Source organism: Isoptericola chiayiensis (genome assembly GCF_013149805.1).
GTDB lineage: Bacteria > Actinomycetota > Actinomycetes > Actinomycetales > Cellulomonadaceae > Isoptericola > Isoptericola chiayiensis.
This window is the reverse complement of the sequence record NZ_JABEZT010000005.1, coordinates 139,503-196,683: the sequence shown is the minus strand read 5'-3', so window position 1 is coordinate 196,683 and position 57,181 is coordinate 139,503. Positions and strand designations below refer to the sequence as shown.

Genomic DNA, 57,181 nt, shown 5'->3' with positions numbered 1-57,181 from the left:
GCGGACGACGAGCGAGGTCGGCAGGCGCAGGTGCTGCTCGCGGGGCGTCCCGCCGAGCAGGTCGAGGACCATCCGCAGGGCCTCGGCGCCCATCTGGTGCAGCGGCTGGGCGACGGTGGTGAGCGCCGGGGTGGTGGTCATCGACTCGGGGACGTTGTCGAAGCCGACGACGGACAGGTCCTGCGGCACCCGGATGCCGAGCTCGGCGGCGACCTCCATCAGGTGGATGGCGGAGAGGTCGTTGGCGGCGAACACGGCGGTGGGCCGCTCGGCGCCGGACGCCGTGAGGAGCTCGCGCGCCGGGGTGTCGGCGGTGTCGGGCCGGTAGCCGCCCACGCGGACCAGGTCGGGGTCGACGGCGATGCCGGCGGCCTCGAGCGCCTCGCGGTAGCCGAGCTCGCGCAGCCGGGCGGACTGCAGGTCGGAGCGTCCGCCCAGGTGGGCGATGCGGCGGTGCCCGAGCCCGAGCAGGTGCTCCACGGCCTCCCGGGCGCCGGTGACGTTGTCGGAGTCGACGGTGTGGGTGCCCTCGGGGCCGGTGTGCGGGTCGACGGCGACGACGGGGATACCGTTGGCCTCGGACATCACCATCGTGGGGGTGACGACGATCGCGGCGTCGATGAGGGTGCCGGCGAGCCGGGACAGCGAGCGGCGCTCCCACCCGCCGGGCACGCCGCCGTCGGACCCGCCGCTGTAGGCGAGCAGCTCGTAGCCGGTGCCGCCGACGGCCGACGAGATCCCCTTGAGCAGCTCGGTCGAGTACGGCTCGAACTCGGCGACCAGCACGCCGACGACGTTGGTGGACTGCCGCCGCAGGCTGCGGGCGACCAGGGAGGATTCGTAGCCGAGCTCGCCGACGACGGCGAGGACCCGCTCGGCGGTGGACGCCGCGACGCCGTAGCGGTTGTTGACGACCTTCGAGACGGTCGCGACCGAGACCCCGGCGACGCGCGCGACGTCGGAGATCGTCACCCGACCGGTCGGCGGGCTGGTCGTGGGACCCGCGGCGGGCGGGTCGGCGGCGGTGCTCACAGCACGAGGGTATCCGCTGCGGGGGCTCGCGCGGTGGCGGCGGCTGTCGTGTCGAAACCGTTATCGAAAACGATTGACGAACGTCGGCCCGCGGTGCCACAGTGGTGCCGTCGGTGGCCGGAGGGGCTCACCGCGTTCACTTCGACGAGTCGATGACGACCAAGGGGATCCACGATGACGAGGACACAGCGAGGAGCGACTGCCATCGCCCTCGGCGCGACCGTGGCGATGCTCGCGACGGCCTGCGCAGGGCAGGGCACGGCCGACCAGGACACGGCGGACACCGAGGGCACCAGCACCGAGGACGCCGGCGGCGACGTCACCCTCGAGTGGTGGCACAACTCCAACACGGGGGAGGGCAAGGAGTACTACGACCAGGTCGCCGCGGACTTCGCCGAGGCGAACCCCGGGGTGACCGTCCAGGTCGAGGCCATGCAGCACGAGGACATGGTCACCAAGCTCCAGGCCGCCATGCAGGCCGGCACCGACGTCCCGGACGTGTTCATGAGCCGGGGCGGCGGCGAGCTGCAGAACGACGTCGACGCCGGGCTGCTGCGCGACCTCACCGACGACGCCGCCGACACGATCGACACGATCTCGGCGTTCACCGGCCAGTACACGATCGACGACCAGGTCTACGCCCTGCCCTTCTCCATGGGCATCGTCGGCTTCTGGTACAACAAGGACCTGTTCGCCGAGGCCGGGATCGACGACGTCTCCCCGGACCCCACGTTCGAGGAGTTCTCCGGATACGTCGACCAGCTCCAGGCCGCCGGGATCGACCCGATCTCCGTCGGCGCCGGCGACAAGTGGCCCGCGGCGCACTACTGGTACTACGGCGTCGTGCGCGAGTGCGAGTTCGAGACCGTCGAGACCGCCATCGAGACCGGCGACTACTCCGACGAGTGCTTCCTGAAGGCCGGCGAGGACGTGCAGGCCATCCTGGACAAGGAGCCCTTCAACCCGGGCTTCCTGGCCACGGCCGCGCAGTCCGGCCCGACGTCGGCGTCCGGCCTGCTCGCCTCCGAGAAGGTGGGCATGGAGCTCGCGGGTCACTGGGAGCCCGGCGTGGTCGGCGGACTGCGCGAGGACGAGCAGGTGCCCGACTGGATGGGCTGGTTCGCGTTCCCGACGTTCGACGGCCAGGCCGGCGACCCCGCCGACCAGATGGGTGGCGGTGACGCCTGGGCCGTGTCCCAGGACGCCCCGGACGCCGCGGTCGACTTCGCCGCGTACCTGCTCTCCGACGAGGTCCAGCAGGGCTTCGCCGAGCTCGACATGGGCCTGCCGACCAACCCGGCGGCGACCGGCTCGCTGTCCAACGAGACGCTGGCCCAGCTCATCCCCGTCCGCGACGGCGGTGGCGAGACCCAGCTCTACCTGGACACCCGCCTCGGCCAGTCCGTGGGCGGCGCGATGAACGACGAGATCGCCCTGCTGTTCGCCGGCGAGTCCGGTCCGCAGGACGTCGTGGACGCCATCGAAGACGCTGCGGCGTCGCAGGGGTGACCGGGATGGCAGACGACGCAGCCGTCACGACGGCACCCGCGTCGCCTGCCACCTCCACCGGTCCGGCTGCCGGCGCGACCCGTCAGGGTCGCCCGGCAGCCGGACGTCCGGGCGGGGGTCGGCGGGCGGCGGACTCGAAGCTCCGCAAGCGTCTGGAGATCGCCTTCTTCGTGGCGCCGGCCCTCGCGATGCTCGCCCTGTTCGTGGTCTGGCCGGTCATCACGGCCGTGCAGATGTCGGCCTTCCGCTGGAACGGCCGCGGTCCGCTGGTGGACTTCGTCGGGCTGGCGAACTACGTGTCCGTGCTCACCGACGACGTGTTCGTCGGTTCGCTGGTCAACAACCTCGTCATCGTGGTGCTGTCCATCGCGATCCAGCTCCCGCTGGGCCTGGCGATCGCGCTGCTGCTCAACCGCAGGATGTGGGGGCAGGGTGCGCTGCGCACCATCATCTTCGTCCCCTACGTCCTCGCGGAGGTCGTGGCCGGGGTGGTCTGGTTCCAGCTGCTGCAGCCCTACTACGGCGTGCTCGACACCATCCTGCAGTCGGTCGGCCTGGAGCCGCCCGCGCAGGGCTGGCTCGGCGACCCGGACCTGGCCCTGTGGACCGTGATGGCCATCCTGACGTGGAAGTACCTCGGCCTGGCCGTGATCCTCTTCCTCGCCGGGCTCCAGGGCGTGCCCGAGGAGCTGTACGAGGCGGCCCAGCTCGACGGCGCCTCGTGGTGGCAGGTGCAGCGCAGGATCACCGTGCCGCTGCTGGGGCCCACGATCCGCACCTGGGGGTTCCTGTCGATGATCGGTTCGCTGCAGCTGTTCGACATGGTCTGGATCCTCACCAAGGGCGGGCCGGCCAACGCCACCAGCACGATGGCGATCTTCCTCGTCAACGAGGGCACCCGCAGCAACAACTTCGGCATCGCCGGCGCCGCCTCCGTGGTGCTCTTCCTGATCGCGCTGGTCATGGCGGTGCTCTACCAACGACTCATCCTGCGCCGAGACGCGAAGGGGGTGGCGTGATGACCACGTCGACCCAGACGCCCGCCACGCCGACGACGGCGCCGAGCCGCCGCCGTCGTGGCAGCGCGGGCAGGTTCCAGGGCGGCAACCCGGTCGTCTACGCGGTGGCCTTCCTGGTGGTCTGCGCGACGCTCGGACCCGTGGTCTACGGCGTGCTCGGCGGGTTCCGCAGCAACGCCCAGCTCGCCGACGCCCCGGCGTCCCTGCCGGATCCCTGGATCTTCTCCAACTACACCGGTGTCGTCACCGACCCGTCGTTCTGGCAGTACACGCTGAACTCCGTGGTCGTGGCCGTCGTCACCACGGCGATCGTCGTCGTCTTCGGCGTCATGGCCGCCTACCCGCTGGCGCGCTACGCCTTCAAGGGGCGCGAGGTGCTGTTCATGGTGTTCGTCGCGGGGCTGCTGTTCCCGGCCACGGTCGCCGTCGTCCCGCTGTTCATCCTGCTCACGCAGAACTTCGGGCTGGGCAACACCTGGTGGGGGGTCGCCCTGCCCCAGGCGGCGTTCGCGCTGCCGATGACGGTGGTCATCCTGCGTCCCTTCCTCAAGGCGCTGCCGAAGGAGCTCGAGGAGGCGGCCCAGCTCGACGGCACCAGCCGGATCGGGTTCTTCTGGAGGATCCTGATCCCCCTGTCCGGACCGGGCATGGTGACGGTCGGCGTGCTGGCTTTCGTCGGGTCGTGGAACGCCTACCTGCTGCCGCTGCTGCTGCTGCAGGGCGACATGAAGACGTTGCCGCTCGGCGTCGCCGACTTCTCCTCCGAGCACTCCTCCGACACCGCCGGCGTCTTCGCCTTCACCACCCTCGCCATGATCCCGGCGCTGGTGTTCTTCCTCGCGATGCAGAAGCGCATCGTCAACGGACTGCAGGGCGCGGTGAAGGGATGACCGCGCAGAAGGAGTCACCCATGACCCACACCGCCGTCCCGGGCGTCACCCCGGTCCCACCGCAGGTCTCGGACCGCGTCGCGGCGCTGCACGCGCGGATGAGTCTCGAGGAGAAGGTGGCCCAGCTCGTCGGCTACTGGCTCGACCAGGGCGGCGACGTCGTGGCTCCCATGCAGGACGAGATGGCGGCCGGTCAGGCCACCTCCGACCGGCTCGGCGAGATCACCCGGCACGGCATCGGGCACTACACGCGGGTGTACGGCACCCGGCCCGTCGATCCGGTGGAGCGGGCCCGCTGGTTGTGGGGCGAGCAGCGCCGGCTGCGCGCCGAGACGACGCTCGGCATCCCCGCGTTGGTGCACGAGGAGTGCCTGACCGGTCTGGCGGCCTGGCAGGCGGCGACGTTCCCGACGCCGCTGGCCTGGGGCGCCGCGTTCGACCCGGACCTCGTCGCCGAGATGGGCGCCCTGATCGGCGAGTCGATGCGCACCCTCGGGATCCACCAGGGCCTCGCGCCCGTGCTGGACGTGATCCGGGACCCGCGCTGGGGGCGCGTCGACGAGTGCATCGCCGAGGACCCGTACCTCGTGGGCACGGTCGGCACGGCGTACGTCCGCGGCCTGCAGGGATCGGGCGTGCACGCCACGCTCAAGCACTTCGTGGGCTACAGCGGGTCGCGGGCCGGGCGCAACCACGCACCGGTCTCCGCCGGTCCGCGCGAGATCGCCGACGTCTACCTGCCGCCGTTCGAGATGGCGGTGCGCGACGGCGGCGTCCGGTCGGTCATGGCGTCCTACAACGACGTCGACGGGGTGCCGCTGCACTCCTCGGACGAGTACCTCACCGGCGTCCTGCGGGACCGGTGGGGGTTCGACGGCGTGGTGGTCGCGGACTACTTCGGCGTCGCGTTCCTGCAGGTCATGCAGGGTGTGGCCGCCGACCGCGGCGAGGCCGCGGCGCTGGCGCTCGCCGCCGGTCTCGACGTCGAGCTGCCCACCGGGGACGCGTTCGCCGCCCCGCTGGTCGAGGCGGTGCACGCCGGCCGCGTCGACGAGGCGCTCGTGGACCGCGCCGTGCTGCGGGCCCTCGCCCAGAAGGAGGAGCTGGGCCTGCTCGACGACGACGCGTTCACCGGTGAACCGCCGTCGGACGTGGACCTGGACTCCCCGCGGCACCGCGCCGTCGCGCGCCGGCTGGCCGACGAGTCCGTGGTGCTGCTGGCCGACGACGGCGTGCTGCCCCTGGGCCGCTGGTCGACGCCGCCCGCCCGGGTGGCCGTCCTCGGACCGAACGCGGACCGCGCCGAGGCCCTGATGGGCTGCTACTCGTTCGCCAACCACGTGCTCGCGCACCACCCCGAGCACCCGCGCGGCTTCGAGATCCCCACGGTCCTCGAGGCGATGGGGCCGGCGTTCGCGGGCGCCGGCGTCCCGGCACCCGCGCTCGTCCATGCCCGCGGCTGCGACGTCGACGGCGAGGACACCTCGGGGATCGCCGACGCCGTCGAGTCCGCCGCCTCGGCCGACGTGGCCGTCGTCGTCGTCGGCGACCAGGCGGGCCTGTTCGGCCGCGGCACCGTGGGCGAGGGCAACGACGTCGAGTCCCTCGAGCTGCCCGGTGTGCAGCGCCGGCTCGTCGAGGAGGTCGTCGCGACCGGGACCCCGGTGGTCATGGTCGTGCTGTCGGGACGCCCGTACGCGATCGACTGGGCGCTCGACGGCGAGCGCGCCCCGTCCGCCGTCGTGCAGGCCTTCTTCCCCGGCGAGGAAGGCGGCGCGGCCGTGGCCGGCGTGCTGACGGGGGCCGTCAACCCGTCCGGCCGCCTGCCGGTGTCGCTGCCCCGCTCCGCCGGCGCGCAGCCGTACAGCTACCTGCACCCGGTGCTCGGCGGGCCGAGCGACGTGACCTCCACCGACTCCACGCCGCTGCGACCGTTCGGGTTCGGCCTGTCGTACACGACGTTCTCGTACTCGGACCTCGCGGTGGACGACGACGTCGCCACCGACGGGACGTTCACCGCCACGGTGCGCGTCACCAACACGGGTGACGTGGCGGGCACCGACGTGGTCCAGCTCTACGGCCGCGACCCGGTCGCCTCCGTGGCCCGACCGGTGGCCCAGCTCCTCGCCTACGAGCGGGTGGCGCTCGCGGCGGGGGAGTCGGCCGCGGTGACGTTCGCGGTGCCGGCGGCACGGTTCGCGTTCTCCGACCGCCGTCTGGTGCGCGTCGTGGAACCGGGGGACGTCGAGGTGTGGGTCGGGTCCCACGTGGCGGCGGTCGCCGAGTCCGCCGGCACGGACCTGCGGGACACCACCGGGGGTGCGATCACCAACGTCCGGGCCGCCGTCGAGCGTTCGCTGCCGGGTGCGGCGACGCCGCGGGCACGGCTCGCGCTGACCGGGCCCGTCCACGAGGTGGGCGTCGACGACGCGCGGCTGGCCACCGCCGTCATCGCGAGGTAGGCGACGTCTCCGCGGGGTAGGCAACCTCACCGCGAGGTAGTGGCAGAGTGGACGGATGCGGATCGACATCTGGCTGTGGGCGGTCCGGCTCTTCAAGAGCCGGTCCGTCGCCGCGTCGACGCTGCGCTCCGGCAAGGTGCGGATCAACGGCACCGTGGCCAAGCCCGCCAGCCAGGTGCAGGTCGGCGACCGGGTGACGTGGCGCGACCCCCTGCGCGGACGCATCGTCGTCGTGCGCGAGCTGCTGCCCAAACGCGTCGGCGCGCCGCTGGCGGTCAAGGCCTACGACGACCAGAGCCCACCGGTGCCCACCCGGCAGGAGCGCGAGGCCGTCGGCGTGCGCGAGCGCGGCGCCGGTCGCCCCACCAAGAAGGAGCGCCGCGACATCGACAAGCTGCGCGGACGACGGCGGTAGCGGCCGTGGCCGTCACGAGTGCGGGTCTGCTGCCCTTCCGCCGGCCGGCCGACGGCGGGATCGAGGTGCTGCTCGGCCACATGGGCGGGCCGTACTGGGCGGGCAAGGACGCCCACGCCTGGACGGTCCTCAAGGGCGAGCTCGACGACGGCGAGGACCCGCACGACGCCGCCCTGCGCGAGGCGGGCGAGGAGCTCGGCCTGGACCTGCCGCCGTCGGACGGACCCGACCTGGACCTCGGGGAGGTCCGCCAACGGTCCGGCAAGCGGGTGCTCGCCTGGGCGCGGGAGTGGACCTACCCCGGCCCGGACCTCGGTGCCGCGCGCAGCAACACCGTCGAGATCGAGTGGCCGCCGCGCTCCGGGAGGACGATCGCGGTACCCGAGATCGACCGGGTCGCCTGGTGGCGGCCCGACGACGCCCGCCGGCTGCTGGTCACGGCACAGGCCGCGTTCGTGGACCGCCTGGAGGCGCTCGCGGCCCGGTGAGGCGTCAGAGCGCGCGCAGCAGGCCGATGAGCTCGTCGGCCATGTCCAGCTTGCGGGCCAGGTCGGTGCGGCGTTCCTCGGCGGCGGCGAGGTGCCCGGCGAGGCGGTCGCGCAGGGTGTCGACGTCCGACGGCGGTGCGTCGCCCGTCGCAGGTGCGTCGCCCGCACCGAGCCGGTCGGCGACGTCGAGCAGGTCGGCCATCTCCTCGAGCGAGAAACCCAGCGGCTTCATCCGACGGATGAGCAGGAGCCGCTCCACGTCGGACTCCGTGTAGAGGCGGAACCCGCCGTCGGACCGGGCGGACGGGCGCAGCAGCCCGACATCGTCGTAGTGCCGCAACGTCCGCAGCGACAGGCCGGTACGGTCGGCGACGGCCCCGATGTGCATGGTCTGCGGCGCGGTCATGGACCGATTCTCGCTTCCGGGGGCACGGACGTGAACTCTACCCTCACGTGAGGGTAGAGTTGCGCCCGCCGCAGCGCCTGGACCCACCGGTCACGCGGCACCCGAACCTCCGCGCGACGACGCGCCCCCCGCCCTGCCCCGCGGCCGGGAGGCCCGTCCGACGGCGGCACCTCGCGGCCCGCCGTGCGCCCACGGCGCCACGACCGAGAGGAAGCACCGCGTGTCCGACGACCTGCGCGCCTCCCTGCCCGATCCTGCTCCCGCTCCGCAGCCCGCCTCCGGGGCGCCCGAGGCCACGTCCTCGGGCTCTTTCCGGGCGGCCTTCAGCTCGATGACGCGGCTGCGCACCGAGGTCCTCGCCGGGCTCGTCGTGGCCCTCGCGCTCATCCCCGAGGCGATCGCCTTCTCGATCATCGCCGGCGTCGACCCCAAGATCGGGCTCTTCGCGGCGTTCACGATGGCGGTGACGATCTCGTTCGTGGGCGGCCGCCCGGCGATGATCTCCGCCGCGACCGGCGCCATCGCGCTGGTGATCGCCCCGGTGGTGCGGGACCACGGGCTCGACTACCTCGTCGCCACCGTAATCCTGGGCGGACTGATCCAGGTGGTCCTCGGCGTGCTCGGCGTGGCCCGCCTCATGCGGTTCATTCCCCGCTCGGTGATGGTCGGGTTCGTCAACGCGCTCGCCATCCTGATCTTCACCTCCCAGCTGCCGCACCTGTTCGGCGACAAGGTCACCGCGGACAACCGGTGGTGGATCTACGGCATGGTGGCGGCCGGTCTGGTGATCATGGTGTTCTTCCCGCGGATCACCTCGGTGGTCCCGGCGCCCCTGGTCGCGATCGTGCTGCTCACCGTGATCACGGTGTTCGCCGCGATCGCGGTGCCGACCGTGGGTGACGAGGGCGAGCTGCCGTCGTCGCTGCCCACGCTGTTCTTCCCGGACGTCCCGCTGAACCTCGAGACCCTGCAGATCATCGCGCCCTACGCCCTGGCGATGGCGCTGGTCGGACTCATCGAGTCGCTCCTGACGGCCAAGCTGGTCGACGACGTCACGGACACCCACTCGAACAAGACCCGCGAGTCGTGGGGTCAGGGCGTGGCGAACCTGGTCACCGGGTTCTTCGGCGGCATGGGCGGCTGCGCCATGATCGGCCAGACGATGATCAACGTGAAGGTCTCCGGCGCGCGCACGCGGCTGTCGACGTTCCTGGCGGGCGTGTTCCTGCTGCTCCTCGTCGTCACCCTCGGCGACGTCGTGTCCATCATCCCGATGGCCGCCCTCGTGGCCGTGATGATCATGGTGTCGGTGGCCACGTTCGACTGGCACTCGATCCAGCCCTCGACCCTGCGCCGCATGCCGGTGCCCGAGACCGTCGTCATGCTCGCCACCGTCGGCGTCACCGTGTGGACGCACAACCTGGCCTACGGCGTCATCGTGGGCGTGCTGGTGGCGGCCGTGCTGTTCGCGCAGCGCGTCGCCCACCTGACGACGGTGCAGCGCCTCGACGCGTCCGACGACGACGGCGAGCGTGTCTACGCCGTCGACGGCGAGCTCTTCTTCGCCTCCTCCAACGACCTCGTCTACCAGTTCGACTACGCCGGCGACCCGCAGCACGTGGTCATCGACATGACCAACGCGCACGTCTGGGACGCCTCCACCGTGGCCGCGCTGGACGCCGTCCAGCACAAGTACGCCGCCAAGGGCAAGACGGTCGAGTTCCGCGGCCTGAACGACGACTCGCGGGCGCGCCTCGACCTGCTGGCCGGGAACCTCGGCGCCGGGCACTGAGCCGCCGGGCACCGAGCCGTCTGCGTGCGCTCAGCGTAGTGTCGCGCCATGGTGAGTGAACGGATCCGCGAGCTCGTGACCGAGCAGCCCGTCTGGGACGGGCACAACGACCTGCCGTGGGAGGCGCGCGAGCAGGCCGGCTACGACTGGGACGTGCTCGACATCGCCGGGTCGACGGCGGACCGCACCCACACCGACATCCCCCGGCTGCGCGCCGGGGGAGTCGGGGCGCAGTTCTGGTCGGTCTACGTGCCCACCACGATCACCGGGCCCGACGCCGTCGTCGCCACGCTCGAGCAGATCGACGCCGTGCACCGCATGGCGATGCGGTACTCCGACCAGCTCCAGCTCGTCACCACGGCCTCCGGGGTGCGGGACGCCTGGTCCCACGGCCGCATCGCCAGCCTGCTGGGCGCCGAGGGCGGGCACTCCATCGACGGGTCCCTGGCCGTGCTGCGCGCCTTCTGCTCGCTCGGCGTGCGGTACATGACGCTGACGCACAACGACAACACCCCTTGGGCGGACTCCGCCACGGACACCCCGAGCGAGCACGGCGGCCTGAGCGAGTTCGGGCGCGAGGTCGTGGCCGAGATGAACGACCTCGGCATGCTCGTCGACCTCTCCCACGTCTCGGCCGGCACCATGCACGCCGCCCTGGACACCACCACGGCGCCGGTGATCTTCTCCCACTCCAGCGCCCGCGCCGTGTGCGACGTGCCGCGCAACGTGCCCGACGACGTCCTGACCCGGCTGGCGACCAACGGCGGGATCTGCATGGTCACGTTCGTGCCGCAGTTCGTCACCCCGGCGGTCGCCGAGTGGAAGGACGAGGCCGCCGCCGCGGCCGCCGACCAGGGGATCCGCGCCACCGACTACCTGGCGTTCAGCGAGTTCCTCGCCGAGTGGCGCGAGCGCAAGCCCGCACCGCCCACGCGGCTGTCCGACGTCGTCGCGCACGTCGAGCACGTGCGGGAGGTGGCGGGCGTCGACCACGTCGGCCTCGGTGGCGACTACGACGGCGCCACCGGGTTCGCGGCCGAGCTTGCGGACGTCTCCGGATATCCGGCGCTGCTCGAGGCGCTCGCGGACCGCGGCTGGTCGGACGTCGAGCTGGGCAAGCTCACGAGCGGGAACATGCTGCGGGTGCTGCACGAGTCCGAACGGTGAGGCCGGCGACCGTCTACCGCTAGACCTCGAGGGTGCGCGCGGACCACGACAGCCCGAGCGCCTGCAGCACCTCGGAGGGTTCGCGCTCGGTCGCGTCCGAGTAGGCCTGCAGCGACATCACCGACGCGGTGAGCATGGTGGTCAGGATCCGCCGGGCGAGGCGCGGGTCCTGCGTGGCCTCGTCGAGGAGCTCCTGGACGATGCTGGACCGGATCCCGAGGTCCGGGTCGGAGCAGGCGGTCAACATCGCGATGGTCGTCGCTCCAGCGTCAGTAGCCATGATTGCCCCCCGTTGTCAAGACCCTGCAGCTTCCGGTCTACCCCAGGGGAGGGGCCCCTGCGACCGGAGTCACACCCGTTGAGCAAATCGTGACCTCGTCGCGACCCGCTAGGATCGCGGCGCCGGCGGCCGCAGGAGGCCGCGCAGGGACGACGACGGAGCGCACGTGACCCAGACCGACCGGACCGTACGGAGCCACGCCGGGAGGACCGTCGGCCGCCCGCTGGTCGCGCTGCTCGCGCTCGCCGTGGCGGTCGGCCTGCTCGCGCTCCCCGGAGCCGTCCCCCGAGCGGCGGCAGCCACCGACGGGCTGACCGAGACCGGCCACGCCCGCTACGAGGTCCGCGCCGGCGGCAGGGTGACCGCCGAGATCACCACGACCCTGACCAACGTCACCCCGGACCGCGGCAACACGTACTACTACTGGAACTCGTACACGATCGGGATCCCGGCCTCCGCCACCGACCTGCGCGCCACCAGCGGCGGATACCCGCTGACCGTGCGCCGCGAGGGCACCGACGACCCCGGCACCGAGGTCGCCGTGGCCACGTTCTCCCCGCTGCGCTACGGCCGGACCCGCACCGTCGAGTGGACCTACACGATCGGCGGGGCACCGTTCCGCTCCGAGCAGCGCAGCCGTGTCGGCAAGGGGTTCGCCACGTTCGCCGCCCAGGTCCCGGGCGACGACGGCCGGACCAGTCTCGAGATCGCCGCCCCCAAGACGATGCGGTTCGACGCGTCCGAGGCCTTCGCCCGCGACCACCGGGCCAAGAGGACCGTGTACACGCTCGACGAACGCACCGACGAGGGCGGCATCTGGGCGGCCGTGTCGTTGCGTGACCCGGACGTCGCCGACACCACCGAGGTCACCGTCGGTGACCAGGAGATCACGCTGAGCAGCTTCCCCGGGGACGAGAGGTGGACCCGGTTCGCCGCCCGCCAGGTCGAGCAGGGCATCCCCGCGCTGGCCGAGCTCGTCGGCAGCGACTGGCCCGCCAGCGTCGACGAGGTCCGCGAGGACGCCTCGCCCAACGTGCTCGGCTACGGCGGCTGGTTCAGCGACGACACGCGGCGCATCGTCGTCGACGAGAGCCTCGACCCCGGGCTCCTCCTGCACGAGCTCACCCACGCGTGGATCAACGACGACACCGTCCGGGACCGCTGGTTGTCCGAGGGGCTGACCGAGGTCATCGCCCAGCGGGGCGCCGCCGTCATCGAGGCGGACGCCGAGGAGCGCCCGGCACCGCGCCGCCGGGCGGACGTCGCCTTCCCCCTCGCCCGGTGGGCGGGCCCCTACACCCTGGAGGGCGAAGCGGAGGCGTACGGCTACGACGCGTCCTACACGGCGACCAAGAAGCTCACCGCGGGACTCGACGACGAGGCGTTCGCGGCGTTCGTCGCCGACGTGTACGCCGGCAACAGCGCCTACGCCGCCCCCGACAGCCCGCGCCAGCTCCGCGCCACCACCGACTGGCGACGGTTCGTCGACCTGCTGGACGCGCACGACGCCGGTGACGGCGCCGCGAAGGTGCTGCGCCGGTGGGTGCTGACCTCCGACGGCAAGAAGCAGCTCTCCGCACGGGCCGAGGCCCGCGAGTCCTACGCCGCGACCGACGACGCCGACGGCCCCTGGACGCCCCCGCTCGGGCTGCGCACCGCGATGAGCCGCTGGCAGTTCGACCTGGCCGCCACCCGCACCGAGCAGATCGACGGCGCGCCGGGCCTCGCGGCCGAGGTCCAGCGCACGTCGGAGGCGGCCGGGCTGGCCGTGCCCGACGACGTCCGAGCGGCGTACGAGCAGGCGGACGACGACGAGGAGTACGCCGCGCTGGTCCCCACGCTGACGCTGGCCGCCACGTCGATCGACCAGGTCGGTGCCGTCTCGCGGAGCGTCGACACCGAGCAGGACCCGGTCACGGAGCTCGGGCAGCGGATCCTCGAGGTCGACGCCCTGGCCGCCGCGGCGCGCGGGGCGCTGTCCGACGGCGAGCTCGAGCAGGCGCAGCGGCTCGCGACCGAGACCGGTGAGCAGGCCGACCGCGCCACCGGCGTCGGCGTCGCCGTCGTCGCCGGTGTGGTGCTCGTGCTCGCGCTGCTGGTGCTGGGCGCCTGGCTCCTGGTCCGACGCGTGCGGCGTCGCCGTCGGCGGACCGTGCTGACCGAGCCGCGGGTGGTCGCCGTCGTCGAGGCTCCCGCCGAGGACCGCAGCGTGTCCTGATCGGGACCTTCGGCTCCGGCGAGGGGACCATCGACCTGCAGGTCGGGGACGTTGCACCCTGCCGCGGCCCGGCCGGGACGGCGAGGCTGGTCTCGACGCCGGGACCGTCCCGGCGCCGACACCGGCCTCCCGGCCGAAGGAGGAGATCGACATGTCCACCGCCGCCGCGCACGAGGTCCCGTCACCGACCGTGCACGAGCACCAGATATCGCCCGTCGCGGCCTACACGTTCGCGATCGTGCGGATCCTGATCGCCGTCGAGTTCCTCTGGGCCTTCCTCGACAAGACCTTCGGACTCGGCGTCGCCACCCCCGCCGAGCGCGCCTGGATCGAGGGCGGGTCGCCCACCACGGGATACCTGTCCAACGTCGAGGGCACGTTCGGGGACTTCTTCGGCACGATGGCCGGCAGCGCCGTCATCGACTGGCTCTTCATGCTCGGTCTGCTCGGCATCGGCCTGGCGCTGCTGCTCGGCATCGGCATGCGGATCGCCGCCGTCTCCGGTGCCGTCCTGCTGCTGCTCATGTGGCTCGCGTCGCTGCCGCTGGCCAACAACCCGTTCGTGGACTACCACCTGGTCGACGCCGTCCTGCTGATCGGGCTGGCCGCCGTCGCCGCCGGGGACACCCTCGGGCTCGGCAAGCAGTGGGCCGCGACCGACCTGGTCCAGCGCTTCCCGTGGCTGCGCTGACTGCCCTACCGTAAGGACATGGCAGAGCAGCCCGTGCGGGTGTTCCTCGTGGACGACCACGAGATCGTCCGCCGAGGAGTCGCCGACCTCGTCGAGGCCGAACCGGACCTCGAGGTGGTCGGCGAGGCCGGCACGGCCGCCCAGGCGCTCGCCCGTGTCCCCGCCCTCACCCCGGACGTCGTCGTGCTGGACGTGCGCCTGCCCGACGGCGACGGGGTGACCGTGTGCCGTGAGCTGCGCTCCCGCATGGACGTCGCCTGCCTGATGCTCACCTCGTTCGACGACGACGAGGCCCTCGTCGACGCCATCATGGCCGGAGCCGCCGGCTACGTGCTCAAGCAGGTGCGGGGCACCGACGTCGTCGCCGCGATCCGTACCGTCGCCGCCGGCGGGTCCACGCTCGACCCCCGCACCACGGCCGCCGTCATGGAACGCCTGCGCAGCCAGTCGCGCCACGACGAGGACCCGCTCGCCGAGCTCACCGAGCAGGAGCAGAAGGTGCTCGCGCTCGTCGGCCAGGGTCTCACCAACCGGCAGATCGGCGCCGAGCTCTACCTCGCCGAGAAGACCGTCAAGAACTACGTCTCCCACATCCTGGCCAAGCTCGGCCTCGAGCGGCGGGTCCAGGCCGCCGTGCTCGCCACCCGGCTGCAGCGCGACGCCTGACCGCCGGGGTACGGACCCGCGGTCACCGACGCAGCGGTACCCGCCAGCGGACCCGGGTCCCCGGGTGCATCCGCTCCACGGAGAACTCGCCGCCCAGGTCGGCGGCACGGTGCTCCAGGTTCGCCAGCCCGCTCGGGGCGGCGTCCGCGGGGATCCCGCAGCCGTCGTCCGTCACGGTGAGGACCACGTCGTCCCCCAGGACCAGCTCGACGTCGGTGCGCCGGGCGTCGGCGTGCCGGGACACGTTGGACAGCGTCTCGCGCAGCACGGCCACGAGGTGGTCGCCGATCGCCGGCTGGATCAGCGCGTCCACCGGGCCGGAGGTGCGCAGCACGGGCTTGAAGGGAAGGGTCCGGGTGGCCGCCTCGATCTCCGCCGACAGGCGGGCACGCAGTCCGACGCGTCGTCCGGGGCCGGGGGAGGGCTGCAGGTCGCGGATCGTGGTGCGGATCAGGCTGATGGTCTCGTCGAGGTCGTCGACGGCACGCCCCACCCGAGCGGCGACGTCGGGCCGGTCCTCGAGACGGCGCCCCACGGCGTCCAGGCTGAGTCCCGTGGCGTAGAGGCGCTGGATCGCGAGGTCGTGCAGGTCGCGCGCGATCCGGTCCCGGTCGCGCATCACCGCGAGCCGCGCCGCGTCGAGACGACGCTCGGCGAGCTCGAGCGCGACGGCGGCCTGCGACGCGAACGCGGCCAGGGCGTCCACGACGACGCCGGGGAACGGGGAGGTGCCGCGCCGTCTTCCCACGGACAGCACGCCCGCCGTGCGGCCCGGTCCCCCCAGCGGCAGGACCGCGACCGGGCCGACGACGCTCGCCGGGTGCGCCGTGAGGGTCTCGCGGCCGTCGAGGGCGCCGTCGTGCGAGACCTGCGGGCGTCCCGAGGTGTAGGCCTCCGCGGCGAAGGTGCCCTCGAGCGGGACGACGGTGCCCACCAGGTCGTCGGTGCCCGGTCCGAGCGCCGCCCGCACGAGCAGGTGGTCCGGGGAGTCCTCGGAGACCGTCGCGAGCAGTGCGACGTCCGCCGCGGCCAGGCGCATGGCCTCCTCGGCGACGAGTGCCAGCACATCCGAGGGCGCGTCGCCCTCCAGCAGGTGGCGCGAGATCTCGTCGTTGCCGTGCGCCCAGCGTTCCCGCAGCCGTGCCTCGTCGTACAGCCGCGCGTTCTCGACGGCGACGCTCGCCGCCGAGGCCAGGCCCCGCACGAGCTGCTCGTCCCGCTCCGAGAACTGCGCGCCGCCGCGCTTCTCGGTGAGGTAGAGGTTGCCGAACGGGCTGCCGTGCACCCGCAGCGGCACACCGAGGAAGGACCCCATCGGCGGGTGGTGCGGCGGGAACCCGACCGAGCGCGGGTCGCTGCCGATGTCGGGCAGCCGCAGCGGGACGGGGTGCCGGATCAGCTCGCCGAGCAGCCCGTGACCGCGCGGGTACGGACCGATCGCCGCGATCTCGGCGTCGTCGAGCCCGACCGTGAGGAACTGGGCGATCATGCCGTCGTCGCCCAGGACGCCCAGCGCCCCGTACCGGGCGTCCACCACGTCGGTCGCGACCTGCACGAGCCGGTACAGCGTCGACTCGAGCTCGATCCCCCGTCCGACGGCCAGCACCGCGTCGAGCAGCACGTCCGCGTCGTCGGCCATGAGGCCACGGTAGCGCCGGCGAGCGTGTCCGGCCCGGGACCTTCGGCCCGGCAGGTCGGGGCGTGCGGCACTGCCGCGGGGTGGCACCGCCGTGGCCCACTGGGAGCAGAGGAACGGAGGAAGCCATGAACAGCAATCGAGTGATCGTGGGCATCGACGGTTCGGTCGCCGGTGACCAGGCCCTGCGGTGGGCGGCCGCCGAGGCGGTGCGCCGCCGGGCGAACCTGACCGTGCTGAGCGCGTACAGCGTGCCGGTGTCCCCCTCGGAGGAGGGGTACGGGCTGGGGATGGAGGCCATGCGCGAGCGCGCCCAGGACGTCGTGGGTGCGGCGGCACGGCAGCTGTCCGAGCTGCGCGAGTGCCGGGTCCCCGCGGTCCCCGATGCCGAGCACGTGGAGTGGGAGGTCGTCGCCGGTACGCCGGCTGGGATCCTCGTGAGCCGCACCGGCCCGGACCGGCTCGTGGTGGTCGGGCAGCGAGGCCTCGGCGGGTTCGACCGCGTCGTGCTCGGGTCCGTCTCGTCCGCCGTGGCGGCGATGGCCCGCGGGTCCGTCGTCATCGTGCCCACCGACCCGATGGCCCAGGTCTCGAAGTCGCCGTGCGACGGCGTCGGCCCGGTCTGGCGCGTCGTCGCCGCCGTCGACACCGACGACCAGGCCGACCGCGTCCTCGAGCAGGCCTTCGCGGAGGCCGAGGACGCCGCCGCACCGCTGCTCGTGGTGCACGCGGTGCACCCAGACTTCATCGCGGGCCCGTACGCCATGGTCACCGCGATGTCGCAGGAGTACCGCGACGAGGCACGGGAGCACCTGGACCGGATCATGGCCCGCTGGACGGAGAAGTTCCCCCGCGTCGAGGTCACCACGGAAGTCGTCACCGGTGTCATCACCGACGTGCTGCGCGAGCGGCTCAGCCGTCACGACGTCGTCGTGGTCGGCGGCCGCAAGCACTCGGCGCTCGTAGGGCGGGTGCTGGGCTCGGTGCCCGACAAGCTGGTCCGGCACGCGACGTGCCCGGTGATGATCGCCCACGAACCGCGCTGAACCCGTGTGCCGCCCCGCCCGGTCGTCGACCTCCCCCGTCGACGGCCGGGCGGGATGCTGTCCCGGCACGGTCAGGAGTGGTGGGTGGCGGCCTGTCGACCGCCGAGCGAACCGTCGGCGAGGTACCAGGCCAGCTCGGCGCCGTCCCACGGGCCGCCGTCGTCCGCGCGTGGTGTCGGGTCCTGTGCTTGGGCCAGCCAGTAGCCGTTCTGGATCTCGGCGTCGATCCGGGTCCCGTCCTCCAGCGTGACGACCACCTGGTCGACGTCGCTGCCGACCTGGCCGTACAACGACTGGATCCCGCCGAACCCGGCACCGAACCCCGTACCGATCCCGTCGGGCGCCGGCGGGCCGTCGGTGCGGGTGCCGGCCGACTGCCCCAGCAGCTCGTACGGCGGGCTGATCTCCTGGACGCACAGGCGGTACGTGCTGTCGGTGGCGTACAGCGTCGTCCCGTACCCGTACACCTGGTCTTCCAGCACAGGTGAGACCCGTTCGCCGGTCTGCCAGTTCCGGATGGAGCGGCACTCCTCGCGGCGTCGCTCGGCTTGTGGGTTCCACTCATCGGCCCCGGGCCAGGCTGCGGTGCGGGACAGCTCGTCGCCGTCCGTCAGCGTCCAGGTGACGGCGGCCACGACGTCGGACGGGTCGGCGATGTCTGCTGCCGGGGCATCGCGCAGCCACCATGCGACCCAGTAGCCGTCGGACACGACACCCTCGACCTCCTGGCCGTCGGCCGTGGTCACTGTCACGCTCTCGACGGTTTCTCCGACTCGGCCCCAGGCGGCGGCCGCGCTGTGCCGGTCGCTGAGCTCCAGCGGTTCGGTGGCCGCCGTGCCCGACTCCGTGACCTCGTCGACAGCCGGTGCCGTGCTGCCCGAGGCGTCACCGACCCGGGTGAAGGTCGTGCGCGAGAGGTCGCCGTCGGGTACGTGGCACAGCGCCGGGTCGCCGTCATCGGGATCGGCGGGGGCGAAGAGGACCAACGCCGTGCCGTCGAGGTCCTCTGACGCGATCAGGCGAGCACCGGCGGCCAGGACGGGTTCTGGCATGCCAGGCACCTGCGTGGTCAGCAGGTCGCGGCACGCGTCGACCATCTCACCGCTCGCCGGGACGGGCTCCGCGGGGCGGAAGAAGAGAGCGACACCGGCCACCAGGACCACTGCGGCCGCCGCTAACGACCAGGCTGCACGGCGGCGACCTCGGCGATGTGACGGCCCTGGGACGACGACGTCCACGGGGACCTGCGCCAGGTGGGTCGACATGTCGCCGGCGTGCGCGGCTGCGGGCTCTCGGCGATCGGTCGCGACGGCAGCGAGCAGCTCGGCGCGGGCCGCGGTGAACCGTTCGGGGTCCGGCGACCCGGTCGGCGCGAGGCGCGAGAGGCGCTCGTCGATGGTGCTGTCGCTCATGCCGACCTCCTCGAGGACGTGGGGGACTGCGCGGCCCGGGTGCTGCCGTCGGGACGGTCGACGGCGGCTGCGAGGCGCCGTCGTGCGCGGTGCAGGCGGACGTGGAGCGCCGCCGTCGTGCACCCGGCGACGTCGGCGGCCTGCGCCGGGGCGAGGCCGTCCCAGGCGACCAGCAGGAGCGCCTCGCGCTCCTTCTCGCTGAGTGCCGCCAACCCGTGCAGCAGGGTCTCGCGCTCGGTCGCCAGCGACTCGGGGGTGCCGGTGACGGCGGGCGCGGCGCGTTCCAGGCGGGTCAGCTCGGTGGCCAGCTCCCGACGGCGGACCTGGGCACGGCGGTCGGCGTGCAGGAGGTTGCGGGCCACGACGAGCAGCCAGGGCAGAGCGTCGGCCGGGACGTCCGGCAGGCGTCGCCAGGCGACGAGGAAGGTCTCGGACAGGAGGTCCTGGGCGGTGTCGGGGTCGCTGTGCCGGAGCGCGTAGGCGTGCAGGCGCACGGCGTGGGCGTCCCACAGCGCGGCCAGCCGGGCTGCTGCGGCGTCGTCCAGGTGGTCCGGGTCGGCGTCGTCGTCGGGATTGCTCACACCACGTAGTGTCCCGGGCCGGGCGCGACTTACGTCAGGCCGCCGAACTGGTTGTCTTTCTCGGGGGTGCAGGGATGGCGGGATCCGGTGCCGTGTGGCGCGCGCTGATCCCGCCTGGCGTGAGAATGACGTCTGGCGGGACTGGAGCGTGCCGAGATGTCATGGATCCCGCCGTCCGGACACCTGCGAACGAGACACCTGCGATCCCAGCCACTGCCGGCCGCGCCGGGCTCGGGCCGGGCGTCCCGAACGCGGCGGTCCTGTCGCACCGGACGGCGACCCGGACACCCCTGCCGTTCAGCCGTCGTGCAGGATCCGCTGGAACAGCACGTGGTCCTGCCAACGTCCGGCGATGCGCAGGTAGCGCGGCGCGAACCCGATCCGCTCGAACCCCGTGCGCACCAGGACCGCCTGCGACGGCGCGTTGTGCGCCAGCGTCGCGGCCTGCACACGATGCAGCCCCAGCGCGTCCCGGGCGTGCTCGAGCGTCGCCTCGACGGCCGCGGTCATCACACCGCGCCCGGTCACCGAGCCGGCGAGCCAATAGCCCAGGTGCGCGTTGCAGAACGCGCCGCCGACGACGTCGCTCAGCGTCACCCGCCCGACGACCCGGCCCGCGTGCTCGAGGACGAACGGCGCGCACCGGCCGGCGTCGTGCTCCCGCAGCGTGGTGCGCACCGCGTCCGCCTGACCGTCCGCCGTGAAGAAGTTCTCCGGCCGGGTCGGTTCCCAGGGCTCGAGCCGTGCCCGGTCGCGGGTGTAGGCCGCCGCCAGCGCCGGGCCGTCGTCGGCGCGCAGGAGACGCAGCACGACGCCGGCGGGCAGCGGGACCGGGCTCCCGCCGTCGGGCACCCTCAGCCCTCCTCCGAGCGCAGACGCGGCTCGGTGCGCAGCTCGGGGTTCACCCCGGCCTTGTCGGCGTAGAACTCCCGGATGCGGTCCATGTCCGCGCGGACGTCGCCGGACAGGAGCATCGTCGGACCCAGGCCGGTGGTCATCGTGGTGCTGTCGACGTAGCCGAGCGTGACCGGCAGGTCGGCCTCGCGGGCGATGCGGTAGAAACCGGACTTCCAGCCGTCACCCGAACGGGTGCCCTCCGGCGTGACCACCAGATGGAAGACCTCGCCGGCAGCCACGTGCTCCAGCACCTCCGCGACCACGCGCGACGGGTCGCGGCGGTCCACCGGGATACCGCCCAGCGCGCGCATGACCGGACCCTTCCAGCCCGTGAACAGGGTGTGCTTGCCCAGCCAGCGCACGTCGAGGCCCAGCCGCCACGCGATGGCCAGCATGAAGACGAAGTCCCAGTTGGAGGTGTGCGGGGCGCCGATCAGCAGACCGGCCTGCTGCGGTGCCGGCTCGGACTGCAGCCGCCAGCGGCTCAGCCGCCAGTACAGGCGCGCGATGCCGCGGCGGATCGAGGAGAGCATCGTCCGATCCTACGGCGCGGACCCCGCGTCCGGTTCCGGCGGGACGACGGCGGGCCTCGGCTCCGCGCCGAGCGCCCGGAAGCGCTCGACGATCTTGATGACGATCGCCACCACCGGCGTCGACAGCGCGGCCCCGAGCAGGCCGAACAGGGCACCGCCCGCGATCGTCGACCCGAGGATCACGATGGGGTGCAGCTTCAGCGCACCCTGCGTCATGAAGGTCTGGATGACGGTCTGCACCGCGTTCTGCGCGACGAGGATGACCACCAGCATCACCACAGCGTCGAACAGACCGCCCGACCCCAGGGCGATCAGCACCGCGAACGCCCCCGAGAAGATGGCCCCGAGGAACGGCACGTAGGAGGTGATGAACGTGACGACCGCGATCGTGAAGGCCAGCGGCAGGTCCAGCAGCCAGGCGGCCGTCCCCACCAGGACCGACACCACCACCGAGGACGCCGTCAGGGCGAGGAAGTACTGCCGCATCGCCCACGTGCCGTCGTCGATGATGCCGGCCCCCACCTGCGCGTCGACGCCGATGTTGCGGGACGTCCACCGCATCAGCAGGTCCCAGTCGGCCAGGATGAAGTAGAGCAGGAACACGCCCACGAACGTGCCCATGACCAGGGCCGCGGTCCCCGAGAAGACGTTGCCGAGCTGCGCCGTGAAACCGGAGAGCAGCGCCGTGCCCCACTCCGGCAGCCCCTCCGTGGTGTCGGTGAGGGTGGGCAGGTCGACCCCCAGGTCCTGCGCCCAGCCCTGGACGGCCTCGAAGCCCTCGGCGAGCTGGGAGCCGATCTCCGCGGCCTGCTGGACCACGCCCCGGACCGCCAGGCCGATCGCGCCGACGGCGACGCCGAGCAGCCCGGCCAGCACGATGATCGCGGCGAGCCAGCGCGGCATCCAGCGGGCGAGCAGGGCGCACAGCGGGGCGAAGAGCGCGCCGACGACGAGGGCGACGAGCAGCGGGATGAAGAGCCCGGAGATCGCTCCGGTGAGCAGGTAGACCGCCACGGACGCGAGCGCGATGCCGACCAGGGCCCACGCCTTGCGTCCCCAGCGCAGGAGCGTCGAACCGCGGGCGGAGGTGGCGGGGGCGTCCATGGGCCGAACCTATCGCCGGGCGCGCCCGATCCGCCGTCGTCCTCGCCGTGCGGCCCCAGGGTCGTGCGGTGCCCTCAGAGCTTGCGCAGCTGGTGGAACATCGGGCAGTCGAACGGGTCGCGGGCCTGCAGGCCGACGCGGTTGAGGTAGCGCACCACGATGCCGTACGAGGCGATCAGGCTGGTCTCCGTGTACGGGATGCCGAGGTGGGCGCAGTGCTCGCGCACGATCTCGCGGGCGCGGTGCAGGTGCGGCCGCGGCATGGACGGGAACAGGTGGTGCTCGATCTGGTAGTTGAGACCGCCCATGAGGATGCTCATGAACCACCCGCCGCGGATGTTGCGTGAGGTGAGCACCTGCTTCGACAGGAAGTCGAGCTTGCTGTCCGCCGGGACGAGCTTCATGCCCTTGTGGTTCGGGGCGAACGACGCACCCATGTAGACGCCGAACACCGCCATCTGCACGCCGACGAACGCGAAGGCGATGCCCAGGGGCAGCACCCAGAACACCGCCGTCAGGTAGAGCGACAGGCGCAGGCCGATGACGACCAACTCCTGGACCCGTGCGCGCAACGTGTCGGGCGACCCGGTGAACAACGACCGGATCGACGTGACGTGCAGGTTCAGGCCCTCGAGGGTGAGCAGCGGGAAGAACAGCCACCCCTGGTAGCGGTGGACGAGCCTCAGGAACCCTTTCTGCTCACGGGCCTGGTCCTCGGTGAACGCGATGGTGTCCATCGCGATGTCCGGGTCCTTGCCGACCTTGTTCGGGTTGGCGTGGTGGCGCGTGTGCTTGGTCATCCACCACGAGTAGCTGATCCCGGCGACGCCGTTGGCGAGGATCCGGCCCACCCGGTCGTTGACGGGACCGGAGGCGAACACCTGCTTGTGCGCCGCCTCGTGCGCCACGAACGAGAACTGGGTCAGCACGAGGCCGAGCGCTCCGGCCATGAGGAGCTGGAACCAGGAGTCGCCCAGCAGCACGAACCCGGTGACGATCCCGCCGAGCGCCGCGGTGAGCACCCCGAGCGTCCACAGATAGTAGCGGGGGGTCTTGCGGAGCAGCCCCGCGTCCCGCACCGTGCGGGACAGGGCGGAGTAGGTGCTGGTGACAGGGTTGACTGCGCGCAGTGCGGCGGAGGTCATGGACGTCCTCGTCGTCGGGGGTGTCGACTTCTCAGCCGCGGTCGTGGGGTGATGCTCGAGATGCAGATGGCCCTCACCGTACGGGGTCGGCGCCCACCGGGGAGCAGACTCCGCGTGAAGGGAATGTGCACGTGTGTCCGGCGTCGGGCCGTGGCAGTGTTCAGGCATGACGTCCGACGACGGCACCACCGGTACGCCCCGGCCCTCCGTACGGCAGCTGCGCCTCGTGGTGCAGACCGACGACTTCGAGGAAGCGCTTGCCTTCTACCGCGACGTGCTCGGGATGAGCACCCGCGAGGCCTACCACGGTGACGGTGGCGCCGAGGTCACGATCCTCGACGCCGGGGTGGCCACCCTCGAGCTGTCCAACGCCGCACAGGTGCGGATGATTGACGACGTCGAGGCCGAGGGTCGGCCCAGCGCTCGGCTGCGGGTCGCTCTCGAGGTGGACGACGCGGAGCGCGCGACGGCCGAGGCCGTGCAGGGCGGGGCGGAGCTGGTCGCGTCGCCGCGCGAGACGCCGTGGCGGTCGATGAACTCGCGGCTGGAGGCGCCCGCCGGGCTGCAGGTGACGCTCTTCCAGGAGCTCGACTGAGGCCGAGCCGCTGCGCAGCGTGCCAGGATCGGCCCATGGGAACTGACACGCAGTGGGGCGACGTCGACTCCTATCTCGTCGCCGAGACCGTCCACGAGGACGACGCGCTGGTCGCCGCCCGCGCATCGGCCCGCGAGCACGGACTGCCGCCGATCGAGGTCGCGCCCAACCAGGGCGCCTTCCTGTCCCTGCTGGCCCGGATGTGCGGTGCCCGCCGCGTGCTGGAGGTCGGCACGCTCGCCGGGTACAGCTCGATCTGGCTGGCCCGTGCCGTCGGTCCGCAGGGGCGGGTGACGACCGTCGAGCGTGATCCCCGGCACGCCAAGGTGGCACGTGAGAACCACGACCGTGCCGGCGTGTCCGAGCGTGTCGACGTCGAGGTCGGCCCGGCGCTGGACGTCCTCGCGCGCCTCGTCGACGACGGCGCGGCACCGTACGACCTGGTCTTCATCGACGCCGACAAGGCGAACATGCCCGCCTACCTCGACCTCGCGATGCGCCTGGTCCGGTCCGGCAGCGTGATCGTCGGCGACAACGTCGTCCGCCGGGGCGCCGTCGTCGACCCCGACAGCCCCGACGCCGACGTGCAGGGCGTGCGCGCCTTCCTGCACGCGCTCGGCAGCGACCCGCGGCTCGAGGCCACCGCCCTGCAGACCGTGGGCTCCAAGGGCTGGGACGGGTTCGCCGTCGCGCGGGTGCGGTAGAGGACGGCGTCGGGGTGCGCGCGATGTGACGCATCGGACAGGCCTGATTGCTCGAGCCGGGCACCACGGTGGTCACGGCGTGCGGCTCCGGGGAGGGACACTGGAGGAAGCACCCGCTGCCGAGACGAGGAGTCCGAAGTGCCCCAGGGAACAGTCCGATGGTTCGACACCGACCGAGGGTTCGGTTTCATCGACCTCGGCAACGACGGCGAGGACCTGTTCGTGCACGCGTCCGAGATCGTCGGCGCCGGTGACGGGCCGAAGCAGCTCCGCGAGGGGCAGGCCGTCGAGTTCGAGGTGGGCGAGGGCGACCGCGGTCCCCAGGCGCGCCACGTCCGCGTCACCGGTGACGTCGCCGCCGACGCGCCGCTGGGTGTGCTCGGCACCGTCAACTGGTACGAGCCGGCCAAGGGCTACGGGTTCGTCACGCCCGACGACGGCCGCACCGAGATCTTCGTGCACAGCTCGGCCATCGTCACCGGCGGCGTGATCTCCGAGGGACAGCGGGTGGCCTTCCTCGTCGTCGAGGGGGAGAAGGGTCCGCAGGCGGACCACCTGCTCCCGCTCGCGGCGGAGGCCGCGCGTCCGGCGTCGGACGGCGCGGACGGCACGGTGTCCTTCTACGACGACGCGAAGGGCTTCGGGTTCATCGCTCCCGACGCGGGGGGAGCGGACGTCTTCGTCCACGCCAAGGCGCTCGGCCGGGGGCTGACCGAGCTCGCCGAGGGCGCGCGCGTGACGTACGACGCCGTCGACGGCGACCGGGGGCCGAACGCCCGCAACGTGCAGCTCGTGCGGGGCGCCGGGGGATCGCGCGGCGGTGCCGACCGGGGACGGTCGAACCGTCCGGGCCGGTCCGGTGGCCCCGTGCGTGGGGGCGAGGGCACCGTCGCGCGCTACGACGCGGACCGCGGGTTCGGTTTCATCACGCCCGACGCCGGCGGTGACGACCTGTTCGTGCACGTGTCCGTGGTGCGGGACGCCGAGATCCTGGAGGAGGGTGACCGGGTCCGCTTCAAGGTGCGCCAGAGCGACCGCGGGCCGCAGGCGGACGGCGTCGAGCTGATCTGAGGGGGCGCCGGACCCGTTCCCGGTCACGGTCCGGCGATGCGCCTCAGAGGTTTCAGGAGGGCTCGCAGGCGATCGGTCCACGGTTCCGCCATCCGTCCGGCGCGCAGACGGGCCTCCACCTCGTTCCAGGAGACCCATTCCGCACGGTCGACCTCTACCCCGTCGGGCGTGACGTCGGGAACGCCGTGCACGGGGGCGAGGTACATGTCGAGCAGCGCGGACGCCTCCGTGAACCGACCGACGGGGCGGAGGCTGTCCGTCGGCACCAGCAGGCCTGTCTCCTCGTGCAGCTCGCGGCGGGCTGCGCGGCGGCTCGACTCGCCGGCGAGTGCGCTGCCCCCGGGGAACTCCCACGCGAGGGCGAACTCCTTGGTCGCGGCTCGTCGCGTCAGGAGGACGGACCCGTCCGTCCGCACGACGGCGGTCGCCACGATGAGGTGGAACCGCCCGGCGGGCCAGTCGTTCGCTCCGCGACGGTAGGTCTCGCCCGTGGGGTCGCCGGCCTCGTCGATGACGTCCCACCACTCCGTGTCGACCACGGGGACATCGTGGCATATCGCTGCCGGCGAACGACGGTCACCACCTGCGGGAATATCCGCGGCCGGCGCAAGGTTGAGCCAAGCAGACTCAACTTTGACGCTCTCGATTGGACAGCGATCCGACCGCGACTTAAGTTGAGTGCAGACGACTCAACCCCCGTCAACGAAGGAGCACCGTCATGGCTCGTGCAGTCGGCATCGACCTCGGAACCACGAACTCCGTGGTCACCGTCCTGGAGGGTGGCGAGCCCACCGTCATCGCGAACGCCGAGGGCGCCCGCACCACCCCGTCGGTGGTCGCGTTCTCCAAGACCGGCGAGGTCCTCGTCGGCGAGGTCGCGAAGCGCCAGGCCGTCACCAACGTCGACCGGACTATCTCGTCGGTCAAGCGCCACATGGGCACCGACTGGTCCACCGAGATCGACGACAAGAAGTACACCGCGCAGGAGATCAGCGCCCGCATCCTCGGCAAGCTGAAGCGCGACGCCGAGGAGTACCTGGGCGAGCCCGTCACCGACGCGGTCATCACCGTCCCGGCCTACTTCAACGACGCCGAGCGTCAGGCCACCAAGGACGCCGGTCAGATCGCGGGCCTCAACGTCCAGCGCATCGTCAACGAGCCCACCGCGGCGGCCCTGGCCTACGGCCTCGACAAGGGCAAGGAGGACGAGCTCATCCTCGTCTTCGACCTCGGTGGCGGCACCTTCGACGTCTCCCTGCTCGAGGTCGGCAAGGACGAAGACGACTTCTCCACCATCCAGGTCCGCGCCACCTCCGGCGATAACCGTCTCGGCGGCGACGACTGGGACCAGCGCATCGTCGACCACCTCATCAAGCAGGTGAAGAACAACGAGGGCGTCGACCTGTCCAAGGACAAGATCGCCCTGCAGCGTCTGCGCGAGGCGGCCGAGCAGGCCAAGAAGGAGCTCTCGTCCGCGACGAGCACCAACATCTCGATGCAGTACCTGTCGATGAGCGAGAACGGCCCCGTCCACCTGGACGAGAAGCTGACCCGCGCGCAGTTCCAGCAGATGACGCAGGACCTGATCGACCGCACCAAGGAGCCGTTCCACGCCGTCATCCGTGACGCGGGCGTGTCCGTGTCGGAGATCGACCACGTCGTGCTCGTCGGTGGGTCCACCCGCATGCCGGCCGTGTCCGACGTCGTCAAGGAGCTCACCGGCGGCAAGGACGCCAACAAGGGCGTCAACCCGGACGAGGTCGTCGCCGTCGGCGCGGCCCTGCAGGCCGGTGTCATCGGCGGTGAGCGCAAGGACGTGCTGCTCATCGACGTCACCCCGCTGTCCCTCGGCATCGAGACCAAGGGCGGCGTGATGACCAAGCTCATCGAGCGCAACACGGCCATCCCGACCAAGCGCAGCGAGATCTTCTCCACCGCCGAGGACAACCAGCCCTCCGTGGCGATCCAGGTGTTCCAGGGCGAGCGTGAGTTCACCCGGGACAACAAGCCGCTGGGCACCTTCGAGCTCACCGGCATCGCCCCGGCCCCGCGCGGCGTGCCGCAGATCGAGGTCACCTTCGACATCGACGCGAACGGCATCGTGCACGTGTCCGCCAAGGACCGCGGCACCGGCACCGAGCAGTCGATGAAGATCACCGGCGGCTCCGCCCTCCCGCAGGAGGACATCGACCGCATGGTCAAGGAGGCCGAGGAGCACGCCGAGGAGGACAAGAAGCGTCGCGAGGAGGCCGAGACGCGCAACCAGGCCGAGTCCTTCGCATACGCGATGGACAAGCAGATCGCGGACAACCGCGACAAGCTGCCGGCCGACGTCGTCTCCGAGGTCGAGGCGGACGTCGCCGCGGTGAAGTCCGCCCTCGAGGGCGACGACACCGAGGCCGTCAAGACCGCCTACGAGAAGCTGGGCACCTCCTCGCAGAAGATCGGCGAGGCCCTCTACTCGGCCGAGCAGGCCGCCGGTGGCGACGCCGGTGCCGAGGGCGCCGCGGCGGGCGACGCGCCGTCGTCGGAGAACTCCGACGAGGACGTGGTCGACGCCGAGATCGTGGACGACGAGGACGACAAGAAGGACTCCAAGTGACGTCTGACGAGACGCAGGGCACCCCCGAGCCGGAGAACTCCGGCTCGGGGGACACCCCTTTCCACTTCACGGACAAGCGCAAGGTCGACCCGACCACGGGCCACAAGCGCGAGGTGCCCGACGGCGGTACCCCCGACCCGGACGACGCCGCGGTGGCGCCCGGCGAGGGCGACCCGCTGGAGGCCCTCGACTTCGCCCCCGAGGGCGAGGCCGCCGAGGACTCCGAGGTCATGCAGGCCAAGGCCGAGGCCGCCGAGCACCTCGACGCCCTGCAGCGTGAGCGGGCGAGCTTCACCAACTTCCGCAACCGGGCGCGTCGTGACCAGGAGGCCGCGCGCACCCAGGGCACGCAGGACGTGCTCACGGCGCTGCTGCCGGTGCTGGACGACATCGAGCGGGCCAAGGCCCACGCCGAGCTGTCCGGCCCGATGGCCGCCATCGCGGAGAAGCTCGACGCCTCGCTGACGAAGTTCGGCGTCGAGCGGTTCGGCGCCGTGGGCGAGGAGTTCGACCCCACCGTGCACGAGGCACTCATGCACAACACGGACGCCGAGGCGGAGTCCACCACGGTGAACCTGGTGGTCGAGCCCGGCTACCGCATCGGCGAGAAGGTGGTCCGGGCCGCCCGCGTGGGCGTCGTCGGCCCGGAGTAATGCTCGCCTCTGAGCAACCACCCGCGAGATCGACGTACCCGGATCGAGATCGACGTACCGTCCGTCGATCTGAGTACGGGTACGTCGATCTCGCGGGCACCGCAGAGAAAGGAACGTCGTGACCGGCCAGGACTGGATCGAGAAGGACTTCTACGCCGCGCTCGGCGTTCCCAAGGACGCCGACCAGGCGGCCATCAAGAAGGCGTACCGGAAGCTGGCGCGCCAGTACCACCCGGACCAGAACCCGGGCGACGCCGCGGCCGAGGCCCGGTTCAAGGAGATCGGCGAGGCGTACGCCGTGCTGTCCGACGCCGAGCAGAAGCAGCAGTACGACGCGCTGCGCTCGATGGCGGGCGGCGGCCCGCGGTTCGCCGCCGGCCCTGGCGGTGGCCCGGCCGGGTTCGAGGACATGTTCGGCTCGATGTTCGGCGGGGGCGGCGCACGAGCCGGAGGCCCGGGCGGTCCCCGCGTGCAGTACCAGCAGACCGGCGGGGCCGGGTTCGAGGACATCCTCGGGTCCATGTTCGGCATGGGCGGCGGCCGCCAGGCCGGGTTCGGCGGACCGCAGCGGCAGAAGGGTGCCGACGTCGAGACCAGGGCCACGCTGCCGTTCCGCGCCGCCGTCGAGGGGACGACCGTCGAGCTCACGGTGGACGGGCGCAGCCTCAAGGCGCGGATCCCCGCCGGGGTGCGCGACGGTCAGAAGATCCGCCTCAGCGGCAAGGGCCGGCCCGGCATGAACGGCGGCCCCGCGGGCGACCTGCTGATCGCCGTGCACGTGGAGGACCACCCGGTGTTCACCATGGACGGCGACAACCTGCGCATGACGCTGCCCGTCACGTTCGCCGAGGCCACCCTCGGCACGACGGTCGAGGTGCCGACCCTGTCCGGCGAGACGGTGCGGCTGAAGGTGCCCGCCGGCACGCCGTCGGGCCGTGCGCTGCGCGTCAAGGGTCGCGGCGTCGCCACGAAGAAGCGCACCGGCGACCTGCTGGTCACGATCCAGGTCGTGGTGCCGCAGAAGCTGAGCCGCGCGGCGAAGAAGGCGCTCGAGGAGTTCGCCGCCCAGGCGGACGGCGAGGACGTGCGTGCCGACCTGGCCACGCGCGCCGCGCAGTAGGACGCCGTCCGCCCAGTAGCCTCGGGGCGAGGAGGTCGAGATGGTCACCGACGACGCACCCGTGCTGACGGTCTCGCAGGCCGCGCAGCTCGCCGGCATGCACCCGCAGACGTTGCGCCAGTACGACCGGCTGGGGCTGGTCACGCCCCGTCGTACCCGCGGCCGCGGTCGGCGCTACTCGCGGCACGACGTCGCGCGGCTGCTCGAAGTGCAGCGCCTCGCGCAGGACGAGGGCATCAACCTGGCGGGGATCAAGCGCATCCTGGACCTGGAGCAGCACGTCGCCGTGCTCGAGGACCGGTTGGCGCGGCTCGCGCACCTCGTCGCGGAGCGCGAGGAGGCCGACGGTCGCGTGTTCGCCGCGGGGTCCGGCGGGGACGTCGTGGCGATGCCGCTGGGCCGCCGGGTCCGGCGCTCCGAGCTGCGGCTCGAGGTCGAGACGCGGCGCGAACGCGGTGGGGCGATGGTGCTGTGGCGCCCGAGCCCGCCCCGTCGTTGACCCCGTCACCCGGCTCGGCCACGTTCCCCACAATAACGAAATGACTCCCTTTCGTATTGGAAGAATGATGCGGTAAGGCTTTCCTAAGAGGAATAAGTCAGCACATCCTTCCTGGGCAAGAATGCCATTCGCGTCCTATCATCGGTATATCGAGATGCCGATCACGAGGAGCGAACCATGACGTCAGTGCTGGAGATGCCCGAGGTCACCGAGTGCTCGGTGACGGGCTGCGGATACAACCACGACCACGACTGCCACGCCGGGGCCGTCACGATCGGCGGCGTCCCCGGTGACGCCGAGTGCGCCACCTTCATCCCGCTGGGCACCAAGGGCGGGCTCGACAAGGTCGTCGCCCACGTCGGGGCCTGCCAGCGCATGGACTGCGTGCACAACCAGGACCTGGAGTGCACCGCGACGGCGATCCGTGTCGGTGCCGGCCCCCAGGACGACGCGCACGCCGACTGCCTCACGTTCAGCGAGGGCTGAGCCCGCGCGTCGAGATACAGCACGAGGGCGGTGCCGGTCCGAGGGGACCGGCACCGCCCTCGTGCTGTGTCTCGGGGGAATAGCGCGGTTTCTAGCGCTGCAGGTGCTGCAACAGGTCCAGCGCGGCGTCGTGCGTGACCGGGAGCTGTTCCAGCCAGACCCGGACCGGCCGCCGCATCGTGTCCGCGACCCCGAGGACCTGCGCGTTGCGCTCCACGATGCGTCGCACCGTCTGCGACAGGCGTGCCAGCTCGGGCGTCCGCTCGCACAGCACGGTGAAGACGCCGTCGGCCAGCGCCGCCATCGGGTGCCCGTCGCCGAACACCTGGTCGAGCGTGCGGCCCACGGAGGCGGAGCGGGCCATGCGCTGCCACGCGTCGAGCTCGTCGACGGCGACGTCGATGACCACCAGGCAGTGGCTCTCCGGGACGGGCGTGCCAGCCCGGGCCGCGCGGCCGTAGGTCTCGCGCAGCCGCTCGCCGAGGTAGTCGGCCGTGGGAAGGCCCGTGGCGGGATCGCGGACCCCGTTGAGCGCGGGTTGGCGCTCGCGTCCGTGGACCCAGCCCAGGGCGATGCTGCGGATGACCGCGGCGTCCACCGGGTGCCCGACGGCCCGGTAGAGGCAGACGACGTCCTCGAGCGTCTCGTCCAGGCTGATGCCGGCGCTGCTGCGCGCGCACCCGAGGCGGTGCGCGGGAGCCTCCGGCGACCGTCCTTCCACCAGGGCCTCGACGACGGCGTCGACGGCCGGGTGGTACCAGTCACCGGGGCGCAACCATGCCTCGGAGAGGCTGGCGCTGCGCCAGCGCTCGCGCGTGACGGCGCCGTGCGCGCCGTCTGTGGGCAGAATCATGCTGATGGGACCCCCATAGATGTCCATCATGACGCAGGAAGCGTGTTCCGTAGCGGGTGAAACCCCTTCCGCCGATTTTCACCCCCCGGCGGGCGGCTGTCGACCGGGGTGCGCAGTAGAGTGGCGGGGTCCCGTGCCCGGCCGGCGTGGGACCCGTGGACAGTGCGAATCGGGGCCTTTCGTGACCGACGTCTTCATCGGATCCGGCGGAACAGCTCCCAGCGACGGCGAGCTGATCCTTGAGGTGCGTGGAGGCAGCCTCGAGGCCTACGGCGCGCTGTACGAGCGGCACGCCGCGGCCGCCCGCAGCCTGGCGCGGCAGTACGTCCGCTCCGACTCGGACGCCGACGACATCGTCTCGGACGCCTTCCAGCGCGTGCTCGGCACCCTGCAGCAGGGCAACGGCCCCGACACCCACTTCCGTGCCTACCTGTTCACCGTCGTGCGCCGGTTGGCCGCGGACCTGGCCAAGGGCGCCAGGCGCACCCGTCCCACCGACGACGACGGCACGTTCGAGAGCGCGCTCGGCCCCTCGGCGTCGCCGGAGGACCCGGCGCTCGCCGGGTTCGAGAACAGCGTCGTCGCCCGCGCCTACGACGCGCTGCCCGAGCGGTGGCAGGCCGTGCTCTGGTACACCGAGGTCGAGGGGATGCCACCCGCGGAGGTGGCGCCGATCCTGGGCCTGACGCCGAACGGCGTCTCCGCACTGGCCTACCGTGCCCGTGAGGGGCTGCGGGTCGGCTACCTCCAGGAGCACCTGACCACCGAGCCCGCCGACTCGTGCCGCACGGTCAACCCGCTGCTGGGCGGGTACGTGCGCGGCAGCCTCTCGCGGCGGGAGGTCGCCAAGGTCGACCGCCACCTCGAGCAGTGCGGCGACTGCCGCACCCTGGTGCTCGAGCTCGGCGACGTCGCGCACGGCATGCGTGCCGTCGTCGCGCCCCTCGTGGTCGGCATCGCCGGGCTCGCGCTGCTCGGGTCGCTTCCCGTCGGGGTGCTCTCCGGCGGCGCGGCCGCGGGGGCCGCCGCAGGTGCCGGGGGTGCCGCCGGAGGCGCCGCGGGCGTGGGGACCGCGGCCGGTACCGGTACCGGTACCGGCGCCGCTGCCGGCGCGGGCACGGGCGTCGGGGCGTCCACCGCCGGTGCGTCCACGGCCGGCGCTGCGGCCGGTTCCGGGGCCACCGCGGGTGCCGGTGCGACCGCAGGGGCTGGTGCGACGGCGGGTGCCGGTGCGACCGCGGGTGCGGGTGCCGGCGCTGCCGGGGCCGGCACGGCGGCGACGACCGCCGGCGCGGGTGCCGCCGGGGCCGGTGCGGGAGCCGCGACGACGGCCGCCACCGCGACGACGGCCGCCACCGCGACGACGGCGGCCACGGCCACGACGGCCACCGCGGCCACCACCGCGACCACCGCCGCCGTCGCGACCGGTGCCGCCGGGGTCACGGGAGCGACGGTCGCCGCGTCCACGGGCGCCGTGGCCGTCGCCACGGTCGGCGTGGTCTCCGTGCTGGGATCGCTCGACGCCGGCGACAGCACGCTCCCCGAGGACCCGCCGCCCGTGGCCATCGCGTCCCCCTGGCCGACGGAGGACGAGGAGCAGCAGGTCGACGCGACGCCTGCCGAGCCGACGCCCGAGCCGAGCGAGGACCCGACCGACCCGGCCAACGTGCCGCCCCTCGTCGACCCCGACATCGACGAGATCGTGCTGCCGGACCCGGCGGCGGTCGCGGTGACGGTCGCCGACGACGTGCTCGCGCCCCGCACGACGGAGCGCCTGAGCTTCGCGGTCACGAACACCGGGGGTTCGGTCGCCGAGCAGACCACTGTGACGTTGGCGCTCCCTGCCGGGATGGGGCTGGTGGAGGGGTCCGCCGCCGTCGGCGCCGCGAACCTGCCGCAGCCGTTGGACGTGAGCTCGCTGCCGTGCACGGCGACCTCGCAGCCGCAACAGGTCCAGTGCTCCGTCGGCACCCTGGAGCCGGGCGCGTCGCGCACCCTGAGCGTCCCGGTGAGCGTGCGCGACGGCGGCACCTACTCCGTGAGCGCGCAGGTGTGGGCCGACGGGCTCGAGCCCCGTCGGATCGAGCTCGACCCCATGCAGGTCGCCTACTTCGGTGCCGAGCTGCGGGCTCGCAGCGAGGACACGGTGAAGGCGGGCAACCCCGGGCAGGCGAGCGTGCCGTTCACGGTCGCGAACACCGGCGACCGGACGGCGGGCGCCGGGTGGCAGGTCGAGGTGTCGGTCCCGGCCGGGCTCGAGCCGCGGTCCGTGAGCGGGGACCTGGACTGCGCGCGCGCGGACGAGCGCCGGACCTGGACGTGCCAGGGCGGTGACCTCGCTCCCGGAGCCCAGGTGAGCGGTGCGCTCTCCGTGGTCGCGGACGGGACGACCGAGGCGGGTGCCTACGACGTCGGCGTGCGTCCGGTCCTCGGCGGCGACGGCGCCACGGTGCGCACGGCGACCTCCGTCGACGTCCCGCGGGGGTGGCAGGGCGCATTCTCCGGCGTCGGCGGCATCGAGGCGTCCTGCGCCGTCGTCGGCGGCTTCGACGACGCCGACGCCGTGGTCGCCGGGACCTACACCAACCGCACCGAGCGCACCGTCGTCGTCGCCCTGACGGCGGCCGGGGCCGACCCGGTGGGCTCCCGGTCGCTCGCCCCCGGGGAGTCCACGCGACTCGTCGTCCACGACGGCCTGCGCGTGCCGTCGGGCGAGGCCACGTGGACGCTGTCGACCACGGTCGCCGGCTCGACCTACTCGCGGACCGTCACCGGCGGCGCGCACGGTGCCGCCGAGTGCTACGACCCCGCCTGGGGCGTGCGCACCTCGGCGCAGGTCGTCAACGACGGCTCGCGCGTGCGGGTGGACGGTACCGTCACCAACGTCTCCGACGAGCCCATGCAGGCGGGCATGTCCGGTGCCGGAGGCCAGGCGGACCGTGTCCGCCTCGACGTGGGGCAGACCGCCACGCTCAGCATCCTCACCGACAAGGCGTCGGTCGCGTCGGGCGACGTCCGGTTCGACCTGTACCGCTGGGTGAGCGACCGGGACGGCGACCAGCCCGCGAACGGCATCGTCCCCGTCACCGCGCCGACGGCCTCCTACCCGGCCGCGACCATCGCCCCGGCAGCCGGCGCGGCCGAGCGCGTCGGGGAGTGCACCTACGACGCCGGTACGGAGACGTCCACCCAGAAGTACTCCGTGCTGCTGGACAACAGCGCGTCCACGCTGCCGTCCCGCTACGAGGTCGTGGTCGGGGACCAGGTCCGCGAGCTCCGGCTCGCCGGCGGGGAGTCGACCACGGTGCGGTTCGACGTCCCGTGGGGGACGCGCAGCGGCACCGTGTCGGCCGACGGGCGCGAGCTGGCCACCCTCGACGTCCGGTTCGAGTCGTGCGCCACACCGCTGACCTGGCCGCAGGCGGCGACCGTGACGGCGGACGCCCGGTGCGATGCCGGGACCGCCGAGGTCGTGGTCGACGTGCGCAACGAGGGGGGCCGTTCCTGGGAGGCGACCCTCCTGCACGGCGGGAGCGTCGCCGGGTCCCGCGCGCTGGGCGGCGACGCGTCGGCGCGGTTCGTGGTCGGCGCAGGCTCCATGAAGGCTCCGGACGGTTCGGCGACGGTCCGGCTGGTGCGGAGCATCGAGGGGACCCCGCAGACCGTCGAGCAGACCGTCTCCTACGAGGGCGTGCGGTGCGTCGTCCGCGACCCGGTCTCCGCGCTCGACACGGGGGAGATCCGTGTGGACGAGAACGGCGACTGGGTGACCTCCTGGCGTGAGGTCGCGGTCGAGCTCGACAACTCCGGGTCGAACGTGCCGGTCGACTTCCGGGTGGTCGGACCGAACGGTCTCGACGCGGCCTTCACGGTCCCGGCCGGCGAGACCCGCGCCACGGACCCGGCGCGCGTCGACGGTCGCCGCGGCGGCACCTGGACGGTCACGGCCGGGGATCGGTCGCGGGAGCTCACCGTCGAGACGTTCACGGGTGCCGAGGCCGGCTGGTGCGCCGAACGGATCGCCTGGGGCACCACCTACGGCGAGGGTGACGTGCGCTCGTGGAACGGCACGGCGTACCGCTACCTGGGCTGGGACGAGTCGGCACCGGGCTACGCGTCGTGGCACCGACTGCGGTCGCAGAAGTGGAGCGACGATGACGACGCCCCCTGGTACACGTCCGGGAGGTGGCGCGGCGTCTGGATGGGCCAGTGGCAGCAGTGGGAGAAGGTCGGGACCTGCGAGTACCGCTGAGCGGGCGAGTACCGGTGAACCGGTGAGCCGGGCCGGTCAGACGACGCCGTAGAGGCGGTCGCCCGCGTCGCCCAGCCCGGGCACGATGTACTTCTTGTCGTTGAGCCGTTCGTCCACGGCGGCGACGACGATCTGCACGTCCGCCCGGTCGCCGACGGCCTCCTGGACCACCTGCACGCCCTCGGGTGCCGCGAGCAGGCACACCGCGGTCACGTCCTCGGCCCCACGCTCCAGCGCGTAGTCGATGGCCGCCACCAGCGTGCCGCCGGTGGCGAGCATCGGGTCGAGCAGGAACACCTGGCGCCCGGTCAGGTCGTCGGGGAGCCGGTTGGCGTAGGTGACGGCCTCGAAGGTCTTCTCGTCACGCTGCAGCCCGAGGAACCCGACCTCCGCGGTCGGCAGCAGACGGGTCATGCCGTCGAGCATGCCGAGGCCTGCGCGCAGGATCGGGATCACGATGGGGCTCGGCTTGCTGATGGCCACCCCCGTGGTGGTGGTGACCGGGGTGGTCACCTCCTTGGGCTCGGTGCGCACGTGCCGGGTGGCCTCGTAGGCGAGCAGGGTGACCAGCTCGTCGACCAGCAGCCGGAAGATGGGCGACGGCGTGGACTCGTCGCGCAGGACGGAGAGCTTGTGGGCCACCAGCGGGTGGTCGGCGACGTGCAGGCGCATGGCATCACCGTACCGGCCGGGGTGGGCCGGGGCTGCACGACGACGGGGCCCGACCGGTCGATGCCGGTCGGGCCCCGTGCGACGTGGCGCTGGTCAGGTGCTGGTCACTCCTGACGCAGGCGGCGCCGCACCACGAACAACGTCACACCCGCGGCCACCAGCAGCGCGGCGACGGCCGCCACGATGCCGACGGTGGCACCCGTCTGCGGGAGCTCCTCGGCGCCCGCGTCGGCGACCGGCTCGGCGTCGACGATCGGGTCGACCCCGCCCGTGCCGGCGTCGGGGAGCTCGGGGTTGGCGCACTCGCTGGAGGCCGGCGGGTAGTCCACCACGGTCGAGTAGTCGGGGTTGACCTCGAAGCGCACCTGCACGCCGTCGCGGGTCCAGGCGTAGTTGCCGTCCGTCTCGACGTAGCTGCCGTCGTCGAGTCGCTCCCAGCCGGGCCACTGCAGGGGTTCCTGCGCGGAGGCGCCCGGCCACAGCAGGCTGCCGGCCAGCGGCTGGTCGGTGACGGTGTAGTCGTCGCCGTCCGGGTTGAGGAACGTGACCGTCAGCGGGGTGTCGCCGTCGGCCTCGACGCCCTGGGGCAGGCTGACCTCGTAGGCGAGGTACGGGACCTCGGACTCGCAGACGGCGGTGATGTCACCGGGCACCAGCGCGCACGGCTCGTCGGTGAACGTGGACTCGTCCACGGCGAACAGCGCGGTGGTCTCGTCGACGGCGGTGTAGCCCGCGGGCAGGTCGCCGAACGTCGTCGACTCGGCGGCGTGGGCGAGGATGCCCCCGTCGGTGGAGGTGTAGGTGACCTCCTCGGTGTCCTCGGGGACGGACAGGTCGTCGTTCTCGACGCCGCACAGGTCGGTCACCTGCGGGGCCTCCGGCGTGACGACGGTCGGCTCGGGCTGCGGCTCCTGCTCGGGCTCGGGCTCGCAGGCCTCGCGGGTGAACGTGTGGGACCAGGTGGTGACGGCGTCCGGGGCGGGCTCGACACCCTCGGTCAGCTCGGCCGTGACCGTCACCTCGGTGCGCGCCTCGTTCCACGTCGCGTGGTAGCGGACGTCCTCCGAGTCCGGGGGCAGCGTCACGGCGTTGTCGGCCTCGCAGCTCTCGACGAACGCCGGCTCGTCGGGCGTCACCTGCCGCGCCGGCTCCTCGGAGCACTCCGCGAGGTAGTTGCTGAGGTCGTCGTGGCGGTAGGCGCGCAGGTCCCGGAAGTAGGGGCCGCCGTTCTCGAACTCGATGTGCTGGTAGTCGGCCCAGTCGAAGCCGTCGTGGATGCCCACGATGTCCTGCTGGACGCCCCAGGACCCCTCGCAGACGTCGGCCGGCAGCGTGGTCTCGTCGAACAGCTCGCCCGGGTACTCCTCGGGCAGGGTCTCCCAGAACTCGCCGCCGTCACGCGTCGCGATGAGCGTCTGGAAGCCGGAGTTCTCCCAGGCGGCGGGCCGCTCCGGGTCGATCTTGGGGTAGACGTAGAACGCGGTCCCGATCTCCGGCGCGCTGCTCTCGCACGCATCGGAGTCGCCGGTCCGGTCCCAGTCGTGGTGGTCCCCGTCGTGCGCGTCGACCTCGACGTCCCAGGTCTGCTCGCGCGAGGGGTCGAGGTCGAACGACTCGTCGTACGAGCTGTGGAACGTGTCCCGGTCGACGACCTGGCCGTCGACGCGCACGGTCACGGTCGCGCCCTGGTAGGCCTGGAGGTCGACGGTCAGGGAGTCGCAGGTGGCCTCGGCCTCCGGCGTGTGCGCGGTGGCGGGCGCCGCGGTGGCGACGAGGAGGCCGCCGAGTGCGAGCGTCGAGGTGGCGATGCTCGCCAGGATCCTTCTCACGGTGGGGGATATCCCTTCCAGCAGAGGGTCAGGCACGACGAAGTGCGTGACACGGGCAACGGGAACAGAAGCCATCTCACCACTATGTCGCCGAAAAGTGAAGGAGAACGGGATATCAGATGAATCGGACATCAGTGTCCGCGTCCGCGGGCTCCGCTCGCCTTCTATACGCTGGCCACGGACGGGCGAGAGGGGGTCGACGTGGGCGACAGAGGGCTGGCGCTGCCCTGGGCCGACGGCGCGTTCCCCCCGGCGACGCTCAGCGAGCGCCGGGCCGTGTGGGGCCACCTCATGGGACTCGCCCTGCACGAGGCGACCCACGCCCTGGCGAGCGACGACGTCCCCGTCGGTGCCGCCGTCGTCTCCCCGGACGGCCGCCTGCTCGGGCTGGGGCACAACCGGCGCGAGGAGACCGGCGACCCGACGGCGCACGCCGAGGTTCTCGCGCTGCGCCAGGCGGCCGCGAGCTGGGGGGAGTGGCGGCTGACGGGCTGCACGCTCGTGGTCACGCTCGAACCCTGCGTGATGTGCGCGGGGGCGCTCGTGGCGGCCCGGGTCGGACGCCTGGTCCTCGGCGCCTGGGACCCCAAGGCGGGGGCGACGGGCTCCGTGTGGGACATGGTCCGTGACCAGCGCGCACTGCACGAGGTCGAGGTGATCGCCGGGGTGCGGGCCGACGAGTGCGCCGCCGTGCTCCAGGAGTTCTTCGCCGCCCGCCGCTGACGGTCGGGACAGCCCTACCGTGAGGACGTGGGTCCGCCGCATTCCGCGCGGACCGGCCGCTGCCTAGTGTCGAGGTCATGACCAGCACCCGCTCCGTGCCGCGCGAGACCGCGCCGGCCGTCACGAGCCTCCCAGGACTCCTGCGTGCACCGTGGGCCGGCGCCACCTGGCGCGGACTCGCCCAGCTCGCCCTGGGCTACCTGTGGCTCGTCACCGTCGGCCTGGTCGTCTTCGACCTGGTCCTCGTGGCGGCGTCCCTCGTGCCCGCCCTCGGGCTCGGCCTCCTCGTGCTGCCGGCCACCCTGTGGCTCGCCCGCTGGTTCGCCGCCGCGGAGCGTGCCCGCCTGGCCGCGCAGACCGGCATCGCGATCCAGGACCCGGGCCGCCGCCGGCCCGCCCGGCCCGGCTGGTGGGGCCGGACGACGGCGGAGCTCACCGACCGGCGCGGCTGGCTCGCCACCGCGTACGCCGTCGCCGGGCTGGTCGTCGTCACCACGTTCCTCTCGCTCGCCGTGGTCGCGGCCGGCAGCGCCGTCGCCGCCGTGATCCTCGGCGTGCACTCGGTGGTCACCCAGCCCGCGGACCTCTCCTGGCTGCTCGCCGTCCCGGTGGCGGTCGTGCTCGCCTGGCTCGCCGCCGTCCTGGCCCAGGTCGGCACCCTCGTCACGGCATCCCTCGCCCAGGCGATGCTGGGCGTCTCCCCGGCCTCGGCGGCCCGCGCCGCCCAGCACGCCGCCGAGGCCGAGGCCCGCGCCGCCGAGACCGCCGCGACCAGCGCCCGGCAGCGCGCCGTCGAGCTCACCGAGACCCGCGCCGCCGCCCTCGAGGCCGCCGACGCCGAACGCCGCCGCATCGAACGCGACCTGCACGACGGCGCCCAGCAGCGCCTCGTCGCCCTCGGCGTCGCGCTCGGCACGGCCCGCCGCGCCGCCGAGACCGACCCGGCCGCCGCCGTCACCGCCGTCGAGCACGCCCACACCGAGGTCAAGGAGACCCTCGCCGAGCTGCGCGACCTCGTCCGCGGCATCCACCCCGCCGTGCTCGCCGACCGCGGGCTCGACGACGCCCTCTCGGCGCTCGCGGCCCGCAGCCCCGTCCCCGTCCGGGTCGACGCCGGACCCGACCTGGGCCGGGCGGGCTCCGGGGTGCAGGCCGCCGCCTACTTCGTCGTCGCCGAGGCGCTCACCAACGTCGCCCGGCACGCGCGAGCCACCCGCGCCCACGTGCGTGCCGCCGTCGTCCCCGACCCCGAGGGGCCGGCCCGCCTGCTCGTCGAGGTGTCCGACGACGGAGCCGGCGGTGCCGAGGCCCGGCCCGGTTCCGGGCTGGCCGGGCTGCGCGGCCGCGTCGCAGCCCTGGACGGCACCTTCGACCTGACCAGCCCGCCCGGAGCGGGCACCCGCCTGCGAGTGGAGCTGCCGTGCGCATCGTGATCGCCGAGGACTCCGTCCTGCTGCTGGACGGACTGACCCGGCTGCTGCAGACCGAGGGGCACGACGTCGTCGGGCACCGCACGGCCGAGGACATGGTCGCCGCCCTCACGGCGCCCGACGCCAGCCTGCCGGACCTCCTCGTCACCGACGTGCGGATGCCGCCGTCGCACACCGACGAGGGCCTGCGGGCCGCCGTGCACCTGCGCAGCCTCTACCCCGACCTGCCCGTGCTGGTGCTCTCGCAGTACGTGGAGCAGCGCTACGCCGCCGAGCTGTTCGCCCACGGGAGCCGAGCCGTCGGCTACGTGCTCAAGGACCGCGTCGCCGACGTCGAGGAGTTCCTCGACGCCGTCGCCCGGGTCGCCGGCGGCGGCACCGTCCTCGACCCCGAGGTCGTCTCCCAGGTGCTCGCCCGCACCCGCCACGAGCTCGACGACCTCACCCCCCGGGAGCGCGAGGTGCTCGCCCTCATGGCCGAAGGGCTGTCCAACGCCGCGATCGCGGACCGGCTCGTCGTCGGGCCCGCCGCCGTGGAGAAGCACGTCACCAACATCCTCACCAAGCTGGGGCTGCCCGTCGACGCCGACACGCACCGTCGTGTCCTGGCGGTGCTGCGCTGGCTGGACCGGAACGGAGAAGCACGATGAGCCACGACACCTCGCCGGGCACCACCACGCAGGGGGACACCGCCCCGGGCGCCGCATCCCACGGCACCACCGCGCCGCAGCAGGGCCCGCCGCCCGGGGGACCGCCGTCGTCGGCCGGTGACCCGCCGGCACCGGACCCCCGGCGCAGCGGTCTCGGCCGTGCGCTGCTCGGCATCGGCGTCGTCGTCGCCGCGCTGATGGTCGCCTGGGGTGCCCTGCACCTGGTCGACTGGGCGCTCACCGACACCCGCACCACCTCCGAGACGCACTCCGCCGCAGCCGAGGTGGAGCTGGTCGCCGACGGTGACGTGACCGTCCGGTCCGACGACGACGTCACCGACGTGTCCGTCGAGGTGGTGTCCCGGGGCGGGCTGACCGAGCCGCGGTACTCCGTCGACACGGTCGGCGACACCCTGGTCCTCGAGAACACCTGCCCGACCTGGGTGTGGTGGTCGTGGACGTGCGCCGGCGAGCTGCACGCCGTCGTCCCGCCGGACATCGCCGTGACGGTGCGGACCTCGAACGGCGAGGTGCGGGCCGAAGGGCTCGCCGGAGACGTGGACCTCGACTCCTCGAACGGTTCCGTGCTCGCTGCCGACCTCGACGGTGACCTGCGCGCGCACACCCGCAACGGGGACGTCGAGGTCGGTCGGATCGGCGGGTCGTTGGACGTCCGCACGTCGAACGGCGGCGTCCGGGTGACCGACGCCGCCGGGGACGCCGTGGTCGGGACGGACAACGGCGACGTGGAGCTGCGGGACGTCGGCGGCGACGCCGAGGTGCGGACCGCGAACGGGTGGGTCGAGGTGTCCGGCGTGGCCGGCGACGTGCTCGCCGAGACCTCCAACGGCGACGTCACCGTGACCGGCGACGGCGAGCCGGTGGCGCTGACCATCGAGACGTCGAACGGGGAGCGGACCGTCGAGGGGCCGACCGACCCCGCGGCGCCGCGAACGGTGGAGATCCACAGCTCGAACGGGGACGTCACCTACCTGGGCCCCTGAGAGCCCCGGCCTCCGCCCGCCGGTCTGACGGCCGCCGACCGCTGACCTGGGCCGCCGATGGCTACGATGTGTTGCAGTATCCGCGCCGAACTGCAACAAATCCTAGCCATCGGCGCGCTGGCGGTCCGGCGCTCGGGCGCTCGGGCGCACTGGCGCGGTCGGCGCGGGTCAGAGGGCCGGGACCCGGGTCCCGAACACGTCCCGGGCGGCACGGCGGGCCGCGTGCCAGCCGGCCATGCCGTGCACGCCCGGGCCGGGCGGCGTGGACGCCGAGCAGAGGTAGACGTTCCCGGCCTGCCGGTACGGGTTCGCCGCCGCGGTGGGTCGGGCGATCATCCGCCACAGGCTCGTCCGCCCGCCTGCGATGTCCCCGTCGACCAGGTTGAGGTTGTGCCCCACGAGCTCCGAGGCCGGGGTGCACCGGGAGGCGACGACGACGTCCCGCACCCCGGGGGCGAAGCGGTCGAGCTGGTCGAGGACGACGTCGGTGACGTCCCGCGTCGAGCCGGCGGGCACGTGCGCGTAGGCCCACACGGGTCGCAGCCCGCCGGAGGCGCGGGACGGGTCGACGACGGTCGGGTCGCTGACCAGGCACATCGGTGCCGCGGCGTGCCGGCCGGCGGCCACCTCGGACTCCGCGCGGGCCATCTCGGCGCGCGTCCCTCCGACGTGCACCGTGCCGGCTCGCGCGATCTCGGGCGCGGCCCAGGGGATCGGGCCGTCGAGCACCAGGTCCACCTTGGCGGCCGCGTTGCCGCCGGGGAACCGGGACAGAGCCCGGTGGCAGGTGGGGAAGAGCGCGTCGCCGAGCACGTCGAGGAGCGTGCCCACGGGGGTGTCGAAGAGGTAGGCGTGCGCGGAGGGGATGTCGGAGTAGGCGCGCACCGGGTGATCGGTGACGACCGTACCGCCGTGCGCCTCGAGGTCCGCCACCAGTGCTGCGGCGATCGCGCCGGAGCCGCCGCGCGGGACCGGCCAGCCGCCGTCGAACCCGCCCTCGCCCGACGGCGCCGCGTGGCCGAGGGCGCCGAGCAGCAGCGCCGTCCCGGCCGAGCCGAGCGACGGCATCGGGGCGATCGAGTGGGACGCGACGCCGGTCAGCAGCGCGGCCGCCTCCTCGGTGCGGAACCGGGCACCCCACGCGCCCGTGCCCTGCTCGAGCATCGCCACGCCGAACCGTGCCGCCCCGACCAGCCCACCGACGTCGGGCAGCGACCGCTTGTCGCCGAGGGCGAGCGCGACGACGGACTCCCACCGTGCGGCCAGCGGGCCGAGCAGCGAACGCCAGGCGCCGCCGTCGACGCCGAGGCGTTCGGCCGTGAGGTCGACGTCGCGGTAGGCGACCCCTGCGCGACCGTCGGGCAGCGGCTGGGCGTAGGAGGCCTCGGGGGTGAGCAGCTCGACGCCGTGCGCGGGCAGGTCGAACGCACGGAAGAACGGTGAGGCCCACGCCATCGGGTGGACCGCGGAGCAGACGTCATGCCGCAGGCCGTCCGCGAGGCCGAGGTCGAGGGTGCGGGACCCGCCGCCGGGCGTGGGCTGCGCCTCCAGCACCGTCACCGACAGGCCGACGCGTGCGAGCGTGACCGCGGCGGCGAGGCCGTTCGGCCCCGACCCGACGACGATCACGTCCTCCATGGACCCAGCCTAGGACGGTGGCAGGTTCAGAGCCGGGTGGCGAGCCCCACGAGCGTCTCGGTGGCGCCGGCGTCGACCTTGACCGTGGCGAGCGGGTCGCCGCGTGTCTCGCCGCGGTTGACGATGACGATCGGCTGACCGTTCTTGGCGGCGCGGCGCACGAACCGCAGCCCGCTCATCACGGTCAGGGACGTGCCGGCGACGAGCAGCGCGTCGGCCGACTCGACGAGCGCGAACGCCCGGTCGACCCGCTCGCGCGGGACGTTCTCGCCGAAGTAGACGATCTCCGGCTTGAGGACGCCCCCGCAGAACTCGCAGTCGGCCGGGTTGAAGTGGGACGTCTTGGCGATGACGGCGTCGGCGTCCGGAGCGACCTCGATGTCGGCGACGGTGGTGCCGCCGTCGAGCACGGACTCGACGAAGCCGGGGTTGAGGGCGTCGAGCCGCTCGGCCAGGTGGGTGCGGGAGATGACGCGGCCGCACTGCAGGCAGATGACGCGGTCGTAGCGGCCGTGCAGGTCGATGACGACGCGGGAGCCGGCGTCCTCGTGCAGCAGGTCGACGTTCTGGGTGATGACGCCGCGCACGATCCCGCGCTGCTCGAGCTCGGCGAGGGTGCGGTGGCCGGCGTTCGGGTGGGTGCGGTCCACGTGCTGCCAGCCCACGTGGTTGCGGGCCCAGTAGTGGCGCCGGAACCCCGCGTCGCCGACGAACTGCTGGTATGTCATCGGGTTGCGGGGCGGGGAGTCGGGGCTGCGGTAGTCGGGGATGCCGGAGTCCGTGGAGATGCCGGCACCGGTCAGCACGGTGAACGTGCGCCCGGCGAGGACGCGGGCGGCGTCGTCGACGGTGCCGTGGTGGACGACCGCGTCCGGGGGGAGCTCCCAGCGCCGTTCCTGGTAGGTCGGGGCGAGCGGGCGGGCGGCGGGTTCCACGTCCTCGAGCGTACGACGGCGGTGGTGCGGCCGCCGTCGTGCCGGGGCGTTCCGCTCGTCACGTCGACGGCGCCCGGTGCTCCGCCGTCGCCCGCCCGCCACCTCGCGGTCCGTTCTGCCGATGTCGGTAGAACGTCGCCGAATCGGCAGTGCGGACTGCCGACCTCGGTCCGTTTTGCCGACATCGGCAGTTCGGTGGTCTTGACCCGGACGTGGGAGAGCGGTTACCGTTATGAGAAACCGGTTTCTCGTGTCGTTCGATGACGACGGCACGTATCTCGACGAGGAGATCCATGACACCGACAGGCAAGCGCATCCGCGCGTCGTTGGCCGCTGCCGCGGTCACGGCGCTGGCGGTCGCCGGTGCCCCCGCCGCCACGGCGGTCGGCCCGGAGACGGCCCTGAACGCGAACGACCTCGCACCCGGCGACTACACCACCGTGGTCGACACCGGTACCGACTTCACGATCCGCGCCGACGCGGAGAAGGACGTCTCGGTCGACGGCACCGACCGCGTCTCCGACCGCGGCGACGTCTTCACCCAGCGCATCAAGCTCAACGGGTCCGGCGACGAGGACCGCCGCTCGCTCCACTTCAGCGTGGACGCCGAGCAGGTGCCCACCGAGGTCGTCGTCAACGCCCGCTCCAGCAGCGGCAGCAGCGACCGTGCGCTCGCCCTGTTCGACGCGAGCGGCGAGGTCGACCGTGTCGACGCGCTCGCCGACGACGAGGGCACCCCCGTGGCGACCGCGTCGTTCGACATCGCGGCCGCCGGCGACTACTGGCTCGCCTCCCCGAGCTCCGGCGTCAACGTCTTCTACGCCCAGATCGGTGCCGTCGACGACAGCGGCCGCGGCGCGTGGGCCGACGTCCCGGAGCCGACCGTCGACTCGGTCGCCCTGAGCGCCGACGACCCGGCCCAGGTCGAGGTCGCCTACAGCGGCCTGCTCGGGCCGGACGGCGGCGACGTGGTCACCGCCGTCCTGTACGACGACGCCGGCGCCGTGGCCGACAAGGCGCTCGGTGCCGCCGAGGGCGTCTCCGGAACCTTGGCGCTCACGCCCCCCGCGTCCGGCGACTACGAGGTCGAGGTGCAGATCACCCGGTACGGCGAGACCGACGCGAAGGTCTCCGCGCGTGCGGCCCTCGACGGGTTCTCCCTGCCCCTGACCGGGCCGGAGGTCACCGGCGCGCTGACCTCCGCCGTCGACGGCGGACAGGCCACCGTGTCCCTGGAGTGGACCGCCACCGCCGAGGCCGAGACGTACTCCGTCGAGACCGGCCAGGGCGGCACCTTCACGACGGCCCTCGACGGCGTCACCGGCACCTCCGCCGACGTGACCGGGCTGACCCCGGGCGAGACCTACCAGGTGCGCGTGGTCGCGCACCGCGGGTCGGACTCCGCGACCGGCGGGGCCTTCGACGTCGAGGTCGCCACCTCCGTGGAGCGCTGGCAGATCGCCGACGTCGGCTCGAACGCGGGGTCCGGCGGAGAGGTCGTCGACAACGGCGACGGCACCATCACGTTCGACGCGCGCGAGAGCTCGACGAAGTTCGCCTCCTCCGAGGACGGGTTCCAGTACTACTTCACCGAGATCGACCCGGCGGAGGAGAACTTCACGCTGACGGCCACCTTCGAGGTGACCGACGCCGCCACCAAGGACAACCAGTCCGGGTTCGGCGTCATCGCCATCGACGACCTGGTCGCCGAGTCCTCCCCGCACCGCTACTTCAACTCCGCGGGCGCCGTCGTCACCCGGTACAACGAGGGCACCGACGACGTCGTCAACGGCACCCCGGGCGCCCGGTTCGTGCACGGCTACACCGGCGCCACCGACGACAACACCGCCGGGGCGCGGGACACCAGCGACTCCGAGGAGTTCGACCCGTCGTACCGCGACGAGGTCACGACGGGGCCGAAGTTCGAGACCGGCGACGTCTACGAGTTCACGCTGCGCAAGTCCAACACCGGCTTCCACGCCATCTGGCATGGCGCCGGCGAGGGCGGTGAGGACATCGAGGTCATCCAGTACGACCCGGAGATGCTGCTGCAGCAGAACGCCGAGGCGTACTACGTCGGCATGGCCACCGCCCGCAAGATCGCCGTGACCGTCACCGAGTGGGACTTCACCACGATCCACCCGGACGACGACGAGCCCGCCCAGGACCCGCCGACCGAGTACGTGCCCACGAACCTGTCGGTGGACGTCACCTCGACGACGCCGGAGCAGCAGCTCGACATCCCGCTCGTGGCCGACTTCCACGGCACCGGGCAGATCCTCGACGCGGGCGGTGACGTCGTCGTCGACGGGCTGGAGCTCACCCCGGGCGAGCAGGCGCTCGGCACCGTGGACCTGGAGCCCGGCGTCAACGAGTTCACCGCGCGGGCCACGCCCGAGGGCGACCAGCCGCAGCTCGGCGAGTACGAGGAGCTGGAGTCGTTCGACCCGGTCGACGTCCCGGTGACCGTCACGGTGGACTCGTACGGCGAACCGGGCGAGTCGATCTGGGTCGCGCCCGACGGCACCGCCGACGGCGCGGGCACGCAGGCCGACCCGCTGGACATCCACACGGCGGTCGGGTTCGCGCAGGCCGGTCAGCAGATCGTCCTGGCCGGCGGCACGTACGCGATCGAGCACAACGTGGTGGCCGAGCGGGGCCGCGACGGCACGGAGGACGCACCGATCACCCTGATGTCCGAGCCCGGCGACCGTGCCGTGCTGGACCTGAGCGGGTCGCCCGACGGCGGCCTCGTGCTCCGCGGCGACTGGTGGCACGTGTACGACCTGGAGATCACCGGGTCGGCCGACAAGGCCAAGCCGATGCTGGTCCAGGGCAACCACAACGTGGTCGAGCGGGTCGAGTCGCACCACAACAAGGACACCGGCATCCAGATCTCGGGGCTCTCCGCCGAGCCGCCGTCGATGTGGCCGTCGCACAACACAATCCTGTCCTCGGTGTCGCACAACAACGCCGACACGGGCGGGAACGACGCCGACGGGTTCGGCGTCAAGCTCACCGTCGGCGAGGGCAACGTGCTGCGGTACAACATCGCCCACCACAACATCGACGACGGCTGGGACCTGTACGCGAAGTCCACGACCGGCCCGATCGGCACCGTGATCGTCGAGGACTCCGTGGCCTACGCCAACGGGTTCCTCGAGGCCGACCCCTCGACCACCGGTGAGGGCAACGGGTTCAAGCTCGGCGGCGAGTCCATGCCGGGCGACCACCTGCTGCGCAACGCGCTCAGCTACGGCAACCTCGGCACCGGCGCGACGTCGAACTCCGGTCCGGACGTCCGGCTCGACGGCGTCACCTCGGTGGGCAACGACCGGGGCGTGCGCCTGGAGACCAACGCGAGCACCACCGCCTACGAGGCGAGCGGCGTCATCTCCTGGCAGAACCCGTCCTCCGACGTGCTCGGTCTGGAGCAGGACGACACGTCGCTGCTGACGGACCCGTCGAACTACTTCGACGGCACGACGGCGGACGCCTCCGACGGCCGTCCGGCCACCGTGGGTGCCGACTGGTTCGTCTCGACGGACTCATCGGCCGTGACGCCGGAGATCGCCCCGGACGGGTCGATCGAGGTGCACGGGCTCTACGAGCTGACGGAGGTGGCGCCGTCGGACACCGGGGCGCGGTTCACCGCCAACCCGGAGCCGACCGTCATCGAGCTGCTGCCCGAGGTCTCGGCCGGCGAGGCCGGCCCGAACCCCTGGTACCCGTCGGGGCTGTACCTGCGCGGCGACGTCGTGCAGCACGAGGGCGTGGTCTACGAGGCACGCTGGTGGACCCGAGGCCTCGAGCCCGGCGTGAGCGTGTGGGGCTCGTGGGTCGAGGTCGGTCCCGCGGAGGCGGCTCCCGCCGTCGCCGAGTGCGCCGAGGCGTGGGACGGCTCGACGGTCTACCGCCACGGCGACACGGTGACGTCCGACGGCGTCAACTACGTCGCGCAGTGGTGGACGCGGGGGCAGGAGCCCGGCGCGAGCGTGTGGGGCTCGTGGGCGGCGGTGGAACCGTGCGCCTGACCCGCCCCGCACCCGCGAGGTAGGCAGCTTCTCCGCCGAGGTAGGCACGATCCCCGCGAGGTAGGCACCGTTTCGGTGCCTACCTCGCGGGGATCCTGCCTACCTCGGCGGGAGGTGCGCTACCTCGGCGAGGCGTTGCCGACTTCGCGGGGTCAGGCGCCGGCGTCCGACGGCGGGGTCCCGTCGGGCAGCTCGCCGTCGGCCGGAGGCTGTCCGCCACCGGGCATCTGTCCGCCACCGGGCATCTGCCCGTCGCCCGGGGCGCCGCCCCCGGGGCCGCCCATCTGGGTGGCGATCGACTCCTCGGCGGTGGCCGTCCCGACCTCGGTGCCGTCGACCTGGACGGTGTAGCTCTCGCCGGCGACGATTCCGTCGGCGCTGAGGTTCAGCGACGACAGCGCTTCCCCGGCCACGACCGACGCGACCTCCTGCCCGTCGGCGTCCAGCACGGTCACCGTCGAGCCGGCGTCGGCCGACCCGTCTACGGTGAGCCATCCGTTCGCGCTCGTCACGGTGCCGTTGGCGTCGACCGCTCCCTCGCCGCCGTTCGACGTCGCCGCGATCGCGACGGTTCCGCCCGAGACCTCGATGACCCCGTTCGAGTCGAACCCGTCGCCGCCGGCGGCGATGGTCACCGCACCGCCGGTCACGGTCAGCGAGGCGCCTTCCTGCACGGCCTCGCCGCCACCGCCACCCGGCCCGGCCATCTCCCCGGTCGACTCCGACTCCGTCTCGGACTCCGTGGACTCCGAGTCGTCCTCGGCCTCCTTGACGGTCGCGTTGAGGCCGTCGTCGGAGGAGGTGATGTCCACGGTGCCGTCGGAGATCGCGATGACCGCGGCCTCGATCCCTTCCTCGGACTCGGTGACGGTGAGCGTGCCGCCGGCGACGGCCACGTCGGTGAAGCCCTGGACTCCGTCCGAGCCGGCCGCCACCGTCACGTCCCCACCGAGCAGTGCGACGTAGCCGGCGGTCTCGTCCGAGTCGTCGTCGGACTTGAGCCCGTCGCCGCCCGCGGTGACGTCGATCGTCCCGCCGGAGACCACCAGGTAGTCCTTGCCGCGGATCGCGTCGTCGACGGCGTCCACCGTGACGGTGCCGGAGGTGATGACCAGGCCGTCCTTGCCGGTGATGCCGTCGTTGCTGTTGCCCACGACCTCGAGGGACCCGGACCCGGAGATCGCCATGTCGGCGGTCGAGTACAGGGCGGCGTTGGCCGCGTTGTCGCTCTCGGTCTCTGCGTATTCCGCGGCGTCCTCGAGCCGGTTGGTCGAGCCGTCGGCGAGCACCACGGACACCTGGTCGGCGTCCTGGACGTCGATCGCGGCCCCCGTGCCGGACGTGATGTCCGCGCCGTCGAGCACGAGGCGCACCACGCCGTCGTCGGCGGACTCGACCACGACCTGCCCGGCCAGCTCGCCGGACAGCCGGTAGGTGCCCGGCTGGGTGATGGTCACGGTGTCGCCGTCGACCTCGACGCCGTCGGCCGCCGTCGGTGAGGACAGGTCGACCGCGATCTCGTCGGCCGTGTCCCAGGTCTCCTCGGCGAGGGCCACGGTCTCGGAGGCGTCCAGGTTCTCGGCGAGCACCTCGGCGGCGGTCAGCCCGGCCGAGGAGGACGTCACGACGGCGGATTCCTGCGACGTCGTCTCGCTGGTCGAGCTCTGCGAGGTCGAGTCGGCGGCGTCGGAGGAGACGACGCCGCACGCGCCGAGCGCACCGACGGCGAGCGCCGCTCCGGCAGCGCCGCCCACCACCTTGGTCCAGGTCGCGCGGGTCCAGCGGGGCAGTGTCTTGGGGTTCATGGGTTCGGTCCCTTCGGGTCGGTGAGGTGGAGGGTCAGGCGGCAGGTCGGGCGGTCAGGCGCTCGCGGCGCAGGCGTCGCCAGGGGTGGTCGGGAAGTTCGGGTCGCAGGACGGCGAGCCCGGTCGCGTACTTGGAGATGCGGTCGGGGCGGTGGCCCGATCGCCACAGGAGCCGGTCCACGGACGACGGCGCGGTGCCGGCCTTGGTCTCGACGACGACGAGGTCGCCGACGTCGGCGGTCGCGTCGTGGCGGGCGTGCGGCCCGGCGAGCTGCCAGGTGAGCGCTGTGTCGAGGGTGACGCGGGCGTCGGGGGCGAGCAGCGTGGTGCGGCGGTAGTGCGAGCGCAGCACCGGGTCGAGGGCGGACGACGGCGGGGCGGCCAGCCGGGCGGCGGCGAGCCGGTCATCGACGAAATCGACGGACTCGGGGTCCAGGTCGTCGGTCAGGAGGTCCGCGGGGCAGCGTTCCTTCACGGTGACGCCGCGCGCGGCACGGGTCTTGACCTCGAGGAAGGTGCTGCCGGTGTCGACGTAGGTGCGGGTGCGGACCTTGTACCGCCGGCGACGGCGGCGGGCGGCCTGGTGGAACGTCACCAGGTCGGGGGTGTCGAAGTAGGTCGAGGAGTAGGTGAACGCCCGGCGCCCGTCGATCTCCAGCACGCGGGTCGCGGGGTCGAGGGCCGCGAGCAGTCCCGCGGTCTCGCCGGCGGTGAGCACGTACTTGCGGTCGACGCGGGTCTGCAGCGCCGCCTCGGCGTTGAGCTCGTCGAGGGTGACGGGGGAGAGGTGGTCGACGGTCGGCGCGCTCATCGTGCGGTCTCCAGCGCCGGGGACGGCGCGGCCGCAGCGGGTGCCGCCGTGCCGTGTGCCGCCGTCGTGCCGCGTGAGCCCACCCGGTAGCGCACGTCCACCACGGTGGTGTCGTTGGCCAGGTCGAGCTTGAGCACGGTGACGCCGTGCACGCGGGCGCCGAGCAGACCCTCGAGGTGGGCGACCAGCGCGTCCTCCTCGGCGTGGGCGCGGTCGACGACGATCGTGGCGTTGCGGTGCCGGGCGAACAGCCGCGGGTGGTCGGCGACGGCCATGACCAGCAGGATCAGGCCCATGCCGGCGACGGCGAGCCAGCCGACCGAGGCGCCCAGACCGCCGAGCAGGCCGAGCGCGAGGGCGGCGAAGTAGTAGGCGACCTCGTGCTGGGTGAGCTCGTTGGAGCGCAGCCGGATGATCGACAGCACGCCGAACAGGCCGAGTCCGAGGCCGGCGCCGACGCTGCTCTGCGCGAGGACGGTCGCCACGGCCAGGACGCCGACGTTCACCCCCAGGTAGGCCACGACGAGGTCGCGGCGGCGGTGCCGGGGGAAGTAGAGGGCGAACGTGAGGACGGCGACGGCGAGGGCGTCGATCGCGTAGAGCAGAGCGGGTGACATGGTGCTCCCGGGTCGTGGACGAGGTCCGTGGATGGGTACGTCACCTAGTGGACACCTCGAATTCATGCAGGTCCTGGGACCGTGCTGCCGGTTTCCTGGGAGCGCTGGACGCTTCCTGGACGCCTGCTCGACGCCGGGCTGCGGTGGCCGGGTCGGCCCACCCGACCTAGCGTGGACAGGCCGCGGTCCCGACCGGACCGCGTCGTCGACGGACCTGGAGGACACCATGGCCGAGCAGGACGCTTTCCCCCCGCAGCAGCAGGACCCGCCGGGGTGGACCGGACAGATGGACCCCGTGCCCGACCACGGCGAGCAGACCTACCGGGGCAGCGGGAAGCTGGAGGGCAAGAACGCCCTGGTCACCGGTGGCGACTCGGGCATCGGGCGGGCGGTCGCGATCGCGTTCGCCCGCGAGGGTGCCGACGTCGCGATCGGCTACCTGCCCGAGGAGCAGGAGGACGCCGAGGAGACCGCCCGCTGGGTGCGTGAGGCCGGGCGCACGGCGGTGCTGCTGCCGGGTGACCTGACCGAGGAGTCGGTGGCGCGTGCGCTGCCGGGCCAGGCGGCCGGTGAGCTCGGGGGCCTGGACGTGCTGGTGAACAACGCCGGGTTCCAGATGGCGCGGCGCGAGTCGTTCGAGGACGTCACGACCGACGAGATCGACCGGGTGCTCAAGACCAACCTGTACGCGCTGATGTGGGTGACGCAGGCGGCGCTCGAGCACCTTCGCGAGGGCGCGAGCATCATCAACAACTCCTCGATCCAGGCGTACCAGCCGTCCACGTCGTTGCTGGACTACGCCTCGACCAAGGCGGCGATCAACAACCTGACCGTGAACCTCGCCGCCGAGCTGGGCCCGCGGGGCATCCGGGTGAACGCGGTGGCCCCCGGGCCGATCTGGACGCCCCTGCAGCCGTCCACGCAGCCGGAGGCGAAGCTCACCTCCTTCGGGCAGGACACCCCGCTAGGGAGGGCCGGGCAGCCGGGGGAGGTAGCCCCGGCGTTCGTGTTCCTCGCCTCGCCCGCCGACTCGAGCTACGTGTCGGCCACGGTGCTGGGGGTGACCGGCGGCAAGCCCGTCTTCTGATCCCGTTCCCCCGTCCGACGGCGTCACCTGCGTTGCTGCGCAGGTGGCGCCGTTCGTCTGTGCGGATGTCGTCGCGAGCCGACCCTGGCGCAGTGATGCAGGTCACGCTAATGTGTAGGGAACCTCACAAACAAAGACCGGGTGCGCCCGGAGGAAGCGACGAGGCTCCATGACACGACGCACGCACCGACGAACACCCGTCCTGGCACTCACCGCCGGCGCCACCGCCGTCGGGCTCGGGCTGGGGGCCCTCGCCCCCGCCGCCGCCGCACCGGCACCCGAGGCGCCCGACGCAGGCTCCACCCACGACGCCGACGGCGTCAACGGGTACACCACGCTCGGCTACTTCCCCGGCTGGGCGTCCGCCGACAGCCACGACTACCAGGTCGCCGACCTCGTCAAGACCGGCGCCGTCGCCGACCTGACCCACCTGACCTACGCGTTCGGCAACGTCACCACCGACCTGGTGTGCGACATCAGCGACGCCACCGTCCCCGAGGGCGGCGTCGACCCCGGCCAGCCCGAGGGCGACCCCGAGAACGACTACCTGCGCCTGATCGACGCCGAAAACTCCGTCGACGGCGTCGCCGACGTCGAGGGTCAGGAGCTCGCCGGCAACTTCAACCAGCTCCGCAAGCTCAAGGAGCTCTACCCCGACCTGAAGATCATGGTCTCCCTCGGCGGCTGGACCTGGTCCGACAACTTCTCCGCGGCCGCCGCCACCCCCGAGAGCCGCGCACGGCTCGTCGAGTCGTGCCTGGACGTCTACCTCGACGGCAACCTCCCGGTCTACGGCGACCAGGGCGGTGACGGGGCCGCCGCCGGCATCTTCGACGGGTTCGACATCGACTGGGAGTGGCCCGCCGCCACCGGCGAGCACCCCTCGCCGACCCCCGACGTCGACAAGGAGAACTTCCTCGCGCTCATGGAGCTGTTCCGCGCCGAGCTCGACGAGCGCACCACCGCCACCGGCGAGGACTACCTGCTGACCGGGTTCGCCCCCGCCGGCTGGGCCCCGCGCACCAACGGAGGCTGGGTCGACCCGCGGCTCGCCGCCGTCGTCGACTTCATCAACATCCAGGGCTACGACTACCACGGCACCTGGGTCGCGAACCGGACCGGCCACCAGGGCAACCTGCACCCCTACGACTGGCCGGACACCTCGCCCGCCAACTGGGGCCTCGCCGTCGACGGCCTGCTCGGCGCCTACCGTGCCGCCGGGTACGACGACTCCCAGCTCGTCCTCGGCCTGGCCGCCTACGGGCAGGGCTGGCACGGCGTCGACGACCCGACCCCCGGTGCGGCCGCCGAGGGAGTCGTCGGCGTCAAGAACTACTCCGAGCTGCGCACCCTGGGCGAGGAGTACTACGACGCCGAGGCCGTGGCCTCCTACCGCTACGACGGCGACCAGTGGTGGAGCCTCGACACCCCCCGGTCCGTGACCGCCAAGGCCGAGTGGCTCGCCGAGAACGGGTACGGCGGCGCCTACTTCTGGGACATCGCCGGCGACTACCAGAATGAGCTCGGCGGGGCGCTCGCGGACACCTTCCGCGCCGCCACGCCCGGCCCGCTCGTGGCCGACGGCGGAGCGGCGCCCTGGTACGCGACCGGCGTGTACACCTCCGGCGACGTGGTCTCCCACAACGGCGTCGAGTACGAGGCGCGCTGGTGGACGCGGAACCATGAGCCCGGCACGGCGAACGGGCCGTGGCAGGAGATCGGCGTCCACGGGGACAACCCCGCTGCTGTTGCCGACTGCGCCGCGGCGTTCGACCCGACGGCGACCTACACCTCCGGTGACGTCGTCTCCCGGGCCGGAGTGAACCACACCGCCCAGTGGTGGACGCGAGGCGCCGTGCCCGGCACGGACGCCTGGAACTCCTGGGACGCCGGGCTGCCCTGCGCCTGACGTCCCCCGGGCCGCGAGGTCGTACCTTCCGCTCTCCGGTCGTACCCCACGGGTACGACCCCGCGACGGGAGGTACGACCCCGCGGCCTGCGGGCTCGCCGCAGACGGGTGACCGACGTCGCACGCGAACGGATTTCGTGGATCCCGCCTGGTTCGGTATCCTCGATGGGCCGGTTCGTCCGGCGAGGTAGCGTGTCCGAGCGGCCGAAGGTGCAGCACTCGAAATGCTGTGTGGTGTCAAAGCCACCGTGGGTTCAAATCCCACCGCTACCGCCACCCGAAGGGCCCCACCCGCAAGTTTCGGCGGCTGTGGGGCCCTTCGTCGTTCCCCGCCCTACACATTCACTGCGGTTTGCGCAGCGGGGGCCTACGCGATCGTGGGGCCGACGTCGTCGTCGACCGTCGGCGGCGCGACGAGCTGGTCGATGACCTCGCGCAGATCCGGAGCGGCGTGGGTGCGCTGGACGTAGTGCCGGGATGTGGTGGCCTCGTCAGCGTGACCGAGGAGTGCCGTCGCGTTGCCGAGGCTCGTGACGTTGGCGACCTGGGTAGCGACGGTCCTGCGGAAGTCGTGCGGCGTGATCGTCGTGCCGAGGTCCTTCTGGGCTTGGCGGAACTGTTCGCGTACTCGTCCCGGCGACCGGGGCGTGCCCGTGGTCGAGGGGAACACCAGCCCGTCGGGCCCACCGTCGAGCCCGAGGCTGAGCACTTCGTCGATCGCGGTCACGACGAAGTCGGGCAGCGAGATCGTGCGGCGTGACGAGTCGGACTTCGGCTTGGGCTGGCGGATGAGCTGCCCGCCCGATCGCACGACGGTGCCGTTCACGGTGAGCGTGGGGACGGGGCCGTCGAGGTCGAGGTCCGCCTCGCGTAGCGCGAGGCACTCGCCGATGCGCAGTCCGGTCCCGAGCATCGTGTCGACGATCTGCGGGAGCAGCGTGATGTTGCGCTTTCCACGGGGCAGGGCAGGACGGTTCTCCCACGTGCGGACAGCCTTGCGGAGCAGGGCGATGTCCTCGAGCCCGATCGTGCGGACCTCGTCGCGCTTGGGCTTGCGGACGGTGACGGCGTCACGGACCGGGTTGAACGGGGCAGCTCCGTAGCGGACGCACATCATCATGACCTGGGACATGACGTTGCGGGCCTGGCGGGCGGTGTCGAACTTCTGGGCGGTGCTCAGTGCCATGAGCACGCGGTTGACCGCGACGGGCGTCACCTCGCGGACACGGAGCTCGCCGAACGCGGGCCTCAGGTTGCGTTCGAGAACACCCAGGTAGGTGGTCATCGACTGCTCGGTGACCTGACCCTCGGCGCGCTTCTCGGCGATCCACAGGTCGAAGACGACCGTCATCTTCGTCGTCGGCGCGATGGGCGTGAGTGCGTCGCCGCCGGCCTCGGCCGTGAGGTTGTGGAGCTTGTCCTCCAGTCGACGTTCGGCCGCAGCACCCGATGGGCCGCGAGCCTCCATCAGGTGGATGACGCCCGCGAAGTCGCGGTAGCGGGCCTGCGCGACCCAACGCCCCGGCTTGATCTCGCGCCTCCAGACCTTGCCCCACCGACCGGGTTCCAGCGGAACGCGTGGCATGGCTCAGCCCTCCTCCTCGTTGCTGGTGGCCCGGTCGAGCCACTCGTCCACGTCGGCGGGTCGGTAACGCAGGCGCGCGCCGACCCGCAGCACCCGTGGACCACCGCCCTTGCTCGACCACGCGTACACGCAGTGCAGTGTGACGCCGAGGTACTCGGCCAGCTCCTCCGGCGTCCACAGGCGCGGCCTGGCGGTCGTGCTGTGGACATCTCCCATGCTCGTCGTCGT

49 protein-coding genes and 1 tRNA gene (2 of these 50 only partly in view) are annotated in these 57,181 nt (G+C 72.8%); 29 read left to right on the top strand and 21 right to left on the bottom strand.

Going from position 1 to position 57,181, the window contains the following annotated elements; genetic code table 11:
* A protein-coding gene (locus tag HDG68_RS11405) for a LacI family DNA-binding transcriptional regulator (RefSeq protein WP_343037545.1) crosses the window boundary here: on the bottom strand, positions 1-1,032 show its 5' portion. The gene continues 60 nt to the left of window position 1, outside the view; only the first 1,032 of its 1,092 coding nucleotides appear in the window; its start codon is at positions 1,030-1,032; its stop codon lies beyond the left edge, outside the window.
* A 174-nt stretch (positions 1,033-1,206) separates the two neighbouring features.
* Here HDG68_RS11405 and HDG68_RS11400 point away from each other — a divergent pair, with 174 nt between their 5' ends.
* The 6 genes from HDG68_RS11400 to HDG68_RS11375 are packed head-to-tail and all read left to right on the top strand — an operon-like array spanning position 1,207 to position 7,815.
* Positions 1,207-2,541: an ABC transporter substrate-binding protein gene (locus HDG68_RS11400; RefSeq protein WP_172152167.1), complete on the top strand. Its 1,335-nt coding sequence runs from the start codon at positions 1,207-1,209 to the stop codon at positions 2,539-2,541.
* Between the two features lie 5 nt (positions 2,542-2,546).
* On the top strand, positions 2,547-3,560 hold the full coding sequence (locus HDG68_RS11395) for a carbohydrate ABC transporter permease (RefSeq protein ID WP_172152165.1): 1,014 nt from the start codon (positions 2,547-2,549) through the stop codon (positions 3,558-3,560).
* A complete protein-coding gene (locus HDG68_RS11390) occupies positions 3,560-4,450 on the top strand; it encodes a carbohydrate ABC transporter permease (RefSeq protein WP_172152163.1) in 891 nt (296 codons plus the stop codon). Before HDG68_RS11395 ends, HDG68_RS11390 begins: the two co-directional genes overlap by 1 nt.
* A 20-nt stretch (positions 4,451-4,470) precedes the next feature.
* Entirely contained in the window at positions 4,471-6,912 is a 2,442-nt protein-coding gene (locus tag HDG68_RS11385) for a beta-xylosidase/alpha-l-arabinosidase (protein WP_172152161.1), read from the top strand.
* Positions 6,913-6,967: 55 nt separating this feature from the next.
* Positions 6,968-7,327, top strand: coding sequence for an RNA-binding S4 domain-containing protein (locus tag HDG68_RS11380; protein ID WP_172152159.1), 360 nt, complete (start codon positions 6,968-6,970; stop codon positions 7,325-7,327).
* Between the two features lie 5 nt (positions 7,328-7,332).
* Positions 7,333-7,815, top strand: coding sequence for an NUDIX domain-containing protein (locus HDG68_RS11375; RefSeq protein ID WP_172152157.1), 483 nt, complete (start codon positions 7,333-7,335; stop codon positions 7,813-7,815).
* Between the two features lie 4 nt (positions 7,816-7,819).
* Here the strand turns inward: HDG68_RS11375 and HDG68_RS11370 are convergent, their stop codons facing one another.
* Positions 7,820-8,221: a MerR family transcriptional regulator gene (locus HDG68_RS11370; RefSeq protein WP_172152155.1), complete on the bottom strand. Its 402-nt coding sequence runs from the start codon at positions 8,219-8,221 to the stop codon at positions 7,820-7,822.
* Between the two features lie 220 nt (positions 8,222-8,441).
* Here HDG68_RS11370 and HDG68_RS11365 point away from each other — a divergent pair, with 220 nt between their 5' ends.
* Both HDG68_RS11365 and HDG68_RS11360 read left to right on the top strand, forming a co-directional pair.
* Complete coding sequence (locus HDG68_RS11365) at positions 8,442-10,013, top strand: SulP family inorganic anion transporter (protein WP_425483762.1); 1,572 nt, start codon at positions 8,442-8,444, stop codon at positions 10,011-10,013.
* 48 nt (positions 10,014-10,061) lie between these two features.
* Positions 10,062-11,180: a dipeptidase gene (locus HDG68_RS11360; protein ID WP_172152153.1), complete on the top strand. Its 1,119-nt coding sequence runs from the start codon at positions 10,062-10,064 to the stop codon at positions 11,178-11,180.
* A 19-nt stretch (positions 11,181-11,199) separates the two neighbouring features.
* On the opposite strand, the gene HDG68_RS11355 is transcribed toward HDG68_RS11360, so the two are convergent.
* On the bottom strand, positions 11,200-11,460 hold the full coding sequence (locus HDG68_RS11355) for a hypothetical protein (RefSeq protein ID WP_172152151.1): 261 nt from the start codon (positions 11,458-11,460) through the stop codon (positions 11,200-11,202).
* A gap of 166 nt (positions 11,461-11,626) precedes the next feature.
* Here HDG68_RS11355 and HDG68_RS11350 point away from each other — a divergent pair, with 166 nt between their 5' ends.
* From HDG68_RS11350 to HDG68_RS11340, 3 genes are all read left to right on the top strand, one after another.
* Positions 11,627-13,678, top strand: a complete 2,052-nt coding sequence (locus tag HDG68_RS11350; RefSeq protein WP_172152149.1) for a hypothetical protein — start codon at positions 11,627-11,629, stop codon at positions 13,676-13,678.
* Between the two features lie 151 nt (positions 13,679-13,829).
* On the top strand, positions 13,830-14,369 hold the full coding sequence (locus tag HDG68_RS11345) for a DoxX family membrane protein (RefSeq protein ID WP_172152147.1): 540 nt from the start codon (positions 13,830-13,832) through the stop codon (positions 14,367-14,369).
* Between the two features lie 18 nt (positions 14,370-14,387).
* Positions 14,388-15,035, top strand: a complete 648-nt coding sequence (locus HDG68_RS11340) for a response regulator (RefSeq protein WP_172152145.1) — start codon at positions 14,388-14,390, stop codon at positions 15,033-15,035.
* Positions 15,036-15,057: 22 nt separating this feature from the next.
* Here the strand turns inward: HDG68_RS11340 and HDG68_RS11335 are convergent, their stop codons facing one another.
* Positions 15,058-16,674: a GAF domain-containing sensor histidine kinase gene (locus HDG68_RS11335; protein ID WP_172152143.1), complete on the bottom strand. Its 1,617-nt coding sequence runs from the start codon at positions 16,672-16,674 to the stop codon at positions 15,058-15,060.
* Positions 16,675-16,799: 125 nt separating this feature from the next.
* Between HDG68_RS11335 and HDG68_RS11330 the strand changes: the two genes are divergently transcribed.
* Entirely contained in the window at positions 16,800-17,717 is a 918-nt protein-coding gene (locus HDG68_RS11330; protein WP_172152141.1) for a universal stress protein, read from the top strand.
* Positions 17,718-17,788: 71 nt separating this feature from the next.
* Here the strand turns inward: HDG68_RS11330 and HDG68_RS11325 are convergent, their stop codons facing one another.
* The 6 genes from HDG68_RS11325 to HDG68_RS11300 form a co-directional block, all read right to left on the bottom strand.
* Positions 17,789-19,129 carry a hypothetical protein gene (locus tag HDG68_RS11325; RefSeq protein ID WP_172152140.1) on the bottom strand — a complete coding sequence of 447 codons (1,341 nt, stop codon included), beginning with the start codon at positions 19,127-19,129 and terminating at the stop codon, positions 17,789-17,791.
* The gene (locus HDG68_RS11320; protein ID WP_343037544.1) at positions 19,126-19,710 is read right to left on the bottom strand and encodes an RNA polymerase sigma factor; all 585 of its coding nucleotides are present in this window, start codon (positions 19,708-19,710) and stop codon (positions 19,126-19,128) included. The genes HDG68_RS11325 and HDG68_RS11320 overlap by 4 nt, the downstream gene beginning before the upstream one ends.
* A 297-nt stretch (positions 19,711-20,007) precedes the next feature.
* Positions 20,008-20,562 carry a GNAT family N-acetyltransferase gene (locus HDG68_RS11315; RefSeq protein ID WP_172152139.1) on the bottom strand — a complete coding sequence of 185 codons (555 nt, stop codon included), beginning with the start codon at positions 20,560-20,562 and terminating at the stop codon, positions 20,008-20,010.
* A gap of 2 nt (positions 20,563-20,564) precedes the next feature.
* Positions 20,565-21,140, bottom strand: coding sequence for a 1-acyl-sn-glycerol-3-phosphate acyltransferase (locus HDG68_RS11310; RefSeq protein ID WP_172152138.1), 576 nt, complete (start codon positions 21,138-21,140; stop codon positions 20,565-20,567).
* Positions 21,141-21,149: 9 nt separating this feature from the next.
* Complete coding sequence (locus tag HDG68_RS11305) at positions 21,150-22,244, bottom strand: AI-2E family transporter (protein WP_172152137.1); 1,095 nt, start codon at positions 22,242-22,244, stop codon at positions 21,150-21,152.
* A gap of 74 nt (positions 22,245-22,318) precedes the next feature.
* Positions 22,319-23,389 (bottom strand): fatty acid desaturase family protein, encoded by a 1,071-nt coding sequence (locus HDG68_RS11300; RefSeq protein ID WP_172152136.1) that lies wholly within the window; start codon positions 23,387-23,389, stop codon positions 22,319-22,321.
* Positions 23,390-23,555: 166 nt separating this feature from the next.
* On the opposite strand from HDG68_RS11300, the gene HDG68_RS11295 reads away from it, so the two are divergent.
* From HDG68_RS11295 to HDG68_RS11285, 3 genes are all read left to right on the top strand, one after another.
* A complete protein-coding gene (locus HDG68_RS11295) occupies positions 23,556-23,984 on the top strand; it encodes a VOC family protein (RefSeq protein ID WP_172152135.1) in 429 nt (142 codons plus the stop codon).
* A gap of 35 nt (positions 23,985-24,019) precedes the next feature.
* Positions 24,020-24,688: an O-methyltransferase gene (locus tag HDG68_RS11290; protein ID WP_172152134.1), complete on the top strand. Its 669-nt coding sequence runs from the start codon at positions 24,020-24,022 to the stop codon at positions 24,686-24,688.
* A gap of 138 nt (positions 24,689-24,826) precedes the next feature.
* The gene (locus HDG68_RS11285) at positions 24,827-25,759 is read left to right on the top strand and encodes a cold shock domain-containing protein (protein WP_172152132.1); all 933 of its coding nucleotides are present in this window, start codon (positions 24,827-24,829) and stop codon (positions 25,757-25,759) included.
* A gap of 23 nt (positions 25,760-25,782) precedes the next feature.
* Here the strand turns inward: HDG68_RS11285 and HDG68_RS11280 are convergent, their stop codons facing one another.
* Positions 25,783-26,298 (bottom strand): NUDIX domain-containing protein, encoded by a 516-nt coding sequence (locus HDG68_RS11280; protein ID WP_216648331.1) that lies wholly within the window; start codon positions 26,296-26,298, stop codon positions 25,783-25,785.
* A gap of 179 nt (positions 26,299-26,477) precedes the next feature.
* Between HDG68_RS11280 and dnaK the strand changes: the two genes are divergently transcribed.
* The 5 genes from dnaK (at position 26,478) to HDG68_RS11255 (ending at position 31,119) form a co-directional block, all read left to right on the top strand.
* On the top strand, positions 26,478-28,361 hold the full coding sequence (gene dnaK, locus HDG68_RS11275; protein ID WP_172152130.1) for a molecular chaperone DnaK: 1,884 nt from the start codon (positions 26,478-26,480) through the stop codon (positions 28,359-28,361).
* Complete coding sequence (grpE, locus tag HDG68_RS16725; protein WP_172152128.1) at positions 28,358-29,014, top strand: nucleotide exchange factor GrpE; 657 nt, start codon at positions 28,358-28,360, stop codon at positions 29,012-29,014. The genes dnaK and grpE overlap by 4 nt, the downstream gene beginning before the upstream one ends.
* Positions 29,015-29,132: 118 nt before the next feature.
* Positions 29,133-30,134 (top strand): DnaJ C-terminal domain-containing protein, encoded by a 1,002-nt coding sequence (locus HDG68_RS11265; protein WP_172152126.1) that lies wholly within the window; start codon positions 29,133-29,135, stop codon positions 30,132-30,134.
* Between the two features lie 40 nt (positions 30,135-30,174).
* A complete protein-coding gene (locus HDG68_RS11260; RefSeq protein WP_172152124.1) occupies positions 30,175-30,633 on the top strand; it encodes a heat shock protein transcriptional repressor HspR in 459 nt (152 codons plus the stop codon).
* Positions 30,634-30,810: 177 nt separating this feature from the next.
* Entirely contained in the window at positions 30,811-31,119 is a 309-nt protein-coding gene (locus tag HDG68_RS11255; protein ID WP_172152122.1) for a DUF1540 domain-containing protein, read from the top strand.
* A gap of 91 nt (positions 31,120-31,210) precedes the next feature.
* On the opposite strand, the gene HDG68_RS11250 is transcribed toward HDG68_RS11255, so the two are convergent.
* Positions 31,211-31,972 (bottom strand): nucleotidyl cyclase domain-containing protein, encoded by a 762-nt coding sequence (locus HDG68_RS11250; protein ID WP_172152120.1) that lies wholly within the window; start codon positions 31,970-31,972, stop codon positions 31,211-31,213.
* 181 nt (positions 31,973-32,153) lie between these two features.
* Here HDG68_RS11250 and HDG68_RS11245 point away from each other — a divergent pair, with 181 nt between their 5' ends.
* The gene (locus tag HDG68_RS11245; protein ID WP_172152118.1) at positions 32,154-36,224 is read left to right on the top strand and encodes a sigma-70 family RNA polymerase sigma factor; all 4,071 of its coding nucleotides are present in this window, start codon (positions 32,154-32,156) and stop codon (positions 36,222-36,224) included.
* 36 nt (positions 36,225-36,260) lie between these two features.
* Here the strand turns inward: HDG68_RS11245 and upp are convergent, their stop codons facing one another.
* Together upp and HDG68_RS11235 are read right to left on the bottom strand one after the other, a co-directional pair.
* Positions 36,261-36,896, bottom strand: a complete 636-nt coding sequence (gene upp / locus HDG68_RS11240) for a uracil phosphoribosyltransferase (protein ID WP_172152116.1) — start codon at positions 36,894-36,896, stop codon at positions 36,261-36,263.
* Positions 36,897-37,000: 104 nt separating this feature from the next.
* Positions 37,001-38,725: an LPXTG cell wall anchor domain-containing protein gene (locus tag HDG68_RS11235; RefSeq protein ID WP_172152114.1), complete on the bottom strand. Its 1,725-nt coding sequence runs from the start codon at positions 38,723-38,725 to the stop codon at positions 37,001-37,003.
* 291 nt (positions 38,726-39,016) lie between these two features.
* On the opposite strand from HDG68_RS11235, the gene HDG68_RS11230 reads away from it, so the two are divergent.
* From HDG68_RS11230 to HDG68_RS11215, 4 genes are all read left to right on the top strand, one after another.
* Positions 39,017-39,448: a nucleoside deaminase gene (locus HDG68_RS11230; protein ID WP_172152232.1), complete on the top strand. Its 432-nt coding sequence runs from the start codon at positions 39,017-39,019 to the stop codon at positions 39,446-39,448.
* Between the two features lie 77 nt (positions 39,449-39,525).
* Entirely contained in the window at positions 39,526-40,881 is a 1,356-nt protein-coding gene (locus HDG68_RS11225) for a sensor histidine kinase (RefSeq protein WP_172152112.1), read from the top strand.
* Positions 40,869-41,528 carry a LuxR C-terminal-related transcriptional regulator gene (locus HDG68_RS11220; RefSeq protein ID WP_172152110.1) on the top strand — a complete coding sequence of 220 codons (660 nt, stop codon included), beginning with the start codon at positions 40,869-40,871 and terminating at the stop codon, positions 41,526-41,528. The genes HDG68_RS11225 and HDG68_RS11220 overlap by 13 nt, the downstream gene beginning before the upstream one ends.
* Positions 41,525-42,532 (top strand): DUF4097 family beta strand repeat-containing protein, encoded by a 1,008-nt coding sequence (locus HDG68_RS11215; RefSeq protein WP_172152108.1) that lies wholly within the window; start codon positions 41,525-41,527, stop codon positions 42,530-42,532. The genes HDG68_RS11220 and HDG68_RS11215 overlap by 4 nt, the downstream gene beginning before the upstream one ends.
* Before the next feature lie 168 nt (positions 42,533-42,700).
* On the opposite strand, the gene HDG68_RS11210 is transcribed toward HDG68_RS11215, so the two are convergent.
* Together HDG68_RS11210 and HDG68_RS11205 are read right to left on the bottom strand one after the other, a co-directional pair.
* Positions 42,701-44,170 carry a phytoene desaturase family protein gene (locus HDG68_RS11210; protein ID WP_172152106.1) on the bottom strand — a complete coding sequence of 490 codons (1,470 nt, stop codon included), beginning with the start codon at positions 44,168-44,170 and terminating at the stop codon, positions 42,701-42,703.
* 26 nt (positions 44,171-44,196) lie between these two features.
* Positions 44,197-45,105, bottom strand: a complete 909-nt coding sequence (locus HDG68_RS11205) for a Sir2 family NAD-dependent protein deacetylase (RefSeq protein WP_172152104.1) — start codon at positions 45,103-45,105, stop codon at positions 44,197-44,199.
* Positions 45,106-45,398: 293 nt separating this feature from the next.
* On the opposite strand from HDG68_RS11205, the gene HDG68_RS11200 reads away from it, so the two are divergent.
* Positions 45,399-49,139, top strand: coding sequence for a carbohydrate-binding protein (locus tag HDG68_RS11200; protein WP_172152102.1), 3,741 nt, complete (start codon positions 45,399-45,401; stop codon positions 49,137-49,139).
* 152 nt (positions 49,140-49,291) lie between these two features.
* Here the strand turns inward: HDG68_RS11200 and HDG68_RS11195 are convergent, their stop codons facing one another.
* From HDG68_RS11195 to HDG68_RS11185, 3 genes are read right to left on the bottom strand one after another with little or no spacing between them, the layout of a single operon-like run.
* Positions 49,292-50,944 carry a carbohydrate-binding domain-containing protein gene (locus tag HDG68_RS11195; protein WP_172152100.1) on the bottom strand — a complete coding sequence of 551 codons (1,653 nt, stop codon included), beginning with the start codon at positions 50,942-50,944 and terminating at the stop codon, positions 49,292-49,294.
* Between the two features lie 34 nt (positions 50,945-50,978).
* Complete coding sequence (locus HDG68_RS11190) at positions 50,979-51,755, bottom strand: polyphosphate polymerase domain-containing protein (RefSeq protein ID WP_172152098.1); 777 nt, start codon at positions 51,753-51,755, stop codon at positions 50,979-50,981.
* The gene (locus HDG68_RS11185) at positions 51,752-52,372 is read right to left on the bottom strand and encodes a DUF4956 domain-containing protein (RefSeq protein WP_172152096.1); all 621 of its coding nucleotides are present in this window, start codon (positions 52,370-52,372) and stop codon (positions 51,752-51,754) included. Before HDG68_RS11185 ends, HDG68_RS11190 begins: the two co-directional genes overlap by 4 nt.
* 226 nt (positions 52,373-52,598) lie before the next feature.
* Here HDG68_RS11185 and HDG68_RS11180 point away from each other — a divergent pair, with 226 nt between their 5' ends.
* From HDG68_RS11180 to HDG68_RS11170, 3 genes are all read left to right on the top strand, one after another.
* Positions 52,599-53,459, top strand: a complete 861-nt coding sequence (locus tag HDG68_RS11180) for an SDR family oxidoreductase (protein WP_172152094.1) — start codon at positions 52,599-52,601, stop codon at positions 53,457-53,459.
* A 169-nt stretch (positions 53,460-53,628) separates the two neighbouring features.
* Positions 53,629-55,368 carry a glycosyl hydrolase family 18 protein gene (locus tag HDG68_RS11175; protein ID WP_172152092.1) on the top strand — a complete coding sequence of 580 codons (1,740 nt, stop codon included), beginning with the start codon at positions 53,629-53,631 and terminating at the stop codon, positions 55,366-55,368.
* A 186-nt stretch (positions 55,369-55,554) separates the two neighbouring features.
* A tRNA-Ser gene (locus HDG68_RS11170) sits at positions 55,555-55,644 on the top strand.
* 91 nt (positions 55,645-55,735) lie between these two features.
* On the opposite strand, the gene HDG68_RS11165 is transcribed toward HDG68_RS11170, so the two are convergent.
* A complete protein-coding gene (locus tag HDG68_RS11165) occupies positions 55,736-56,953 on the bottom strand; it encodes a tyrosine-type recombinase/integrase (RefSeq protein WP_172152090.1) in 1,218 nt (405 codons plus the stop codon).
* A 3-nt stretch (positions 56,954-56,956) separates the two neighbouring features.
* On the bottom strand, positions 56,957-57,181 hold the 3' portion of the coding sequence (locus HDG68_RS11160) for a helix-turn-helix transcriptional regulator (RefSeq protein ID WP_216648330.1). 6 nt of this gene lie beyond the right edge of the window; the window shows 225 of its 231 coding nt (coding positions 7-231); its start codon lies off the right edge, out of view; the stop codon is at positions 56,957-56,959.

Bases quoted from the DNA above. Each gene is read 5' to 3' on its own strand.
- HDG68_RS11260 (WP_172152124.1), top strand. From the start codon at position 30,175: ATGGTCACCGACGACGCACCCGTGCTGACGGTCTCGCAGGCCGCGCAG.
- HDG68_RS11345 (WP_172152147.1), top strand. From the start codon at position 13,830: ATGTCCACCGCCGCCGCGCACGAGGTCCCGTCACCGACCGTGCACGAG.
- HDG68_RS11360 (WP_172152153.1), top strand. From the start codon at position 10,062: ATGGTGAGTGAACGGATCCGCGAGCTCGTGACCGAGCAGCCCGTCTGG.
- HDG68_RS11295 (WP_172152135.1), top strand. From the start codon at position 23,556: ATGACGTCCGACGACGGCACCACCGGTACGCCCCGGCCCTCCGTACGG.
- HDG68_RS11335 (WP_172152143.1), bottom strand. From the start codon at position 16,674: ATGGCCGACGACGCGGACGTGCTGCTCGACGCGGTGCTGGCCGTCGGA.
- HDG68_RS11400 (WP_172152167.1), top strand. From the start codon at position 1,207: ATGACGAGGACACAGCGAGGAGCGACTGCCATCGCCCTCGGCGCGACC.
- HDG68_RS11195 (WP_172152100.1), bottom strand. From the start codon at position 50,944: ATGAACCCCAAGACACTGCCCCGCTGGACCCGCGCGACCTGGACCAAG.
- HDG68_RS11210 (WP_172152106.1), bottom strand. From the start codon at position 44,170: ATGGAGGACGTGATCGTCGTCGGGTCGGGGCCGAACGGCCTCGCCGCC.
- HDG68_RS11305 (WP_172152137.1), bottom strand. From the start codon at position 22,244: ATGGACGCCCCCGCCACCTCCGCCCGCGGTTCGACGCTCCTGCGCTGG.
- HDG68_RS11370 (WP_172152155.1), bottom strand. From the start codon at position 8,221: ATGACCGCGCCGCAGACCATGCACATCGGGGCCGTCGCCGACCGTACC.
- HDG68_RS11290 (WP_172152134.1), top strand. From the start codon at position 24,020: ATGGGAACTGACACGCAGTGGGGCGACGTCGACTCCTATCTCGTCGCC.
- HDG68_RS11225 (WP_172152112.1), top strand. From the start codon at position 39,526: ATGACCAGCACCCGCTCCGTGCCGCGCGAGACCGCGCCGGCCGTCACG.
- HDG68_RS11325 (WP_172152140.1), bottom strand. From the start codon at position 19,129: ATGAGCGACAGCACCATCGACGAGCGCCTCTCGCGCCTCGCGCCGACC.
- HDG68_RS11175 (WP_172152092.1), top strand. From the start codon at position 53,629: ATGACACGACGCACGCACCGACGAACACCCGTCCTGGCACTCACCGCC.
- HDG68_RS11300 (WP_172152136.1), bottom strand. From the start codon at position 23,389: ATGACCTCCGCCGCACTGCGCGCAGTCAACCCTGTCACCAGCACCTAC.
- HDG68_RS11390 (WP_172152163.1), top strand. From the start codon at position 3,560: ATGACCACGTCGACCCAGACGCCCGCCACGCCGACGACGGCGCCGAGC.
- HDG68_RS11215 (WP_172152108.1), top strand. From the start codon at position 41,525: ATGAGCCACGACACCTCGCCGGGCACCACCACGCAGGGGGACACCGCC.
- HDG68_RS11380 (WP_172152159.1), top strand. From the start codon at position 6,968: ATGCGGATCGACATCTGGCTGTGGGCGGTCCGGCTCTTCAAGAGCCGG.
- HDG68_RS11395 (WP_172152165.1), top strand. From the start codon at position 2,547: ATGGCAGACGACGCAGCCGTCACGACGGCACCCGCGTCGCCTGCCACC.
- HDG68_RS11355 (WP_172152151.1), bottom strand. From the start codon at position 11,460: ATGGCTACTGACGCTGGAGCGACGACCATCGCGATGTTGACCGCCTGC.
- dnaK (WP_172152130.1), top strand. From the start codon at position 26,478: ATGGCTCGTGCAGTCGGCATCGACCTCGGAACCACGAACTCCGTGGTC.
- HDG68_RS11165 (WP_172152090.1), bottom strand. From the start codon at position 56,953: ATGCCACGCGTTCCGCTGGAACCCGGTCGGTGGGGCAAGGTCTGGAGG.
- HDG68_RS11180 (WP_172152094.1), top strand. From the start codon at position 52,599: ATGGCCGAGCAGGACGCTTTCCCCCCGCAGCAGCAGGACCCGCCGGGG.
- upp (WP_172152116.1), bottom strand. From the start codon at position 36,896: ATGCGCCTGCACGTCGCCGACCACCCGCTGGTGGCCCACAAGCTCTCC.
- HDG68_RS11340 (WP_172152145.1), top strand. From the start codon at position 14,388: ATGGCAGAGCAGCCCGTGCGGGTGTTCCTCGTGGACGACCACGAGATC.
- HDG68_RS11250 (WP_172152120.1), bottom strand. From the start codon at position 31,972: ATGATTCTGCCCACAGACGGCGCGCACGGCGCCGTCACGCGCGAGCGC.
- HDG68_RS11310 (WP_172152138.1), bottom strand. From the start codon at position 21,140: ATGCTCTCCTCGATCCGCCGCGGCATCGCGCGCCTGTACTGGCGGCTG.
- HDG68_RS11185 (WP_172152096.1), bottom strand. From the start codon at position 52,372: ATGTCACCCGCTCTGCTCTACGCGATCGACGCCCTCGCCGTCGCCGTC.
- HDG68_RS11330 (WP_172152141.1), top strand. From the start codon at position 16,800: ATGAACAGCAATCGAGTGATCGTGGGCATCGACGGTTCGGTCGCCGGT.
- HDG68_RS11190 (WP_172152098.1), bottom strand. From the start codon at position 51,755: ATGAGCGCGCCGACCGTCGACCACCTCTCCCCCGTCACCCTCGACGAG.
- HDG68_RS11255 (WP_172152122.1), top strand. From the start codon at position 30,811: ATGACGTCAGTGCTGGAGATGCCCGAGGTCACCGAGTGCTCGGTGACG.
- HDG68_RS11385 (WP_172152161.1), top strand. From the start codon at position 4,471: ATGACCCACACCGCCGTCCCGGGCGTCACCCCGGTCCCACCGCAGGTC.
- HDG68_RS11200 (WP_172152102.1), top strand. From the start codon at position 45,399: ATGACACCGACAGGCAAGCGCATCCGCGCGTCGTTGGCCGCTGCCGCG.
- HDG68_RS11230 (WP_172152232.1), top strand. From the start codon at position 39,017: ATGGGACTCGCCCTGCACGAGGCGACCCACGCCCTGGCGAGCGACGAC.